A 57,671-nucleotide genomic window follows, 5' to 3' on the forward strand; every position below is an offset into this window, starting at 1 on the left:
GATAAATCACCACTATATACACAGGAAAATTAAAGTAATTCCTATGGAATAGTCAGTCGCATTCGGCAGACACGTGTGAGAAGGGACACAATCGCTTGTTAATGTACAAACCTCTAACTAGATTTTGCAAGCTCGCTGTGGATACTGAATGATTTCACTTGGCAACTAAAAGTAAATATAAAGAAAGATAGCAGTTTTATTAAACCCCTAAGTACCTTTGCTGCAATGAACTTGAGGGGTTTTTTAGTTATTTTTAAGAATAATTACGCTGTTCCCAGATCCCTTACCTCTACCCGTAACTCTAATTTTGCCTAACCACTTACAACGTTTGACTCAATACTATGACTTACGCAAAATTCCTCTAAAGCCCTCTTTTCTCCGTGTTTTCTGTGTTCTCTGCGGTTGATTCTTCCGTAACTCATGCGTAAGTCCTGAATACGAAAAATCTGTTTGTTATTCAGCTCACATATTTGGGATTAATAAAGTAAGAAATATTACTTTTTTTATACGTATGCATTATCCTTTTGAACTTACATTTAAGTTATGGGCATTTGCACCACAAATCTCAGTGATTGATAATCAAGGAAATTTCGTATTTTACGTCAAACAGAAACTTTTTAAGCTCAAGGAAGCAATTACCGTCTTTGCTGATGCAGAGCGAAACAATTCACTCTACTACATTAAAGCCGATCGCATAATTGACTTTTCAGCTCGCTACGATTTTACCGACAGCAACGGAACTTATATCGGTGCGGTGAAAAGAAGAGGACTAAAATCTCTGTGGCGAGCACGTTATGACATCTTTGATGGCGAGACATCCACTTTATACATCCAAGAAAAAAACCCTTGGGTTAAAGTTATGGATGCTTTGTTTGCGGAAATTCCCATTGTGGGGATATTCAGTGGTTATGTGTTCAACCCTGTCTACTTAGTCAGCCGTACAGATGGTACTGTGGTGATGCGTCTAGAAAAAATTCCCTCATTTGTTTCTAGAAAATTTACCATCAAAGCCGTCGATCAATTCAGCGATCGCGAAGAAAAACAAGTGTTGTTAAGTTTGATCATGATGCTTCTGCTTGAGAAGACTCGCGGCTAGGAATAGTTAATGAAACACATCCTGTATCCTGCATCTATTTTTACAGCAGTGCCAATATGACTCACTTAGCATACAGCATGATGGCTGTGATAATATGAGAGACTGCTGCATAAATTTTAGATAATTCATTGAATCATGGCTCTAACGCAACAGCGCAAACAGGAGATAATTTCTCAATACCAAGTCCACGAAACCGATACTGGCTCTGCTGATGTCCAAATAGCTATGTTGACAGAGCGGATTAACCGCCTCAGCGAACATCTCCAAGCCAACAAAAAAGATTTTTCTTCTCGTCGGGGATTGTTGAAGCTGATCGGTCAGCGCAAACGTCTTCTATCCTATATTCAGAAGGAAAACCGGGAACACTATCAAGCTTTGATTGCTCGTCTCGGTATACGTGGTTAAAACTACCGCCTATGTCTGCTGAAACTGAAGGTAATCGCTTGCCCTTTGAACCGAAGAAAAAGCGCCAAAAACCGGCCAAAGCTCCAAGTAACTCGACTGCTGTTAAACAAGAATCTGGAAATAAAGAAAAGAAGAAACCAAAGTATACCAAAGAAGAAACTGCAATTCCTCAGGTAGTTAGTCAACGAATGATACGTCGCGTTGCTAGCTTCTGTGGAGTACCAACAGCTTTGGGTATTGCCTCTCTAGTATGCAGTTATCTGCTACTAATCTACGCCGGAATTAAACTACCTCCTGTTGCCGTATTGCTCGTAAATATGGGCTTTTTTGGTTTGGGGGTACTAGGAATCACTTACGGTGTCCTCTCTGCTTCTTGGGATGAAGACAGAGTGGGTACTCTGTTGGGATGGAGTGAGTTTACCACCAATTGGGGGCGGATGCTCGCAGCTTGGCGTGAAACTCGGCAAAAGAACATATGATTTTTGGCGCTCAGGTGTTCAAACAATTGCTACCTGGAAATTTTAATTTCTAGGGAATTGGGTCGATTAAAAAATGTTGAAGTGATTAAATTTAATATTTAAACTTCAACATTATTAACTAATTTATCTTGCTTTTTTGTACCCGATTTTTAGTAGCATAAAAACTGAGCGCTATATTTATTTAATTTTTAGCTATTACCTATTAAGTAGGTGGACATAATTAAATATAAAATGGCAACTTCTAGAAACAGATGGAAAAGCCTTTTTTCTAAGTGGGGAAGTTGTTAGCTAATTCAAAGCCTTATGGCAAAAGCGTCTAATGCTCTCTGTCTTCTACTTATTTAGTAGCTAATAATTAGCAAACAATTTTAAAAATCAAAACAACTTATTAGGGAACATAACATGATTGTAGTTATGAAGGTTGGTTCTCCTGAAGCGGAAATCAACCGCGTCAGCGAGGAACTTAACACCTGGGGGCTAACACCAGAAAAAATTGTTGGTAAGCACAAAGTCGTAATTGGTTTGGTGGGCGAAACTGCCGACTTAGATCCGCTACAAATTCAGGAAGTTAGCCCCTGGATTGAGCAAGTACTACGGGTAGAACAGCCTTACAAACGAGCTAGCCGTCAATACCGTCATGGAGAAGCTTCTGAGGTAGTAGTTAATACTCCCGACGGGCCTGTAGTTATTGGCGAATACCATCCGTTGGTAGTAGTTGCCGGGCCTTGTTCCGTCGAAAATGAGGAAATGATTGTTGAGACAGCGCAGCGCGTTAAGGCAGCCGGAGCCAAGTTTTTAAGGGGCGGTGCGTACAAACCTCGGACTTCGCCTTATGCATTCCAAGGGCATGGCGAGAGTGCTTTAGGATTGCTGGCAGCAGCGCGAGAAGCTAGTGGACTGGGCATCATTACAGAAGTAATGGACACCGCCGACTTAGACAAAATCGTGGAAGTTGCCGATGTCATTCAGGTAGGCGCAAGAAATATGCAAAATTTCTCCCTACTAAAGAAAGTGGGAGCGCAACCAAAACCAGTTCTTCTCAAGCGGGGAATGTCAGCAACAATTGAAGAATGGTTAATGGCTGCCGAATATATCCTAGCAGCAGGAAATCCAAACGTGATTTTGTGCGAACGGGGAATTCGCAATTTTGATCGCCAGTACACCCGCAATACCCTGGATATATCTGTAGTACCAGTACTGCGAAACTTAACTCACCTGCCGATTATGATCGATCCAAGCCACGGTACTGGTTGGGCTGCTTATGTACCTTCTATGTCTATGGCATCAATCGCTGCCGGATGTGATTCTCTAATGATTGAGGTTCACCCTAATCCCAAGAAAGCTTTATCAGACGGCCCTCAATCTCTGACACCAGAAGCATTCGATCAGTTGATGCAAGAACTAGCAGTGATTGGTAAAGCTGTTGGACGCTGGCCACAACCTGCTGTGGCATTAGCATAGAAATTATTTCTTTCCAATAACTAAAGACGTGGAGAAATTAGGGATTTCTCCGCGTCTCGTATTCTCCGCGTCCCCGCGTCAATTACCTACCGCCTTCTGCTTCTGCTACCAAAACCTGTTGTTCGGCGGCTGGAGCTACCTCCACTACCAAAACTAGGACTGCGTCTAGTGGTGTTAGTTCTACCAGAAGGTCTGAGTGTGCTACCGCCGTAGCCCGAACCAGTAGCGCGGCTATTTGTACCAGTACGTGGTGTGGTACGTACTGTTGAACCGTTAGGATATGTTCTTCTGATGTTACCTGTAGTACGGAAAGCTGTGCGATTTCTCACTGCTGCTGGCGGCTGATTGTAACGACGCTGATAACTTGTAATTGCATCGTTATAGCTTCTGCCATAGCCACCGTAACCAGTTATTACTCCCGGCTGATACACAGGCGGTACATAGTAATGAGGTCTAAACAAGGCATTACCAATAGCCTGCCCTGCCACTGCCCCAGCTAAAGAGCCAGCAAAAGGTGTCCAAAAACCATTTTCTCGACGGACTACGACAGTTTCCTGCTGTCCGGTTTGAGGATCGGTGCGAGTCTCAGTGACGTTGTGGATGTACTCAATTTTAAAATCTTCCGTTAGGTAGAGGACGGGTTGTCCATTTTCTACCTTTAAGTAAGATTTCTTACCTTCCTTAATCTCCTCATCAGTCAACCGCGCCATTTGTAAATTTTGGGTTCTAACGGTTGGAGGTGTGGCACCCAGTAAAAACAGGGTGTATTCCCCATCAGCATCGTTGTAGCTAGCTTGCTGCACTGGGTACTGTCCATCACTCAACTTAGTAACCTCAGATGTTTGACTAGCGTCTCTAGCTTGCGGCGGCGTAGTTTGGTTTGCTCCACCACCACAAGCAACCGTAGTCAAACACAAACTTAATGTTAAAAAAACTGCTGTAAATTTACGCAAAATGTTCATCAGCATTTTATTATTGTCCCATCTCCGAGCTTAACAATTTCTCCTTGCCTGTGCTAAGTACAGACGACCGTACAAATTAGAGGGGAATCAACTCTGGATAGTGTTGCAAAAGTTGATCGTTGGTGAGTTCATCACCCAACTGCGCTGGTGAGAAATGCACCTGAATAGCCCGCAGTTTATGTTTATAATGTAACCCTATTAGTGCTTTCAAGCCTTCCTTAAGCGCGGTGATATTGGCTAAGTCAGTTTCTAATTCTGGTACTTCTCCCTCAAAAGCCACCGTAATCATAACAATGACATTGCGCGTTACAGGCACCGAAAAAGACTCATCGTAATCAGAAGTAGAATGAAAATCGAGTTCGGTGCCATATCGTTGAGCAGAATCGGTAAATAATTCATTTACATAGTCTCCGGCTTCGCCTTCACTCCAAAATACATCTCCTTCATTGGCAGCAGAAAGCCAGTCTTCTTCGTACCGCATTAAAGTTTCGCATAGTTCTACTAATCCTTCTCCTAAAACTTCCATGTCACCTTCGGCATCGATCGCTTCCCGTGCAGCACGATTTAATACTCCCAAAATTGGTGCTACCTCAGTTCCACTTAAATGCAGCATGATCCGGCAAACCACATAGCGAGTCTTACCTATCATTCGATTAAAGGAATCACGCATTTTTCATCTCCTAAAATTTGTTAGTAGTTCATAGATAGTAGACAGTTGTTGGTTGTTGGTAGTGTACTACTAACCACTAACACCGTACGGGCGGTTTTTACCAGCAATCTCTCTAAATAGATGAAATATCTTCTATATAAACCTGTACGCCAAGTGCTACAGTGCGCTTAACCCACCCCTACTAACTACTGTAAGGGCAGGTTTTAACTGCAATCTCTGTAAAATAACGAAATATTTAAATAAACCCACCTCTACAAAACACTAAGCACTATCCACAAACTACTAACCACTAACTTATATAGTGGAATCCCTTAATAAAATCAATAACTAGACTTGTAGAAGGTAGGCTTTGATTAGCTATTTCTTGAGCATTTTCGTCATAAATAGAAGTATTGATATCAGAACTTTCAATAAATTTTTTACCAAAATTATGGTGGTAATGTATAATCAGGCTTTGAGCACTAGAATTAGTTAAAATTATCTGAGTTGGTGCTTGGAAAAAGTTCAGTTTAGCTGTAATTTGCCAGATATTTTTTACTTGTTTAATAGTATTAGCATTTTCCCTTGCTGTTTCAATTAATGCTATCAATTGCTGCAATTTTTGGTGATTTGCCGCAGTTGTGACAGGCATATCTTCACCAGGTATTATTGCTAAGATTTGATGAATATTGTCTTGAGTAATTTCAGCGTCTTGAAAGGGAAGAATAGCTAGATAAGCAGTGGAAAATAAATTGACATCGCTATCTACGCGGAAAGTAAAAACTGTACGGCGACGTCCAATTTCCATACTAGGGGGTTGCTGCCATTGCTGATATTGTTGAGCAATTTGGTAATAAGCACCAGCGATCGCAAAATTGGCTTCTGGATCTAAAGGTTTATCGACAATAATCCGAATGGTGGGTAAAGTTTCGTTAAAAAAGTCACGTGTTTCTTCGGCGTTGAAATTTTGGATGATAGAGCGATCGCCTCCGGGGCTAAGATCTACCCATTCACAAATCACACCTTCGGTTTTTAAACCAAACCTGGAGGTAGCATAAAGTTTGGAGCCTGTCAAAGTTGCTCCTGATAAGTCTGCACCTATCCACTCTACCTTCATTAATTTAGCCTGAGTTAAATCGGCATGAACCAAACTCGTATTTGTTAAATTGGCATTACTTAAATCTGCCCCAATTAAATTAGCACCACTTAATTTGGCTCCACTTAAATCTGCCCAGCGCAGATTGGCTCCACTTAAATCTGCCCAACGAAGATTTGTACCGCTCAAATTTGCACCAGTCAAGTCGGCATGGCTGAGATTTGCTTGTCTCATTTCAGCATCTCGGAAATTGGCACCGCTCAGTTCGGCTTTACTCAAGTCGGTGTTGCTTAAGTTGGCTCCTTCTAAATTGGCTCCTGTCAGGAAAGCATCCTTTAAATTAGCTTCGTTTAAATTAGCCTGTTTCAATACAGCGTGTCGAAGTGCAGCACCTCTGAGATCGGCTTTACTGAGGTTTGCTTGCATGAGATCGGCACGACTGAGATCAGCACGTATTAACTCAGCACGAATTAACAAGGCTGATTGGAGTTGGGCGCGACTTAGATCTGCCCGAATTAAATTGGCTACATTGAGACTGGCATGATTGAGGTTAGCTTGGGCAAGATGAGCACCACGCAGTCTTGCCACATTTAGCTGGGCATGGCTTAAATTGCAGCCACTGAGATTTGCACCACTCATATTTACGATACTAAAATTAGCATGACTAAAATTAGCCTCGCTAAGTTTTACACCTCTGAGGTTAGCTTCTGAGAGGTTGATACCACTAAAATCTCTCATTCCCGCTTCATATTTGGCCAGTAATTCCTCTACAGTCATTAGGCTACCTCACCGGATGCCGACTTGAATAATCGGTCAATAACGTCGAAATTATCTGAAAGATGCAACTTCAAAATCACAATGAAAATTGGTATTTTAGGACTCGGACTAATTGGCGGCTCTTTAGGTTTAGATTTGCGATCGCAGGGACATTATGTCTTGGGAGTCAGTCGCCGGGAATCAACCTGTACTAAAGCGATCGCTCTAGGCAGCGTAGATGAGGCATCAGTAGACACGAACCTACTAGTTACCGCAGAAGTAGTATTCATTTGTACACCCATTAGACTTATTATTCCCACAGTTGAACAGCTAATTGCTTATCTACCTTCTAATGTAATCATCACTGATGTTGGCTCAGTGAAAACACCAATAGTGCAAGCAATTTCTTCATTATGGGAAAATTTCGTCGGCGGGCATCCTATGGCAGGTACAGCCGAAAGTGGGATTGAAGCGGCACAGCGGCATTTATTTGTAGATAGACCTTATGTATTAACGCCAACAACAACAACTCCAAAAGCAGCAGTAACTGTTATAGAAGAAATTGTTCGGCAGCTGCGGGCGAGTATTTACCATTGTGCTTCAGAAGACCATGATCAAGCAGTGAGTTGGATTTCTCATTTACCTGTGATGGTGAGTGCCTCTTTAATTGCTGCTTGTATAAGTGAAACTGACTCGAAAGTTTTGCAATTAGCTCAGAAATTAGCAAGTTCCGGGTTTAGAGATACCAGTCGTGTTGGGGGTGGAAATCCGGAGTTAGGAGTGATGATGGCGCAGTATAATCGGCAGAAATTGCTGAAGTCTTTACGAGAATATCGTCACAATCTTGATGAATTAATTAGCCTGATTGAACAGGAAAATTGGAAAGTTTTGGAGGAAAAATTGCAATCAACTCAACAGGCAAGAACTGCATTTGTTGATGATTAAATTCAAGTAATGCTCTCATTATTCAGCATCTGCTGGGTTGAGAAAATGTTCAGAATGTCATCTGGTAAAGGTGCATCAAAATCAGGAGAAATTACAACCGGTAAAAAGTTAAGAGTTGGCGATCGCTTTTATTTTTCTCTGTAGCCGTGCGATCGCTTATATTTTTCTAAAGTAAAAATCGCGATCGCATTCAATCACTTTGATTTTGCCATTGTTGTGGATCGCGTTTAACGTGGAAGCACCCAATGACAGTAATGATATCTTCTTGCAAAAAGTAAAAAACTCCGTAAGGAAATCGACGAATCAAAGCTCGTCGCACCTCCTGATTTACCACAGGATACGGCAAAGGATTACGTCCCACTGAGGCTAGACAGGCATCAACAGCACGTATAAATTCATAACCTAAGCCGGGATTGCCTTCTTCGTACCACTCATAAGCTTCTTCGATATCTAACTCCGCTTCTGGGCGAATCAGTAACTTATAATTCATTTAAAAAAGCCCAGTTTTTGCTTCATTTCTTGCCAGCTTGAACCTTGATTTGGGTTTTGACGGAAGAGTTCCAAACGCCTATCTAATTCTCGTTTTTGCGTTTGACTCACTGGAATCACCTCTGGTATTGCGAGGATGCTATCCCACAAATCTTCTGCCAGTTGTATTCGCTCGGCTACAGTTAATTGAGAAATTTCAACCTTTAATAAGGGATGCATACTCATCATACTAAGGTTTCACTTGCAAATATTTTAACCCAAATAGGCTACAAGCCTAAACAAAGCTTTTACTTAGTTCCAAATAATCTATCTCCAGCATCTCCCATTCCGGGAAGAATATAGCCGTGTTCATCTAATTTTTCATCGATAGCTGCTGTGTAAATAGGCACATCTGGGTGAACCTCAGTGAAATGCTCAATGCCCTCTGGTGCAGCAAGCAAACAAACAAACTTAATGGACAAAGGATTTGTAGATTTGACCCTTTCCACCGCTGCAACAGCCGAGTTGCCGGTTGCTAACATCGGATCGACTACCAGCACATCTCGCTTTTCTATATCATGGGGAACTTTGAAATAATACTCTACAGGAATCAAAGTTTTGGGATCGCGATATAAGCCAATATGTCCTACCCGTGCTGATGGCATCAACTCCAGCATTCCATCCAAAATTCCCTGCCCTGCTCTTTGAATGGAAACTATGACTAATTTTTTTTCTGGGGCAAGGATAGGAGCATTCATCGAGGCTAGTGGTGTTTGAATTTTTTCATGTTTTAGCGATAAATCTCGCGTTACCTCATACCCTAGCAACATACCAATTTCTTTCAAGAGAACACGAAATTTCACCGTGCTAGTTTCGGCTTTACGCATCAGCGTCAGTTTGTGCTGAATTAATGGATGCTCAATGAGTATTACTTGATTTCCCATGTTTTGTTATTAGTCATTAGTCATTGATTATTAGTCAACAAGTAACAAAGGATAAAGAACAAATGACTAACCTAGAATACTGTGCCATCACTTTCTATTTGTATGGGGGGAATACCACTTGTTCGGAGTTGAGCAGCTATTTTTCGCCCTGCCGTCCAAGTTCCGCCTTGTAGAATTTTCACGAGCGGTAATTCTTCGGCACTCATGCCCAATTTTTCTCGCACTGTGGTAGCGATGTAATCTAAGAGAATCACAGTCAAGGCACGCCACTCAACGATTATTTCCGATGTCACTGAATGAGACTGGGAAAAAATATTGGGATTTTTGACGTTGATTAGTCCCAAGTCAAGGCATAATCCGCCGTTACGGTATTCTGGTAATCCTGTTAAGGCATCTAAGCCTGTAATTTCTACACCTAGTTCCTGTAGTGGTTCTAACAGAGAGTAGGTCAGCCACTGAGATAACTTGTGAAATGGCACCAAGCTATCATTGCTAACTGCTGGATGATACCAGACATCTCCCAAGTTTACTCCAGCAACTTCTATCCGTCCTGGCCAAATATCACTGAGTCCCTCCAAAACGACATTTAACACAGTTTGGGCTGCTAGTTGGTTGTTTTTCACTTGTGCTAAAAGGAAATTTACCAAATTCCCCAAACGGGGGTTTTGTTCCCCAAACATTTGAGGTGAAGCAAGTATAACTTGACCTAATTTTTGTAACAAGTTTAACCGCCCAGCCATTCCCACCAAGGGATTTTCTAAATTTGCCTGAAAACCATCTGCCAATTCTTGTTCAGTTAATGCTTCCAATCGTTGGGCATCTACTTGCAGGGGCTGATGCCGATCGCTCGAAAAAGTGCCTTGACAAAACATCTGGAAACTAGCTACTGCCAAGCCTTCGGAACGTTTAAAAACGAGTTTCGTATCCTGTTCGTAATATTGCCAGTGCTCGCCAGCCCCGGCATCTAATAAAACACTAATTATTGCCAAATCAAACTTGGCAGTAGCTTTTTGGGTTGGTGTTAGTTCCGCTAACTTCTCATCCAACTGAGCTAAACGCGGTATACCCCCAGCCTCAAAATGTCGCCAACGACTGTGAAACGGGATGTGTAGATCTGGGTATTGTTCGTGCATTACCTCAATTACATAGTCTGCTACCCGTTCCAACTGTGACAGATTGCAATTAAAATGAGGCGATCGCCTAGCCTCTGCCATCTCAAACAATTCTTGGCAACGTTCCCGAATTGCAGAAGGCGATCGCAAATAAGCTATAACCTCCCCTTCTTCCCTTAGTGCTTGTGGGGCGGGCATCTTGCCCGACATCTCCTTTGCGGTTCCCATTTCCATTCTTATTTATCCTTAGAGAAGAACTAACTACCGTACGGGCGGGTTCTAACAACAATCTCTCTAGGATGACGAAATATCTAAAATAAACCCGCCCCTACTAAATGACAAATGACAATTGACTAATCTGTTAAACCCCGCCCTTTCACACTTCCTAAACCATCAGAATCTAACACCTCTCCTGTAGTGTAATAACCAGCTGCCTTTTTGGCTTCAATTTCTACTCGTGCATCTTGGGGTATTAAATCCTCTGGAATTGGTATGCGCTCGACAATCTTAATTCCCGCTTCCGTAATTGCGTTGTACTTCATGTTACTCATTGATACCATCCGATCAATGCGAGTAATACCTAACCAATGCAAGACATCCGGCATCAGTTCTTGGAAGCGCATATCTTGTATGCCCGCTACACATTCTGTACGTTCAAAGTAGGCATCAGCGCGATCGCCTCCTTCTTGCCGCTTGCGAGCATTGTAAACTAAGAATTTTGTCACTTCTCCGAGAGCGCGCCCTTCCTTGCGGCAGTAAATAATTACACCAGCACCGCCTTCCTGGGCTGTTTGCACGCAAACTTCGATACCATGCACCAGATAGGGACGACAGGTACAAATATCCGAGCCAAACACATCCGAACCGTTACACTCATCGTGTACCCGTACAGCTAGGGGTTTATTGGGGTCATTAATTGCGGCGATATCACCCAACATATACACTGTCACGCCTCCAATTGGTGGTAAAAACACCTCTAAATCAGAGCGCGTTACAAGCTCTGGGAACATTCCTCCAGTTTGTTCAAATAGAGCGCGGCGTAAGTCCCCTTCTGTAATTTGGAAGCGTTTGGCAATTCCCGGTAAATACCAAACTGGTTCAATAGCGGCTTTGGTAACTACCAAATCGCCACCAGATTTCATAATTTTGCCATCTATTGTTAAACGTCCCTTTGCCACCGCTTCTTGCAGTTCGGGCATATTAATGTGAGCTTTAGTAATGGCAATGGTGGGGCGAATATCATATTCCTGTTCATAATAGGATGTAAACACCTCGCCGACAATCGCTCCAAAGGGATCGAGGGAGACAATCTTGTCAGGATCAAACCAACTTGAATGCGGGCCAATATGCTCCACTGGTGAGGTATTGGTGAGATCCGCCCTGTGATCAGACTGTAGTACACCCCTGGCTACAGCTAAGGCACGGTAAACTGCATAACTACCAGAATGGGTGCCAATCACATTACGATGTGCTTGCTTTGTCAACGTGGCGATGACGGGGCCTCTTTCCATTGGATCCCTTGCCCCCCATTTGATAGGTATTGGTTTGGGGCCAACTCGGCTGGGATGGGAAGTGAGAACAATATGCCTGGAAACGCTGTTTTGCTTTGGCATAGTCACCTGTTTGTTTCGGGATATTCTTATTAGTCAACAGTTAACACTGAATCGTCAATAGTCAACGCAACACAGAGTAGTCAATGGTCAAGAGTCAAAAAACTTTAAACTATGGACTATAGGCTTGTGACTTTAAAGATTGAGTCACCCATAAATCGTATTCCAGGCTACAACAATTAACATATTTTTTGCTTACCTTGCAATTTAAACCGAATTTTAAAAGCTCAGTTAAGAAGTAAATTTTGAGAACATTTTGTGAGAATCTAAAGATACTATCACTAACCTCAAATTCATGGATTCTTTATTTGTCAGTTCTTTACTTGAAGCATTGAAAAATCCCGACGAAACAGTACGCGATCAAGCAACAAAAAAACTTTGGCGTCTGTGGTACCAACAAAAGGGAATATATGGCTTGGAGATGATTGAACGTAGCCAAAAGTTAATGGATTCAGGGCATACAGACGAAGCAGAAGCGTTGCTAACCCAACTAACCCACGAGCAACGAGACTTTGCTGAAGCCTGGAATCGACGTGCTTACCTTTACTATAGCATCGGTAAATATGAAAAATCTTTAGCAGATTGTCTGGTAACAATTCAGATCAATCCATTCCATTTTGGCGCACTTCATGGCTTAGGCTTGTGTTATGCTGCACTCGGAGAATATTCTAAAGCGGTTGGAGCTTTTCGTCGTGCCTTGGCAATTCAACCATACTCCTTGGTCAACCAAAAACTAATTCTCGAATGTCTGCTCCGATTGAGTTAAAATACAAAATAATTTCAAGACAATGTTTTGTATGAATTGTAAGTGAAGACTGTGAAATATTCATAGTCTCAATCGAAGCAAATTTATTCAGCATAATTTTACTTGTTATTGGCACTAGTTATGATTACCGCTTGTGTTAATAACAAGCAAACTTATTTTGGGCAAAACCAAGATGATAAACTAGACAAAATTACCTTTAGTACAAACTGAGTAGCACAAGCAGAACACGGGAACAGACAAAGTTTGCTAATCAATCTTTTCTGACGAAATGTTCTTTGAATATTTCATTGTTTCAACATACTTAATTCCCCAACTTTCAAGAGACAGTAAAGTTGGCTCTAGCTGTTTACCTAAGTCTGTCAGTGAATATTCAACTTTTGGTGGTATTTCTGGATAAATTTTTCGACTAATCACTCCATCATCTTCTAATTCTCTCAACTGCCTCGTCAAAATCCGCTGCGACAATTCAGGAAACGTGCGTTTAAGTTCATTAAATCGCTTCGGTTCATTAAGCAAATGATAAAGAATCACACCTTTCCATTTATCTGCAATTACATCTAAAGCAGCTTCTATGTAACAACCTTGTGCTCCATCATAAGATGCGTGTCTCATTACAGGCTCCTCCCTAGATTGGTGGCTGGTAACACACCTGTTACTGACGCACAGAAAAATCCGTTCTTACGTAATCTTAAGCAATTTTGCATAATCAAGTTGCACCTTACATAATGGACGAACAGATGAAGATTTTTCTAACAGGAGCATCCGGTTATATTGGTGGATCAATTGCTACAGCATTAGTGGCTACCGGACATACAGTATTGGGTTTGTGTAGATCGACAGAAAAGGCTGAGTTACTCAAACTAAAGGGAATTGAGCCTGTGATTGGGACTTTGAGCGATGAACAGGTACTCTTTCAAACAGCTCAATCGGCAGATGCTATTATTAATGCCGCAGATGCAGACGATCCCTTTGCTGTGGAGGTGCTACTCCGAGCGCTTGAAGGTTCAGATAAAAAACTGATTCACACAAGTGGATCGAGTGTTGTTGGAGATCGCGCTGCAGGTGAATATAGTTCCCTTATTTTTCATGAAGATATTCCACGTCCGATTCGCTTTGAAAAAATTGGGCGAGTGGCGATCGATACTCATGTGATTGAGGGAGTTATCCAAGGAGTACATTCTGTGGTTATGTGTCCCTGCTTAATTTATGGTAAGGGAAGGGGGTTGCATACCGAAAGCATTCAAATTCCTTGGATGATCGAAGTTGCCAAGAAATATCAGGCAGCTAGATATATTGGTAAAGGAGAAAATATTTGGTCAACTGTCCATATTGACGATCTTGTCAGCGCCTACTTGCTTGCACTTGAGAAAGCGCCAGCCGGATCGTTTTTTTTCTTGGAAAACGGCGAAGCTAGCTTCAAAGACATTGCTGAAGCAATCCATCGTAAACTTGGCTTTGAGGGTACTGCACAAACCTGGACAATTGAACAAGCGCTTCAAGAATGGGGGCAAGAGGCGGCTCACTTTGCTTTTGGTTCCAATAGCCGTATCCGTTCAGAAAAAGCCAGAAAACTTCTGGGATGGGCACCTAAACATTCATCAGTGCTTGATTGGTTAGAAAAGATATCAAATTCATAGATATGGAAGGAGTTACCAAATCCGCATTTATACCCCCTCTTACCCCACAGGCTAGAAGCCTGGGGCTATACAAACTAAGCCCGTCTGCACGGGCTACACAAAAAGGGGATTTATACACCGGATTTTGTATCACACAATGTTTTGCCTATAGGGCAATTAAATAAAAATAATCTTGCCCATAAGGCAATAAATCGATATATACTGATTGCATGGTTAACAATAATAAAACTCTCCTGCAATCTGACTTGGTTAGGCTAGGAAGCCGATTGCGTTTCCTGAGAACTCAAAGAGGATGGACTCTTGGAGAACTAGCTAGACGGACAAATTTGTCAGAAGCCTATCTATCACGGATCGAAAGTGGCGATCGCCAACCCTCCCTTGCTGTGTTGTTTGAGCTTGCCCGCACGTATCACACTTCAATGGCTGCTTTGTTTGAAGTTGAACCTCCAAGCAGTGCGGTTGTAGTGCGTTCAGTTGATGCGAATGTCTATGAGGGAAATGGGTTGCTGTACCGTTTGCTTTCAAATAAGGGGAGTTTGGCTAATCTGCATCCAATTCATGTTACGATTCCCGCTCAAAGGCAGAACGAATGCCTCTACCAGCATGGAGGTGAAGAGTGGCTCTACGTTCTCTCTGGTGAGTTGCGCCTAACTCTGGGAGAGGAAGAACATATTCTTCAACCTTTTGATGCCGCGCATTTCGATGCTGGAATTTCTCATCGTTTGGATGCTTTGGGCGATCGGGATACAGAAATTCTATTGGTTTCTTGTGAAGCCTCTCACGCTTTACTTAGGAGCTATCTATGACAGACGTAATTCCTTATGTTTCCAGATTGTTCATCTATCCCATCAAATCTCTGGATAGAGTTAGCGTTGAGCGTGTGACTGTTCTCAAAACTGGTGCGCTCAAGGGCGATCGCGAGTTCGCTATCTTCGATGAATCAGGGCATTTCGTCAATGGCAAACGCAATCAGCGCGTTCATGCTTTGCGCTCTCAGTTCAATCTCGAAACCAACATCATCTCTTTGTTTGTGCAAAGAACAAAGGATATAGCCACATTTCACATCGAAAAAGAACGCAAAGCACTGGAAAATTGGTTAGGTGAGTATTTTGGTTTTCCGGTGCAGATTAGGCAAAATCTCGACATGGGATTTCCAGATGATACTGTTGCATCAGGCCCCACCATAATTAGTACAGCGACACTAGAAACCATCGCTTCATGGTATCCCGGCATTGATGTGGAAGAGGTGCGTTTACGTTTCCGCGCTAATATTGAAATTTCTGGTGTGCCTGCTTTTTGGGAAGATCATCTGTTTGCAAAAGCAGAGCAGACTGTTGACTTCCAAATCGGAAACGTAAAATTCATGGGTGTAAATCCCTGTCAACGCTGCGTTGTCGTCACCCGCGACTCCCAAACAGGAGAAGCTTACCCAAATTTTCAAAAAACCTTTGTCGTGAAACGGCAACAGACTTTACCTGAATGGGCAGAGCGATCGCGCTTCAATCACTTTTATCGCCTCGCAATCAACACACGCGTACCTGCTTCAGAGGAGGGGAAAGCGATCGCTATTGGTGATCAAGTCAAAATCCTGTAGCTACCATTGACATCTCCTCCTGTTGGAAACAAGGTAGGGGTTCTCACCCTCCTATACTATTTTTGACTTAACTAAGTACAGCTTTGCATTAATTCGTAGCTTTTTTAAACGCAGAGGTACGCAGAGTTAGCGCGGAGGGGCGCAGAGCCTTTATGAATTTAAATAGACTTGAGTTTGGTTGTGCAAGAGTCGGAATTTGTCAGTATAGTTAGTGCTTCTGGGTGCGGCAGAAGTACGGTGCTGCGTATCATTCTGGGCTTGGGAGTATGAGTTCTGGTAGGATTGACTGGAGTTTAGCTCCGCAAGATCGAAAACTGGCTTTTGTCTTTCAAGATGCTACACTTATGCCTTGGGCAAATGTTAGGGAAAATGTCCGCTTACCCTTGAGTGAGTGGGAATGCCCAAGAAAGATTCTCTGATGTTGGTGAAGCAGGCGATCGCACAAGTAGGATTGCAGGATTTTGAGCAAAGCTATTCCCGCGAGTTATCAGGCGGGATGAAAATGCGAGTATCAATCTGATTTAGGAATTGGAAAAATGACAATCACCGATCCACAAGTAGAAATTGCCAAACCAAATGTTGCTATTATTCTCTTAGCAGCAGGGGCGTCAACTCGGATGGGTGTACCTAAACAACTCCTAACTTACCAAGGACGTAGCTTACTTAACCGCGCTACTGAGAGTGCGATCGCCTCAGTTTGCAAGCCTGTAATAGTAGTTTTGGGAGCAAATTTCCAACAGATACGCGCTCAAGTCAACCAAACTAGTATTGAGGTGATTGAAAACGCGGAATGGGAATTGGGAATGAGTAGTTCCATCAAGAGCGGAATTGTATCGCTTTCCAAGTATTCTAACAGTATAGATGCAGCAATTATTGCTGTTTGCGATCAACCATTTCTTTCTCCTGAAATTATTAATAACTTAGTTACAACATATTCTTCCACAGGAAAATCCATCATCGCTTCTCATTATGCTGAGACATTCGGTGTACCTGCTTTATTTAGCCACAAATTTTTTTCAGAACTAGCAGCCTTGAGAGAAACAGTTGGTGCCAAATATTTGATTGAGAAACACTTGAGCGAAGTGTTCTGTATTCCCTTTCCTTTAGGCGCAATTGATATTGATACACCACAAGACTACGAGCAATTGCAGGAGCAGCATTGTACGGATCTGTTAGAAAAGTAAATAATATTTTTGGCCATAAGAATCTACTATAAGGTTACTATAAGGTTTTATGATTAAGGAATTGTTTCTCAATTAACGTCTACTATATAAAAGCATAGAAGATAAATCCTCTGTACTGCTTAAATCTGCTTGCTCAGATTATACAAATTAAACCCACGACTATTTGTGGAAGTTGGTGATGAAGAAATTAATTAAAGGTCTGCGTGAATTCAAAGCTAGCTACTTTTCAACGCATCAAGAACTGTTTGAGCAACTTTCTCACGGTCAAAAACCAAGGGTATTGTTTATTACCTGTTCTGATTCGCGTGTCGATCCAAATCTGATTACACAAGCCCAGATAGGTGAATTATTTGTCATCCGCAATGCTGGTAACATTATTCCGCCATTTGGAGCAACTAATGGTGGTGAGGGTGCCACAATTGAATATGCTGTTCAAGCTTTAGATATTCAGCAAATTATTATCTGCGGACACTCTCATTGTGGTGCAATGAAAGGGCTAATGAAGTTAAACCGTTTGCGAGAGGAAATGCCGCTCGTGCATGATTGGCTCAAATATGCAGAAGCAACCCGAAGACTGGTTCTAGATCACTACGGCCATTATCAAGGAGAAGAACTGCTAGAAATTATGATCGCCGAAAATGTACTGACGCAAATTGAAAATTTACGAACCTATCCAGTCATTCATTCTAAGCTGTATCAGGGACAACTTAGCATTTATGCTTGGATTTATCACATTGAGACAGGAGAAGTTTTAGCATACGATCCGCATCGGCACGCCTACGTCTTACCCCAAAGCCAGCTTTCAGAATTAGAAACAGATGAGAAACTGCTCAACCAGTTTCCAACTTGTGATGTAGCGATTCGTTCTGAGCAAACTCAGCAAAGCGAAATTGAACCTCCTCAGGAACTAACCATTTCTGCACATGAGCGATTTCCAATGACACGGCTTTCTCCAGAGCAGATAGAGCGAATTTATCGAGGATCTAATCAGGCAAATTGAGAGCTTAAATAGGGGATGTAAGTAAGACGTTTGAATCGCCTCTACTAAATTGGCGATCGCATCATTTGCCAATGTGTTACGCGTTGATTTCTCGTTCCATATTTTTCCTTTAGGAACGAGGAGAAATGCAATTTCCTGTAATATCAGCTTAAGATACCAAAGCAACTCCTCCATCAAATTCAAGCGGCGATACAAAATGCACTTTATCTAGTTAATTCATCTAACTAGATGACTTTTAGACAACTTGTGGACAAACTTGATTATGAGGCGTCTTGTACTCGCTCCCAGGTGGTTGCAGATTTTAGTGATTGTGGTGTTGGTGGTTGGTATATTTTTTCGCTTTGTAAATTTGAATGGCAAAGTTTACTCCCATAACGAAATTTATACTTCATTACGAATTGCTGGTTACACAGATGCACAAGTAAAACAGCAACTTTTTAATGGGCGGGTAATTTCTAAAGAAACTTTTGCTAAATTCCTGTATCTTAATCCTCAAAAAGGCTTCAACGACACGATTAAGACATTGGTTGAAGATGCTCCTCAGTATCCGCCAATGTATTACTTAATCGCTCGTTTTTGGGTGCAAATTTTTGGTAATTCAGTAACGGCAGTCAGAAGTTTATCTGCCATTATTAGCTTATTCGTCTTCCCTGGCATTTATTGGCTATGCCGAGAATTATTTAAAGTACCTTTGTCGCTACCTGGTATAGCGATCGCACTCATCGCTATCTCTCCTATTCACCTCATCTATGCCCAGGAAGGACAAGCATACATTCTTTGGATTGTCAGTATTTTATTGTCCAGTGCTGCCCTACTGCGAGCTTTACGATTAGAATCACCACGACAAATAGAAGAATCTCGCGTCTATAATTGGGGAATTTATACAGTTACTTTGGCTTTCAGTCTTTATACTTTTTTATTAAGTGGATTTGTAGCAGTCGCTCATGGTACTTATGTGATTGCAACTACAAAATTTTTTCGGAATCAGACAGCCAGAGCCTATCTACTATCTTCGGGTATCGCATTTTTACTATTTACGCCTTGGTTTATAGTTGTCCTTGCTAATTTATTCCGATTCCAATCTTCCTCACAGCTAAGTAATTCTCTATCACCTATAACTTTAATTTTATCTTGGCTCATTCAAGTAAATCGTATTTTCTTTGATTTAAATTTTAATTTGAATAATCCATTTACCTATTTATTTACATTAATATTTTTAGCTATAACTGGATATGCCATTTATTTTATTTGGCGTACAACGCACGAGAAAACATCATTATTTATTATTAGCTTAATAGCTGTCCCAGTATTGCCTTTACTACTTCCAGCTTTCATCTTTGGAGGAATAAGTTCAATAGAACAAGCGTATTTAATACCTTCTTGTTTAGGAATTCAAATCAGCACTGCTTACCTGTTTTCTGTACAACTATATAATGGTCATTTATTACGAAGACAAATCTGGCAAATTATTTTGGTACTATTGATTAGTATGGGAGTAATATCTTTTACTGTTAGTTCTCAAACAGAGACTTGGTGGAGTAAATTTGTGAGCTATGGCAATCCACAAGTTGCCAAAATTATCAATCAATCTTCTCGCTCACTTTTGATTAGTGATGATTTTGAAAATAATTATGGAAATTTATTTTCTCTTAGCTATCTTGTTGAACCACAAGTTCGCTTTCAGTTAGTGAAAGATAAAAATATCCCCAAAATTCCTCAAAGTGTCAGCAATGTATTTTTATTTAACCCTTCACCAAGTTTAAGAAAGAGAATAGAAAATAAATATAAGTTAAAGACTCAAATTGTTTACAAAGACAAGTATTCTTCACTTTGGAAATTAATAAGAGTGAGAAGATAAAAAATACAAAGCAATTCCTTCACAAATACGTTAAGAGACATAATTAAAACAATTTAGAAAAAATTGCAGAAACTTTCATCTAATTCTCAGCTTAAATTAATTTTGAGAATACCTGCAAGATTTAAATTGGAATTATAGTTTAATACTGTTCAGTTAACGGTAGCTTTTATCCTAAAGAATGCTACTATACATAAACCCCCTGTAGGCGGCTATTTGCAGTGTACTAAGCCTACTTTTGATAGGTTTTAACCTGTGGACTTATCACCAAGCGTATTAAATAGCTTTCTTTTATTACTTAAAAATTATGCAACTCAAACATTTTATAATTCTTGGCATCGCTACTCTTTTAGTAGTAGGCTGTACAAAACAGGTAAGCTCTAATCAGACAAATCCTGAAACTACACCAGCAGTTGATGTAACTGCACAAAACACAACATCTGCTGCCAAATCTGGTGTGTTTAAATCCGCGGAAACACTAACTCAGGGGATGATTAAATTTGTAACAGAAAAAGGACAGCGTTATCTAGAATTTGATCAGAATTTTAATACTAACCGAGGCCCTGACTTATTTGTTATTCTTTATCGAAATAGTACAGTGCCAGTATCTGGTATCAAAGAAAAAGATTACCTCAGAATTGCTCGTTTGCAAAAAACGAGTGCTACTCAGCGCTATGCTATTCCTAGTAATGTGAAACTGGAGGACTTTAAATCGGTGGCAGTTTGGTGTCGTGCATTCAATGCTACTTTTGGATATGCACCTTATACCTTATAATTAGCTGGAATTTTTTCCTGTGCATCGGCATTGAGACAATTTACTTGTGCCGATCACATTACTCACTCTACCAAAGCTCATAGTGAATGAGATTACCAAAATTTGGAGGAAAATTGATGCCTGTTCGTTAAGATTACGCTTAACAGTTGGGATTGCTGTAGTTTCAGCTTTAGGTATTGGTAGCATTGCTATCTGGGCTAGCTGGGAAATGCAGAAAATCTTAATTAACAGTCACAAGCAAAATATAGAACATCTTGCCACAAGATTTCCGCGTGATGTGGAACTATATAGTGAAATGATGCCGCCAGAAACTGGTGTGCAAAAAGCAATTAATAATTTAACTTCTACAAATATTTTTTTGTGGGTAAAAAGTCCTGATCGCACAATTTTGGCGACATCAACAACTGCCGATAATTTATCTGACGCTAGACTAACTCAGTTAATGTCTTTAGCCGAGATGCCGCTTAATCCACAAATTCATCAAATTAACCAGCGCTACTTTATTTTGTGTGGCAACTCTTTACAAGTGCAAGGTAAGGATCTGGGGAATTTGTTTGTAGTTCAAGATATTACCCGCGAACAGGTAATGTTTTTGGCGATCACACGGAGTATGGGGATTGCCAGTTTGTTGATCATTGTAGTGATTTCGGGAGTGATCGCATTTTATGTTCAGCGTTCTTTACAGCCTCTACGCCAACTTAATCAGATGACAGCTGTGATTTCTGCCCAAGATTTACCACAAACACAACTGCATCTAGATAATGCGCCTAAGGAGGTTAAAGAATTAGCTCAAACTTTCAACATGATGCTATCTCGTCTTTCCCAATCTTGGGAGCAAGAGCGACAATTTGTGAGTAATGTTTCCCATGAGTTACGCACGCCGTTGACGATAGTACATGGCTACTTGCAAAGTGTTTTACGACGGCAGCATAACTTAACAGAAATGCAAAAAGAAGCCTTGGCAACTGCGGCATCGGAAACAGAACATACTATTCGCCTGCTACAAGATTTGCTGGATTTGGCACGAGCAGATAGCGGTTATTTACATTTTCACATTCAGCCGTGTATGCTGAATGACTTGGTAACCGAATTAGTGGGGATGGCAGAACAGTATAGTGAAAGAGTTATCAATATCGAAGCAAGCAATCTCATTCAAGTGAAAGCAGATCGCAACCGTCTCAAACAAGTACTATTAAATTTAATTGATAACGCTGTTAAATATTCTGCACCTGATACACCAATTCTCATCAAGTTAAGCCAGCAGGGGCAAGAAGCAATAATTCAAGTCTGCGATCAAGGTGACGGCATTCCTTTACAATACCAATCAAGGATTTTTGAGAGATTCTATCGCGTAGATGAATCTCGCAATCATGCTACTGGTGGCACTGGTTTGGGCTTGTCAATTGTCAAAACATTGGTAGAAGGAATGGGTGGGAGTGTATTAGTGCGATCGCGCTTGGGTGAAGGCAGCGTGTTTACAGTGACTTTACAGCTTCACTACTGAGAATAGGCCACATTCATACAGGTAATTTTCTCTTTTTTTTACCTCTGTTTTCCCTGTGCCTCTGTGGTTAATTATTTTATCTTTGAGATTTTAAAGATAAAATGCTAATTCCTGGATGGCTGGCAAAAAGAAACAGTCTTTTACCTTCTGCCATCTGTCCTCTGACTTCTACTCTTGCCTTATACTAAATCTTATGACTCTAATTCTCACTAATGATGATGGTATCGACGCCCCAGGTATCAGGGCGCTAATGAAAGCTATTAATAATCTCAGCACTAGCAACCAGGAATTGGTACATGAGGGCTACCCAGTAATTATTGCTGCTCCCAAAGATCATTTATCAGGCTGTGCTCATCAAGTCACCACAACTAGCCCTATTTACGTTCACCGTCGCTCAGATTCGGAATATGCAATTGCAGGCACTCCCGCCGATTGTGTCAGAATCGCACTCACACATATTTGCGAGAATATTCAATTTGTAGTTTCAGGTATCAATGCGGGTGGCAACTTGGGAGTAGATGCTTACATCTCAGGTACTGTCGCTGCCGTGCGAGAAGCAGCCATGCATGGTATTCCAGGAATTGCAGTTTCTCACTATCGTAAAGGTAAGCTGAATGTTGATTGGGATGTGGCTGCACGCTGGACTAAAAATATTTTAGCTGACTTACTTAACCGTCCTTTAGAACCAGGAACTTTCTGGAATGTGAATTTACCCCATCTACTACCAGGAGAACCCGATCCAGAAGTTGTGTTTTGCCAGCCTTGTACCAAACCATTACCCGTTAACTATCGGATTGAGGGTGATGAATTTTATTACGTTGGCGTTTATCAAGAGCGCGATCGCACTCCTGGCAGCGATGTTGATGTCTGTTTTGCAGGTAAAATTGCAGTCACTCAGTTAAGGGTTTAAATTAAGTAGCCTAGTTAGGCAATAGACTTCACGTGATCGCAAATGTGGACTGGGTTTAACCATACCAATATAAAATAGTCTTTGCCTTTTCATAAAAAACTGCTGTAGTCAAATAATATGGAGTTAATAGAAACATTTACTACTCCTCGGCTGACGGCTGAACGTCTGCAATTGCAACATTTAAATGAACTTCATCGTATGCACCGGGATAAACAAGTTATGGCAACTTTAGGTGGTGTTCGCTCTGATGAAGAAACACGACTTTTTATTTTAAATAACTTGTATCATTGGCAGCTTTATGGATTCGGATTATGGGTGTTTCGGAATAAAGTTAATAATCAGTTTGTTGGCCGTGCCGGACTTCGTAATATCGACATAGAAGGTAAGAAAGAAGTAGAATTGGCTTATGCTTTAATGACTAAATTTTGGGGAAAAGGATTAGCTACCGAAATGGGCGAAAAAATCTTAAAAATTTGTTTTGAAGTGCTAAATTTACAGGAAGTTATTTGCTTTACTCTCACAACTAATCTAGCCTCCCAAAGAGTTATGGAAAAGTTAGGATTTCAATATAATTCTGAGATTATCCGCGCAGATTTACCGCATTTATTGTATCGTTTAACAGTTTAATTTATTTCCTCTTATACTTCTAACTAAAATTTCTGCGGAAACTCAGCTGCTTTAAATTTGATGTTTAATGAGCAGTTGCTTTCAATATTAATAATTGCATACCTTTGTTTGGCGAAAAATCTGATATTAATTGCTAGATTTGAAACTGATAGACATCTAGTTTTTATTCTAAAAAAGTATATTCTTATGACTGAATCAGTGTTTTGACATTGCAATTCAGAATTTTCTCAACTCCGTACTGTGCCTTCACAAGTTTCTCAAATTGTTTTCTTATAAATATAAGTGAAAGCTATTAGCATTCGGTAAAATAGCTTGGAGGCAAACTAATATGTTTCACAAAATACTAGTTGCATTAGATACATCTATTATCGGTAGGAGTGTTTTTGAGGAAGCATTAGCCTTAGCGAAGGCTGTACAAGCTAACCTAACATTATTACACGTACTATCGTCAGAAGAAGAGGGAAGCCCAGATATTTCTTTACTATCTAGCCCTGAATACTACTTGGGGTTAGGAATGAGTATCAAAATTTTAGAAATGCAGCAAAAGCAGTGGGAAAAGTTCGCTAATCAAGGACTAGAGATGTTGCGATCGCTTGCAGAAGAAGCAACGAATAGTGATGTCAGTACTGAATTTACTCAACAACTAGGTAACCCTGGGCGCACCATCTGTGAATTTGCCCGTAATGGCAAATATGACTTAATTGTAATAGGGCATAGAGGTCGCTCTGGTCTTTTCGAGTTATTTTTAGGTAGTGTCAGTAATTACGTTCTGCACCATGCCTCTTGTTCAGTCTTGACTGTACAGCGTCCTGTTAATGCAAGTAAAACCGAAGCTGCACAGTTAGGCGAAGTAGCTCCATCCATCTAATATTACTAATTGTCTAGATTATTACAGACATGGTAATGGCTAATTAATCAAAAATTAAGTTGGTTTTTATTGAACAACATAAACACCTTATCATCAAGAATTATACCACTCAATTCTTGTTAAAATAGAATTAAGGGTAAGCTTGTTCATAACTATTATAAACAAGCTTAGGTGGACGCTACAAACATAGTTTTAGAGGCAAAAGTTATGTTAAAGAATATATCTAGAAATCCACCTCAAAAATCTAGCTTACCTGTAGAACAAGTCATTCCCGATCCCTGGGAAACTCCTAGTCTGAGAGTTGAGACTAAACTTATTCCTGATTCTTGGCAAATACCAACACAAACCCATCCCTTGATTCCTCCTTTAGGAATTCCAGAAGCCAGAAGATTACCTCCAGCATTCAACACTATCAAAGTTTTGTTACAAGATGAACTAAAACTAAAAGTTACTAGCAGCAAACTTAAAACCCAAATCGAGCAAGCTCTAGGATTGTTGTGCTGGATAGAACATTAAGAAAAACAAGTATCTAACTTAAACAAATGGTGTCAAATGCAAGTGTAAGATGCAGGTGAAAACCGAACTTTGATTGGGCAACCTAACTAAATCAAAGATGTTGTCTTGGATATTCAATGGGTTTGCCCAAATATGTTCCTAGCTTGTAAATTTGGGTTAAAACACTTGTCAGATTACTTGTGATCCGAAGTTTGAAATAGTTGAACAAGCATTTACCATTCGCTTTACAAACAGACGAAATTTCTTCCTTGCGCCCTCTAACTTAAAATTCACCTCACCTCGTCCTATCGGATATCTCTGTTTGCGGATTCAAAGAAGGGTAAGGGGGTGAGGTTTTCATATCTGGCAAAACTTGGTTCATGGAGACTGCCTTCTGCTACAGCGGTTGCTACAACGCGGGCAACCCGTGCAAAGCAATGCCTGCTGCTTTCTTTCCAAATGAGATTTATCAAAGCTGAACCAGTTTTTGTAACACCACCCTTAATATTTTAAGAAATATAACAAAAAATCTAACTTTGAAGAAAATAGGCAAGTTGCGAGTGATTAATCAATTAGCCAAATAACATCAGACTCCAATGTCGGAATTTCCATGAGCAAGGCTTTTTCCCGCCAGCCCAGCAAAAAATATGTATTGAAATATTTACTTGGAAAAACCAACAAAGTAATCAAATGGGAGCCATTGGAATTTGTCCTCCCCACCTGTATCTGAAAAGCGCATAAATTGAATTGAACTATCGTTAATTTAAATGTATCGGCAAAGTTAATAAATAATGTGCAAACGCTCACCAGCTTTTGGACAGGCTTGGTTTTTAGAATTTGGGCAAATAATTTGGTTAAAAGCAAGCATTTATCAACTTTGAATGTCTCAGAGTGACTGTTTCACTAGACACAAGTAAGATGACTAACTCCTTACATAATCTGAAAGTTTCTACTTTTGTAGACCTGCTACGCTACAGAACATTACACCAGCCAGATCAACTGGCTTTTACCTTTCTAGTGAATGGAGAAACAGAAGTAAGTAGCTTTACTTATCAAGAATTGGATCGAAAGGCAAGGCTAATCGCTGCTTACCTACAATCAATAGATGCCACTGGTGGCAGAGCGTTGTTACTGTACTCTCCTGGTTTGGAGTTTGTCACAGCGTTTTTCGGTTGTTTGTATGCGGGAGTTGTTGCTGTTCCAGCTTATCCACCCCGCGCTAACCAATCTCTGTCACGACTGCAAGCAATAGTGACAGACGCCCAAGCAGCGATCGCACTCACTAATACCGACGTTTTATCAAATATCGAACGTAAAAGTATTGATTTTCCGGCTCTTAAGACTCTGTGCTGGATAGCAACTAACAACCTCGAAATTAGCTGGGAACAAGAATGGCAACAACCAGTAATTACTAGTGACACACTGGCATTTCTTCAGTACACCTCTGGTTCTACAGGAATTCCCAAAGGGGTGATGCTTAGTCACACTCACTTGCTACATAACTCGGCTCAAATTCAGCAGTGTTTCGAGCATACACCCAACAGTCACGGTGTAATCTGGTTGCCACCCTACCACGACATGGGTTTGATTGGTGGAATTCTTCAGCCAGTTTACAGCGGTTTTCCAACCACACTAATGTCGCCAGTAGACTTTTTACAACGACCTGTACGTTGGTTGCAAGCAATCACTCGCTACAAAGCCACGACTAGTGGCGGCCCCAATTTTGCTTATGACCTCTGTGTTCGTAAAATTACTCCCGAAGAACGGCAGACTCTTGATCTCAGTAGCTGGAACGTAGCCTTTAATGGCGCTGAACCGATTCGTCGCCAAACCTTGGAACAGTTTGCTACCACTTTTGCTGAATGTGGCTTTCGGTATGAAGCATTTTACCCCTGCTATGGACTCGCTGAGGCAACTTTACTAGTTGCTGGTGGTAAAAAGCCAGCACCGCCAACAGTGAAAACATTTCAGGCTTCCAGTTTGGAACAAAACCAAGTAGTCGCAACCAGAGAAGATAATGGCAATACCCGTACCTTGATTGGATGCGGGCAAAGCCAGTTGCAACAAAAAATTATTGTCGTAGATCCTAAAACTTTAACTCCCTGTTTACCTGATCAAGTCGGAGAAATTTGGGTATCAGGTGCAAGTATTGCTGGTGGTTACTGGAACCGAACTGAAGAAACAAAGCGTACTTTTGCAGCGCAAATCAAAGATATAGGTGGAGATGCATTTCTGCGTACGGGAGACTTAGGATTTTTCCACGCTGGGGAACTGTTTATTACTGGTCGTCTCAAAGACTTAATTATTATTCGTGGTCGCAATCATTACCCCCAAGACATCGAACTTACAGTCGAAAACAGCCATCCGGCACTGCAATCTGCGGCGGGTGCGGCGTGTGCAATTGATGTTGCAGGCGAAGAACGGCTAGTGATTGTGCAAGAAGTCAAGCGGAGTTACCTGCGGCATTTGGATGTCAACGAAGTTGTGGCAGCTATTCGGCAAGCGATCGCAGAAAATCATGAATTGCAAGTATATGCTGTACTGCTACTTAAACCGGGAGGGATTCCCAAAACTTCCAGTGGCAAGATTCAGCGTCATGCCTGCCAGGCTGGTTTTCTGAATCAAAGCCTGGATGTGGTAGGTAGCAGCATTTTGGCAGATACCTATGAGATTAAGAGTAAAGATAATCTGACTCAGGAAACTCTTTTGGCATTAGCAGCCAAAGACCGCCAGCCTCGCTTAGAGTCTTATCTTCAAGAATGCGTAGCTCAAGTGCTGAAGATACCTCCTTCCCAGTTGAACTTACAGCAGCCGTTGACTAGTTTAGGTCTAGACTCGTTGATGGCTGTCGAACTGCAACACAGTATTGAAAATGATTTGGGCATAGTCTTGCCCATGACCAGATTTCTGCAAGGTGATGGTATCGCTCAACTAGCGATCGCTATCCTGACTGAATTAACAGCACCTAGCTTTACCCAAGCAACTCCTCTCATCTCCACCAAGAAAGTTAATATTCAACATCCTCTCTCCTATGGTCAACGGGCAATGTGGCTCCTGCACCAACTGGCACCCAAAAGTGCAGCTTACAATATTGTCAGTGCTGTACGCTTGCGGGGAGAACTGGACATTGGCGCGTTGCAACATGCATTTGCACAATTAGTAGAGCGTCATCCAGCTTTAAGGACTACCTTCACTATTGTTGATAGGGAACCTGTGCAGCTGGTTCATGAACAGATGCAGATTGACTTCCAACTCCAAGACGTTTCTACCTGGAGCGAAGAATTTCTCAATCAACATCTACAGCAAACAGCTCGCCTTCCTTTTAACTTAGAGCAAGGGCCGCTCATACGGGTGCATCTGTTCGCACAATCGGAGGTGGAACACATTCTCTTGTTGGCTGTACATCACGTAGTTGCAGATTTCTGGTCTTTAGCAATCCTCGCCCAGGAGCTAGGAATATTCTACCAAGCACAAACAAATAATATCTCTGTCTCTCTAGCTAGACTGCCACTAGATTACACAGACTATACTCGTGCTACAGCAGAAATGCTAGCTAGTCCAAAAGGAGAGAAATTGTGGGCTTATTGGCAAAAGCAACTGGCTGGTGAGTTACCGATATTAAATTTATCCACAGACAAACCGCGACCAGCAATTCAAACCGATCGAGGTGCAACAGTACCTTGGAAGTTGAGTGCGGATCTAACTCAGAAACTTAAAACATTGAGCCGCAGCCAAGGAGCGACTCTCTACATGACCTTGCTGGCTGCTTTTCAGGCACTTCTGTACCGCTATACAGGTCAAGAAGATATTCTGGTAGGCTCCCCCACAGCAGGTCGAGGTCGCTCAGAGTTGTCTGGATTGGTAGGTTACTTTGTTAATCCCGTGGTGCTGCGAGGGAATCTCTCTGGAAATCCCAACTTCAAGGCATTTTTGGGTCAAATGCGGCAAACTGTCCTCGATGCCTTTGAACACCAAGACTATCCCTTTGCCCTGTTGGTAGAACGACTACAAGCAGTTAGAGACTCAAGGCGATCGCCTATATTCCAAACTATGTTCGTTTTGGAAAAAGCCCATCTGCAAAATCAAGAAAGCTTGGCAGCCTTTACTTTAGGCGAGACAGGAGCAAGAATGCATCTGGGTGAACTGGAAATGGAGTCTTGGGGATTGGAACAACGGGTAGCTCTGTTCGATTTGACACTGACAATGGCAGAAGTGAACGGAGAACTAGCAGTATCCTGGGAATACAATACAGACTTGTTTGCACCTGAAACTATCTCCCGCATAGCAGCTCATTACCAAACTTTACTAGAAAGTATCGTTGCCAATCCAGCCCAGTCTATTTCAACTTTGCCGTTATTGACGCCAACCGAAAGCCATCAGTTGTTAGTAGAGTGGAACCGCACTCAAACAGACTATCCCCAAAAATGTCTCCATGAGTTGTTTGCAGCCCAGGTAGAGCGTAACCCTCAGGCGATCGCGGTGATGTTTGAGAAGCAACAATTAACGTACCGCGAACTGGACAGTCGCGCGAATCAACTAGCCCATTACTTACAGTCGCTAGGTGTGAGAGCTGACACGTTGGTAGGAATATGCATGGAGCGCTCTTTGGAGATGATAGTCGGGGTGCTGGGTATTCTCAAAGCTGGCGGTGCCTACGTCCCTCTCGACCCAACTTATCCCCAAGCACGGCTAGCTTTTATGCTGGAGGACAGCCAGACGACAACTCTGTTGACTCAACAAAAGCTTGTTACCAATCTGCCAGAATATACAGACAAGATGATTTGTCTGGATGCAGACTGGGAAATCATTGCCCAAGAAAGTGCAGACTACCCAACTACAAATATCACCCCCGCTAACCTGGCATATGTGATCTACACTTCTGGTTCGACAGGGCAACCAAAAGGGGTAATGATTCCTCACCAAGGAATTGTGAATCGCCTACATTGGGGTATAGAGCATTACCAACTCACCCGATCTGACCGGATTTTACAAAAAACCTCTTTTAGTTTTGATGTTGCAGTTTGGGAAATTTTCGGAGCATTGCTGTCTGGAGCGCGTCTGGTAATCGCACGACCGGGAGGTCATCGGGAACCCAATTATCTGGTTCAAGTGATGGCACAAGAGCAAATTACGCTTGTGGACTTTGTTCCTGCCATGCTGCAACTGATTCTAGAAGAACCTGGATTAGAAACTTGTACCACACTGCGCTACGTTACCTGTGGCGGCGAAGCTTTACCCATGCAAGTGCGCGATCGCTTTTTTGCCCGTCTCAATGGTGTAGAACTCCACAACTGCTACGGCCCCACAGAAGTATCTATTGATGCTACAACCTGGAAAGTAGAACCGTACTCATCAGTAATTGCCATCGGTAAGGCGATCGCTAACCAACAAGTGTATATCCTAGACAAGCATTTGCAACCAGTTCCAATTGGTGTACCCGGTGAACTGTATGTTGGTGGTGCTGGCTTGGCACGTGGTTATTGGAACAACCCAGATCTAACTGCTCAGAGATTCATACCTAATCCTTTTATATCTTGTAAAGATGCGAGATCTTGCGTCTCGACAATTTACAAAACTGGTGACTTAGCTCGTTATTTAGCCGACGGCAACATCGAATTTCTCGGTCGCCTGGACGAGCAAGTCAAAATTCGTGGCTTCCGTCTGGAACTTGGAGAAATTGAAACTCTGTTGCGTCATCATCCAAGTATTGTGGAAGCTGCTGTGTGTGTACGCAATCACTTAAGTGAGAGTGTATCCGCCCAGCATTTAGTCGTCTATGTAGTACCTAAACAAGACGCAATCAATCTGCACCAAGGTGAAAACTTGCGCATATATTTGTCTCGTTATTTGCCAGACTATATGCTTCCCAGTGCTTTCGTCACCATGTCGCAACTACCACGGACACCAAATGGTAAATTAGACTACAGCGCACTGCCGATACCGGACGCTATCAGCTTTGAGCACAATGAAAGTTTTGTTCCCCCCCGTACTGCACTTGAAGAAATTTTAGCTGCGATTTGGTGCGGAATTCTTCCAGTTAAACGTGTAGGTATTTACAATAATTTCTTTGAGTTGGGAGGACATTCCTTATTAGCTATTCAAATTATCTCCCGACTGAGAGACGTTTTCCGGGTAGAATTGCCCCTGCAAAGCCTTTTTGAAGCAAATACCGTAGCGAAGCTGGCACAACTTTTGATTACTCAGGAAACAAAGCCAGGACAGATGGAAAAAATTGCTCAGGTTTTCCAGAAAATCAATGCTATGTCAGCCAATGATATCAGAGCAACGCTTCAGCACAAGAAACAGGAAAGAGGCAACACATGAAAGACTTTCAACACTTCTCACAGCAGCCAAATCCCTTATTAAAAGACAAACTAGAACTTCTCGCCTACTTTTTAGAAGAGGAGGGAGTTGAACTAGACAAAACACAAACAATTTCTCCACGAGAAAATTTAGATGCAGCGCCTCTTTCGTTTGCTCAACAAAGACTGTGGTTTCTCCACCAATTACAGCCCCAAAGTTCGGCATACAACATTCCAGCTGCCATCCGTCTCAAAGGTAAGTTGAATGTGGCGGCACTAGAGCAAAGCATCCACGAAATTGTGCAGCGTCACGAAGTCTTGCGAACTACATTTATGATCGTAGACCAGCAACCAGTGCAAGTGGTTCACTCAGCTCGTACTTTGATGTTGCCGACGATAGATCTCCAGGATTTACTTGAAAGCGAGCGAGAAACACAAACTTTGCAATTGGCGACTGAAGAAGCCCAAAAACCTTTTGATTTGACACAAGGGCCGCTGTTGTGTGCTAAACTTCTGCGCGTATCGCCACAGGAACATATACTTCTGTTGACAATGCATCATATTGTCTCCGATGGCTGGTCTCTAGGAGTGTTGCTGCGGGAGTTAGCAGTGCTTTACGATGCTTTTTCTCACCATAAGTCTGTACCACTTCCTCCACTCTCCATTCAATACGCAGACTTTGCTGTTTGGCAACGAGATTGGTTGCAAGGCGAGGTATTATCAGAGCTACTTACTTACTGGAAGCAGCAGCTGAGTGGAAATCTCCCCGTACTCCAGTTGCCCACTGACCGCTCGCGCCCTGCGATTCAGACTTTTCACGGAGCCAAGCAAGGGTTTGTGCTGTCCAAGCCTCTATCTGAGCAAATCAACAATTTCTGCCAGCAAGAAGGGGTTACCTTATTTATGACTCTACTGGCAGCTTTCAAAATCTTGCTTTACCGTTATACAGGGCAGGAAGATATTCTTGTCGGTTCTCCGGTTGCCAACCGTAACCATGCGGAAATTGAAAATTTAATTGGCTTCTTTATCAATACATTAGTATTGCGTACAGATTTGGCAGGGAACCCAACCTTTAGAGAACTGCTTAGTCGGGTGCGCCAAATGGTTTTAGAAGCCCAAAATCACCAGGATCTACCCTTTGAAAAACTGGTGGAAACTTTACAACCAGAGCGGGATACTAGCTATACACCTCTATTTCAGGTGATGTTCGCCCTTCAGAATACTCCCATGCCTGCTCTGGATTTTTCTGGTTTGGAATTGAGTCCATTAGAAATTGACAGTGGAACGGCGAAGTTTGACTTAACACTCGATATCTCACAGACAGCCAGCGGAATAGAAGGTTGCTGGGAATATAATACAGATTTATTTGATGCCAGCACCATTGGGCGAATGACAGGGCATTTTCAAACTTTGCTGGAAGGAATTGTTGCTTGTCCAAACCAGCGTTTATCAGATTTACCTTTGCTGACATCACCTGAACAGCAGCAAATTTTGGTGGAATGGAATCATACCCACAAAGAATATCCTCGACAAAAATGTATCCATCAATTGTTTGAAGAACAAGTAGAGCGAACTCCTGATGCCATTGCCGCGGTTTGCGAAGACGAGCAAATTACCTACCAACAGTTGAATAGACGTGCCAATCAACTAGCCCATTACCTGAAGAAATTAGGTGTTCAACCAGAGGTACGGGTAGGTATCTGCGTTGAGCGATCGCTTCACATGATTATAGGTTTATTAGGTATTCTCAAAGCTGGCGGTGCTTATATTCCCCTTGATCCAAGTTATCCCCAAGAACGCTTGGCATTTATGTTGCAAGATGCCCAAGCACCAATACTGCTTACCCAAACACAAATACTTGCCAAATTTCCTCAGCATTCGGCACAATTTGTCTACCTAGATAATGACTGGAAAACCATCCATCAAGAAAGTGAGGATAACCCCAATACTCAGGTGCTACCCTCACACAATGCCTACGTACTTTACACTTCCGGCTCTACAGGTCAACCTAAAGCTGTTATGATTGAACATCACAGCACGGTAGCCTTTCTAGATTGGGCAAGACAGGTGTTTACTGACAAGGATCTAGCTGGAGTTCTGGCATCAACTTCCATCTGCTTTGATTTGTCTGTCTTCGAGTTATTTGCACCTCTGTGTTGGGGAGGTAAAGTAATTCTCGCCAACAACGCTTTACATCTTCCAGATTTACCTGCCAGGGAAGAAGTCACTCTAATTAACACAGTTCCTTCTGCAATAGCTGAATTACTAAGATTAAATGCCATACCCACTTCTGTGCGCACCATAAATTTAGCAGGTGAACCTCTTACGAAAAAGCTTGTACAGCAGCTGTATAAACATAGTAGTGTACAACAAGTCTTCAACCTTTATGGGCCTTCGGAAGACACGACCTATTCTACATTTACTTTGGTAAAACCAGAGGACAGTGTTGTATCCATCGGTCGTCCCATTGCCAATACCCAAGTTTATGTTTTAGACCCTGATCTCAAACCCGTACCCATTGGAATCCCAGGTGAATTATATATAAGTGGTGAGGGGTTAGCCCGCGGCTACCTTAACCGATCAGAGTTAACTGCTGAAAAGTTCATTCGTAACCCGTTTAGTAACGAACTAGAGTCACGTCTCTATAAAACTGGCGATCTAGTACGCTATTTACCTGATGGAAATCTTGAATATATTGGGCGACTAGACCATCAAGTGAAAATTCGTGGCTTCCGCATCGAGTTGGGTGAAATTGAGACTGTGCTGAGTCAACATCCAGCTGTGCAAGAAACTGTAGTTGTTGCCAGAGAAGATGTTCCAGGAAATAAGCAGCTAGTAGCTTATTTTGTCCCCCATCAGCAGCCAATACCAACAACTAGTGAGTTGCGCCGCTTCCTGAAAGAGAAGCTACCAGAGTACATGGTACCTTCTGTTTTCATGATCCTAGACACCCTTCCGCTGACACCGAATGGCAAGGTAGATCGTCGCGCCCTGCCAGCACCTGAGATGGCTGTTCCTGAACGAGAACTCACTTTTGTCACCCCTCGAAATCCGATTGAGGAGATGTTAGCAGGCATCTGGGCCGATGTTTTGGGTGTTGAGAAAGTAGGCATTCACAACAACTTCTTTGAACTAGGCGGACATTCCTTACTAGCAACGCAACTCATCTCACAAGTCCAGACAAACTTAAGAGTGGAATTGGCATTGCGTAGCTTGTTTGAAGCTCCCACAGTTGCCGGACTGGCTGAATACATCCAGACAGTGCGAAGAAGCAGGCAATCTACAGCAGATCTCCCATTGTTACCCATTGCACCAGATAAAGATATCCCTATGTCCTTTGCTCAAGCTAGACTTTGGTTTCTTGACCAGTTGCAACCTGGTAACTCTCTTTATAACATCGCCGCTGCCATTCACATCAGGGGAAGTCTAAATGTAGTAGTCCTCAAGCAGAGCTTCGATGAAGTTCTTAGGCGTCACGAAGCTCTAAGAACTACCTTTACAGTTGTAGATGGGCAACTTGTTCAGGTGATCACCCAGAGCTTAAGTCAGGCACTGCCGGTAGTAGATCTCCAGACATTACCTGAGCCTGAGCGGGAGATCCAAGTTCAGCAACTTGCCATTAAGGAAGCACAGCAACCTTTTGCTCTAGAGCGAGGCCCATTATTGCGAACCACCTTACTGTGGTTAGACGATGAGGAGTATGTGTTACTCTTGACAATGCACCATATCGTCAGTGATGGTTGGTCTATAGGGGTTTTGTTTAGAGAAATAGCAGTACTCTACGAAGCCTTTTCCACTGGCAAGCCTTCGCCCCTTCCTGAACCCTCAATCCAGTACGCAGACTTTGCTGTTTGGCAGCGGCAGTGGCTACAAGGTGAAGTTCTAGAAACTCTACTTTTCTATTGGAAACAGCAGCTTAGTGGTAGTCTTCCTGTATTGGAATTGCCTACCGACCGACCTCGACCAGCAGTTGCAACCTTTCAAGGCTCAATACAATCGCTGGTTTTACCTAAGGTTTTAACGGAAAAACTCAAGCTTCTCAGCCACAAAGAAGGGGTGACTTTGTTCATGACACTGTTGACAGTGTTTAAGATATTGCTCTACCACTACACTGGGCTGGATGACATCCTGGTAGGGTCGCCAATTGCTAACCGAAACCGAACCGAGATCGAAGGGCTGATTGGCTTCTTTACCAACACACTGGTGCTTCGCACCGACCTATCAGGCAATCCTAGTTTTCGGGAGCTACTGAATCGGGTGCGTGAGGTAACCCTGGGAGCCTACGATCACCAAGATTTGCCTTTGGAGAAGCTGGAACAGGAATTACAACCAGAGCGGTATATAAAGCGTGTACCACTATTTCAGGTGATGTTCGTTTTTCAGAATACTCCCAAACCTGCTTTAGAGTTTTCAGGTTTGACCCTGAAGCAAATCGAAGTCGATAGCGGGATAGTTAAGCGTGATTTAACGCTCGATCTATCAGAAGAACCAGAGGGGCTGAATGGCTGTTTTGAATACAATTCTGACCTCTTCAATGCCGCTACCATCGCCCAGATGGCTGGTTATTTTCAGACATTGCTGAACAATGTTGTCACTAATCCAGATCTGCGCCTGTCGGAATTGTCAATGGCGTTCGCTTCCCATTGTAATTAACTAACTTCCAAAATAAGTTTTGAAACTTTTGACAATATTGGTGTGAATTTTTGTAATTGTTTCAGTTATGTTTTCTGTAATTTCAAAACATTAGGATGTCTCAATTATGTAAAGCAAAAAATAGATTTTTCCTAAATACGAAAAATTTAATCCTCACTTAAAGTTCATAAGAATGAAATTTAAAATGTGAGGTTGACCGATGATTTTCTAAGAAATATCAAAATTTATTCAGGACACAAATTGAGAAAAGGAAGGCTGTAAATATGCTTCTTGAACAGGTTTATGAAAACGCACCAACCGTAAAAAGTGGTACTCATTACACAACTATTAATGAGTTCACCGACCAACAGCCTGCGTTGCGACCCGATGTACTGATTGAAGCACGAAACAGGTTATGTAAAATTGGCGAATTTGCTGCCAACAAAATACTAGTAGAAGAAGATAAAGGGGCTATTCTCGGTGCTGCTATCTGCTTAGAAAAAAAACTGCCGCTTGCTGTAGCTAGATGGTACAACTATGATTTAATCAATTCTTTGGTAGTGCCAATTAAATCCGAGTATTTCACCGGAAATCTATACATGAACGGTATTTCTCCCGGTGATCGAGTAGTGATCGTAGACGATACCATCAGCACTGGAGGTACACTTGCTGCACTCATAGAAGCAGTTAACAAAGCTGGTGCAAAAGTAGTTGAAATACTCGTTGCAGTGGAAAAGGTCGATTCTGGCGGAGTTAAGAAAATACAAGCAAAGTATAACCTGCCAGTAAAATCACTAATTCAAATTTCCATAGATCCACTCACCCATCGCACGAAAGTTCTTACAAACAAGATTACCCATCTACAAACCACAAAATGAACTCGAAAGTATCACATTCAATTTTAGATGCCATCGGCAATACCAATCTCTATCAAATCAAACATATTGCCGAACCTGGTTCAGCTAATATCTTCGCCAAATGCGAATTTAAAAATCCCACAGGTAGTCATAAAGACCGAGTTTTCAACTATATCATCAATGAGTTAGAGGCTTCTGGTGCAATCAAGCCAGGAATGACACTTGTTGACTGTTCGACCGGAAATGGTGGAGCCGCGCTTGCTCAAATTGGCAGTCTCAAGGGCTATAAAGTGGTTATCTTTATGCCAGCAGGCATGACGATAGAGCGGAAAACTCAAATTCAATCCTTTGGGGCTGAAATTATTGAAACGCCCAGTGGTGCTTTCTTAGAGTATGCCGAAGAAAGAGCACATGAGTATGTCCGCGAAAATTCAAACAGTTACTTTCTAGATCAATCAAGCAACCAATTGAATAGGCAGGCGTGGTGTCAATGTGGTGTTGAGATAGTAGAGTATTTTCGCGCCTTAGATCAGACAATCGATTTGTTTGTGTGTAGCATTGGGACGGGTGGTACCTTTTCTGGAATTGCCGAGCAGCTAAAAGCCGCATTTCCAAACATGAAAACTGTTGCTGTCGAGGTTGATCAATCAGCACCACTCTACGCAAAGCTTCACCGTCGAGAATTCGTACATTCTCCACACAATCTAATGGGTCTTGGCCCAGGGAAAATAGCTAAAAATCTTCGAGAGGATCTTGTTGATGATGTTGAAATGGTTTCGGGGGATGACAGCTGGAACATGATGAAAAAGCTAATCCGGGAAGAGAAACTTTTTGTTGGGCCGACAGCTGGAAGTAATATGTTCGTCACGCAAAAGTATGCCCGAACTATTGGATTAGATAAGAATATTGTCACCGTCTTATTCGACTCAGCATGGAAGTACTTCAGCATTTGGGACGGCAAGTATAGCGAATATGAGTCCTATAAGACAATAGTTTAGTTATAGCCTGAGCGGATTGAACTTTGCAGATGCAACGCCTGTCTACATCGATATTACGATATTACATTGTGCGATCGCTTGCGTCAGCTATGCCTAGTTGCTCGTTGATTGACGTTAGGTGTTACTGAAAACTTAATCCTGCACCAAAGGCAACTTCAAAGGCGCATTCAGCCTCTTCCATCAGGCAATGCGTTGGGTTCCAAGTGATTATTTTCAATTTCAAAAGGCTCCATGAAAGATAATTGCGGAATATTTGCTGCTTACGATCTTACTGGCTTGCACAATGTGATACCGAACGTGATCGACGGGCTTTCCGCCCTCCAACACCGCGGGCAACTGAGCGCTGGGATCACATACCACAATCCATATCAAGGGCGAGCTTTACAGACATTCAAAGCCAATGGCTTAGTCAGAGATGTGTTTAAGGGGGTTGCCAGGGAACAGTTTACTCTCTCGGATGTTTTTTCTGGAACGGCGGTTATTGGTCATGTGCGCTATGCAACCTGTGGGACGGATGAGCCTGAATTAGCTCAACCCTTTGAGTGGCAGGCTCAAAATCCTTCTCACTGCTTTGCCTTTTGTTTTGCTGGCAATCTTACTAATTATGCGGAGCTTGGGGAACTGATTGAGCGGGCTGGCTTCCACTTGCAATATGGGAGTGATGCTGAGGCGCTCACTTTCTATCTCGGCATATTACGGGAAAATCAGGCAATACCAGACATATGCGATCTATTCCGGCAAATGCAAAAGACTGTTGATGGGGCATTCAATTGTGCTTATCTAGATGCTGAAGGCAATCTCTCAGTCTATCGCGATCGGTATGGCTTCCGTCCCCTCCATTACACAATCACTGACGATGGTTTTGTATTCTTCGCCAGTGAAACCAATGCATTATTGCGGTATGGGAAAAACATCAAAGCGGTTAAACCAGGAGAACTAATTTGCGTTCATAAGAATCTGAAACAGGTCAAGTCTACACAACTTTTTACTCCTCAACGAAGTCATTGCTTCTTTGAATTTGTATACTTTTCGCATCTTGCTTCAACTTTCGAGGATATACCGATTTATCAGGCACGGGAGAAACTTGGAGAAAACCTTGCTGTAGAAGAAAGCGAAGAAATTGACGGCGATTGTGTTGTGATTTCTGTTCCAGAGTCGGCATCAATTATAGGTAGATCCTATGCCAATGTCCTTGGACTTCCTCACAAGGATGGAATTATTAGCAGTCGATATAGTGGACGAACATTTATTGAACGGGAGCGTTCAAAAAAAGCTTACGAAAAATATTCATTCGTCTCTCACGTCATCGACAACAAGCGCGTATTCATCGTAGATGATAGTCTGGTTCGTGCAACTACGCTCCGAGCGATTCTCGAACTCATACAAAAGCAGTGTACTCCGAAAGAAATTCATCTGAGGATAGCATGTCCGCCCATCCTGTCCCCTTGTTTTTACGGTATTGATATTCCAAACCAAAAAGAACTTTTTGCATCTGCATTTGCCGTGCAATTAAACGCAGGTATGCTGCCGACATCAACCTTGAATCAAATGGCTGAAATATTGAATGTTAAGTCCCTGCGTTTTCTTTCTCTTGAAGGGCTGCTTGATGCGATCGACATTAAAATTGAGGATACCTGTCTAGCGTGTATTAACTCTCAATATCCAACGCCAGGTGGTGTCAGGTTATTCAACAAGATGCAACGAGTGCAAAAACATATGTTTGAAGTTTCTACTATTCCTATTTAAGGTTGAAATAATAACATGAAAACCAGCTATCATATATCAACATCTAAACAAGTTGCAACCAATCTTCAATCTGTCAGGGTCAAAGTTTCCCAAGCAGCGCAGGCTGTAAATCGAGCGTCAGGGTCAGTATCTTTAATTGCGGTCAGTAAAACCCACGGCTGCGATACGGTACGAGCAGTACTTGACGAGGGGCAAAGAATCTTTGGCGAGAGCAGGGTACAAGAGGCTACCAGTAAATGGTCAGAATTGAAGGGTGAGTATCCCGACATCGAACTACATCTAATCGGCCCGTTGCAGACTAACAAAGTACGAAAAGCTGTAGCTCTTTTCAATGTGATTCAAACCCTGGATAGCCTAAAACTCGCTGAATCTCTAAGCAAAGAAATGAAACAGCAAGGGCGCTTCCCAAAATGCTTTGTTCAAGTTAATACTGGCGAAGAAGCCCAAAAAGCCGGAGTAACGCCTTGGGAAGCAAATCGGTTCATTGATACTTGCATCGAAGATTTCCAGCTTCCTGTTTTTGGTGTGATGTGTATTCCACCAGCCGATCTCGATCCAGCGCCGCATTTTAACTTGCTCAGAGAAATTGCCGAACGACACCAATTACCTGCAATTAGTATGGGAATGAGCAGAGACTACGAGTTGGCGATCAGTTGTGGTGCTACTCATGTCCGCGTTGGAACCGCAATCTTCGGTCATCGAGTTGTGTGACAGTACTGTTATAACAGGGGACAGGGATATAAGACTTTTGGTGTCTAAGTTTTATCATCTGTTGATGTTCTAACCACTTTGGCTGTTGTAATCAAACTATCGACTCATCTTGTAAAAAGTTTGGAATTGTAATTACCTTGCCATAGGAGTGTCAAATGAAGTCGGAACCAAGATTGTGTTTGATTGTCGATGCCTACTCAACTGGTCGATTCCTGCCATCGGAACTGAGAAAACATGGGTTTGATTGCGTTCATGTGCAGAGTACACCAGTAATTCCGGAGATTTATAGAGCATCTTTCAATCGAGCAGACTTCATTGAAAATATTATTTATGAAGGCAATCTGGATGAAACGCTGGAACGAACCTCACAGTATGATATCGCTTTCCTAATTGTGGGAACCGAATCCGGAGTTGAACTGGGTGACATCCTCAGCGAAAAAATGGGATTGCCTTCAAACAAATCTGCATTCAGCAAAGCCAGACGTAATAAGTTTGAGATGGTCGAGGCACTTCGCAATGCTGGTCTTGGATGTGTAAATCATATCAAGTCTGCGACAGTTGATGAAATCCTATCATGGGCGAACAACAGAGGAAAATGGCCAGTTGTGCTGAAGCCGATCAATAGTGCGGGTACCGACAATGTTATTTTTTGCGAAAGCGAGAGCGAGATTGTTTCGGCTTTCCAGCGGATCATCCAAAGCCGAAATTTGATGGGTCAGCAGAACAGTGAGGTTCTTGCCCAAGAATTTCTTGATGGAACTGAGTATTTTGTCAATACCGTAAGCGTGCAAGGTAAGCATCATATTGCCGAAATTTGGCAGTATCATAAACGGAAAGTACCTAACGGTGGCTACATTTATGATATTGAGGAACCCTTACCATTTGAGGGGGCAGTGCAAGCGAAACTTCGCGACTATATCAAAGATGTGCTGGACGCCCTAAAAATTCAGTTTGGGCCTGCCCATAGTGAAGTCATGATGATAGAACAGAGACCAGTTTTGATCGAAACTGGTGCAAGATTGGCTGGCTCTATCCTTCCCGCAGCCGTTTCAAAATCTATGGGGCGTAATCAGGTTGAACTTACTGTAGAATCTTATGTTCACCCTGAAAAATTTTTGGAAAAGGTCGCAAGCCCCTATTCGCTTCATCAAAATCTGCTTTACGTTTCCTTGATTTCAGAACGCGAGGGTATCCTAAAATCGATGTCTCAGATAGACGAAATTAGAAAGCTGCCGTCTTTTTTCGATATGTATTTGTCAATTTCTGTTGGCAATCGGTTGAGAAAGACTATCGATTCACTCACATCTCCTGGTTATGTTTATCTGATCCACGAAGATTCGGAGGTTCTTCGCAAAGACTATCACACCATTCGCGAGCTTGAGCGAAATGGTTTGTATGAAGTGGTCAAAGCATAAAGTTACTAGGGACGGTCGATTTGAGCAAGCGAATGCCTGTTTGAATTCTTTACTGGGCAAAGCACTCAGCAATTTTAGAGAAATTTTAGATTTCAACTGGAAGTTTTAATTCAATCCACTTATACCCAACAGAGTTAACTGTTGAGAAAAAAGAAGATGGCAAAATGCTTTGCAATTTCTCAAATGTGGGTCTTTACCCTCATCTGGTTTGGGCAACTTGTCTCGCTTATCGGCTCCGGTCTCACTGGCTTTGCTCTGGGTATCTGGGTGTATCAGCGCACTGGTTCGGTCACCCAATTTGCGCTCATTTCACTGTTCACTACGCTGCCGGGCATCCTGGTATCACCGCTAGCAGGCGTGCTGATTGATCGCTGGGATAGACGCTGGGCAATGATATTGAGTGACTCTGGGGCGGCGTTGAGTACTCTCGCGATCGCCCTACTCCTGTTGGCGGGTAGGCTAGAAGTCTGGCAGATTTATCTAGCGAGTGCTATCAGTTCTGCCTTTAGTGCCTTTCAATGGCCTGCTTACGTGGCTGCTACTACGTTGCTCGTTCCTAAACAACAGCTTGGTCGTGCCAGTGGCATGGTGCAGCTAGCAGAAGCAACAGCACAAATTCTCTCACCAGCGATCGCGGGGGTTTTGGTTAGTCAAATCCAGGTTAAAGGTGTCATTCTAATTGATTTTGCCACTTTTGTGTTTTCGCTGCTCACACTACTGAGTGTCCGATTTCCTAGCCCCAAAACTACCGCTGATAGTAAAGCCCAGAAAAGCTCGCTACTACACGAAGCAGTCTACGGTTGGAGTTACATAACCGCTCGACCTGGACTGTTCAGCCTGCTCATATTTATTGCTGCTCTTAATTTCCTCACCGGAATTGTCAGTGTGCTGGTTACTCCTCTGGCGTTAGCTTTTACATCTGTGGCGATGCTTGGTCAGGTACTAACCACTGGCGGCTGCGGTATGCTAGTTGGCAGTCTGGTGGTAAGCGTTTGGGGAAATTTCAAGCGACCTATTTATGCAGTTTTTAGCTTTACGCTGTTGGGTGGTTTAGCCATTTTCTTGGCGGGATTCAAACCTTTGCTCCCAGTTTTCTTTGTGACTGCCTTTGTTTACTTTTTCGGCTTGCCAATCATTAACAGCGCCAGTCAGGTGATTTGGCAGAAAAAAGTTGCACCTGAGGTGCAAGGACGGGTATTTGCTGTGCGCCGTGCGATCGCTTGGGCAGCTTTACCTCTTGCTTATCCAGTGGCCGGAGCGTTGGCTGACAAGGTATTTGAACCGCTACTAGCTGTGAATGGGCCTTTAGCTGGCAGTGTGGGACAAGTGATTGGTGTCGGCAAAGGATATGGCATTGCCCTATTGTTTGTGGTCATCGGAATGCTTACTGTGCTGCTAATGGTTGCAGGTTATTTGTATCCCCGTTTGCGATTGGTGGAAGAGGAATTACCAGATGCGATCGCCGAGCCATTTCCTGTCATAGTGAAAGACAAAGATACTGACGCACCAGTCCCGTAAGAATAAAACCACTCCAGGCACAGGGAGCGCAAAGGAATAAGAGTTAGGTTATATCTTGCACCTATTGTTCGACTGTCAAAAAATAAATTTCTTGGCTAAAAACGAAAGTCAGCTAAAGCTTACTAGACATATCTTTTAGCCCGTTGAAACGGACTTTAGCTATAAGACTTGTACTTTAGTACAAGGGTGTTCAAGGTGAGGTGCAATATATGTGTTAGAGAGGTATTTGAATATGAAAAAGCTGAGATTTTTGACATTTTTATTGCTCCTATTTTTTGCATTGCTCGGAATTTATCAGGTACAGCCGCCTGCCGCAGTACCCATAAATGCGCCTCTGGTTGAGTTTTCTTCTGGTCGAGCGATGAAACATCTGGAAGCGATCGCCCAAAAACCCCACCCTATAGGTTCACCGGAACAGGCAATAGTAGGGGATTATATTTTCAACCAACTGACTGCTATGGGACTTAGCCCAGAAGTTCAGCAAACAACTGTTGTTAACCCAAGATGGGGTACTCCATTTATCGCCGGAACTGTGCATAATATTATTGCTAAAATCCCAGGAACAGATAATACTAAGGCTATCTTGATTGCTGCTCACTATGACTCGGTTCCTAGTAGCCCTGGTGCTAGTGATGATGGTGCTGCGGTTGCGGCAATGCTGGAAACTATTAGGGCATTAAAAGTAAGTTTACCTCTAAGAAATGATGTTATTTTTCTTTTTACTGATGGTGAGGAACCAGGACTTTTAGGGGCAAAGGGTTTTGTAGATGAACACCGTTGGGCTAGGGATGTTGGTCTTGTGTTTAATTTTGAAGCACGGGGAAATAGTGGTGCGTCGATAATGTTTGAAACCAGCAGCGAGAATGGCTGGTTGATTAATGAGTTTGCTAAAGCTGTGAAGCATCCTGTGGCAAATTCACTCACACATAGCATTTACAAACTTTTGCCAAATGATACAGATTTAACGATGTTCAAAGCCGCAGGATTAGCCGGATTTAATTTTGCCTATTTAAATGGTGTTGTTTATTATCATTCTTTTGCTGACAATTTAAAAAATATTAATGAACGCAGTCTTCAACATCACGGTGACTATGCTTTGGCTTTAACACGTCATTTTGGCAACTTAGATTTACAAAAACCGAAAGCTAGTGATGCTGTTTACTTTGACATCTTGGGTTTAGCACTGATTCACTATCCCGAAGCGTGGGTTGCTCCGTTGACAGCTTTTGTCAGCCTATTATTTATTGGGGTGGTAGTGCTCGGTTTGAGAAGAAGACAGTTAACTTTTGCTGGGATGAGTTTAGGCTGCTTTGCTTTTCTTGGTAGTATGGTCATTACGGTAATAATTGTAACGCTATTTTGGTGGATAATAAGTAATATTTACAGCGAGTATAGAACTATTCCTCAAGGTGATACTTATAACAGTAATTTTTATGCGATCGCTTTTGTTGCCCTCTCCATTGCAGTAATTTCTAGTCTCTACGTTTATTTCCGTAAAAAAGTATGTGTACAAAATTTAACAGTTGGCGCGTTGCTGTGGTGGTTGATATTAATGGTGCTAACTAGCATATTTTTACCAGGTGCTAGTTATTTATTTACATTGCCACTACTATTTAGCCTGATCGGGTTGGGATTGATATTCGTCACTAAAGAACGGGACTATACTAAGGAAAAACGCTGGCTGGTTTTGTCTGTTTGTGCCATTCCAGGAATTATTTTACTTGTTCCCACAATCTACCTGGTATTTGTTGCACTTGCTCTGAGTATGTTTGGAGTAGTAACAGTTATGGTAGTACTACTTCTGGGACTGCTAATTCCCCACCTTTGCTTGATGTCAATGCCTAACAAATGGTTGTTGCCTCTGACTTCGATACTAATCAGTTTAAGTTTTATTCTCTTTGGAAGTTTCACAGCAGGTTTTAGCGCTCAACACCCCAAACCAAATAGTATCTTTTATGGTTTAAATGCAGATACAGGGCAAGCCATTTGGGCAAGTGCCGATGAAAAGCCAGATGAATGGACATCGCAATTTCTTTCTCAAGATATAAAACAAATTAAATTAGCTGAATATTTACCCACACTATCAAGAAAATTTCTTACAAGTCAGGCTCCTGTAGTACCACTAACCCCACCAAATCTAGAGTTAATTAGTGACAAAATTATCGGTGGAGTGCGAAACTTGCAGATTCATATTACTTCACCCAGGCAAGCACGTGTTCTACGAGTATTTGTAGACTCAAATACGAAGGTTTTAGCTGCTGCAATTGATGGCAAACCAATTGACAATAACTTTAAAGACACGCACACTGAACTTGAAAAAGTTTGGGGATTAAATTATTTTGCTCTACCTCAAGAGGGGATAAAGCTAACTTTAGAAGTCAAGACATCCCAACCAGTAAAAATTAGAGTTGTGGATCAATCAGATGATCTGCCTGAAATTCCAGGTAAATCTTTTCAGCAAAAACCCAACTATATGATGTCTACAGCTTTTAGATTGAGTGATGCAACTCTAGTAAGCAAATACTTTACTTTGTGATGCATAAGTGGCTAGGCAAAATTAAAGTTATGAGTGGAGGCAAGGGAACTTTTAACAGGGAATGGGAACAGTAAAAAAATGTGTAATTAATTTTGTTTAGGTATTTATTTAATCAGAAATTCTGCTAATACTAATTTTTGCGATGAAAGAGGCGATCGCGCAATGATGACAAGGGAGCAAATTTTTTGACGAAACTGAGCATTGTCGGGACTTACACACGAGTTATGGAATAATAAACTGCAAAAAACCGCAAAGAATGCCGAGGTTAGGAAGAAAAGAGGATTTTAGAGAGATTTGGCGTAAGCACTATTTGTGCTGAAATCTTACCCCTGGAGGAAGTTGGTATTGCATCGATTTTCTACTCTAAACGTGAGAGCAAATGACATATGAGCAGATGTGATGCGAATACTTCTGGTAAAAGACGAATTAATACAATTAGTAGCTCCTAACGCGATATTGTCGCAGACAGATCATATCGTGGATGGATTGGAAATGAAGATTGGGTTTTTCCTTTTGCCCTACTGTTTGGTAAGCTGCCACTTTCCCTTGAAGTTCCCCATAGGGTAAGTAGCTGCTATGTGCTATGTGTGTGGTGCTGAGTTAGAGACGCACGTCACAGCAGCTTCCTGTAGAGTAAGATGTGACTTTCATGACGGGGGCTGTCTCACTTACTGCCTTATTTTCAAGATAAGGAAGAAAATTTTTCATTTATTCACCGTTGTTGTCATTTTCCTGTCACATTTGCTCTTAAATATGAAATCAGGAACATAACTCAAGATTCCTCGGTTTTTTATAAATATGCACAAGGATTTTAGTTATGTATTTTCGTTTGATGAAGCAAATTGTGTCTATACTAAGTTTTGCGGTTGCGATCGCAGGATTTAGCGGACTCAACGCTAACGCCCATGCATCCCTTGTATCTACACCAGTTGCCGAACAAAAAGCAACTTCTTTGGCTACTAATCAAAAGATAGCGCAAGGATTTTCACCAGGTAGAGCTACCCGTGGAGGGCGCAGCTATATCGGAGTTGGCGGTAATATTGGCTTGGGCGGCGATACCACTTTAAGTGAAGGTGCCTTTTCTATCATTACCAAAATTGGTTTGGGCAGAAACTTTTCTGTTCGCCCCGCTGCCTTGATTAAAGACAATCCCGTTTTTCTCATTCCTGTGACAGTTGACTTTGTCACTCAATCGGTAACAGGTACGCCCCAACAACAACTGAATGTAGCTCCCTACTTAGGTGCAGGTGCACTGATTTCCACGGGTGACGATGACGATCTGGGCTTTTTGTTGAGCGGCGGTGTTGATGTCCCCTTATCTAATCAATTTACGGCAACGGCTGGAGTAAATGTTGGTTTTATTAATGATACTGAAGTTGGATTGCTACTGGGCGTGGGCTACAACTTTTAGAACTTTCACGCAAGGGTACTTTTAGTGAATAGACGTGAGGATTACGCTTTTGTTCAGCAAGGAGCTACAACCGAAGTAGCAAGCCCAAAGCCATCACTGACATTATTTGATGCGGTTGCTTTAATTGTCGGTATTGTCATAGGCGCAGGTATCTTTGAAACCCCTGCCGTGGTAGCTGCTAATACTGGTAATGGGTTAATAGCACTGTTGTTATGGTTAGTTGGGGGCTTAGTATCTCTAATTGGCGCTTTGTGCTATGCAGAGTTAGCAACTACTTATCCGGATGTGGGAGGTACTTATTATTACCTTAAGCGTGCTTTTGGATTAAATGTTGCCTTTTTGTTTGCCTGGGCGCGAATGACTGTGATTCAAACAGGTTCGATTACTCTGCTAGCATTTATTTTTGGGGATTATCTTTCTGAGGTGTTGCGTCTTGGCACTTTTTCCTCTTCTTTATATGCAGCAGTAGCGATCGCTTTACTTACTGGCTTAAACATTCTTGGTTTACAGCAGGGCAAGTGGATGCAAAACTGGCTAACTGCTGCGAAAGTCATCGGTTTGCTGTTAGTAATTGGCATTGGAATTGTCGCTGTTGGTACTCCTGCTGCTCCTAGTTCACCTCCTCCCCCTACAGAAGGATCTTGGGGACTGGCAATGCTATTTGTTTTATTGTCTTACGGTGGCTGGAATGAAGCAGCTTTTATCTCTGCGGAAATTCAGAATCGACGGCGCAATATTCTGCGATCGCTAATTTGGAGTATAGGCATTATTACCGCTATTTACTTGCTGATTAATGTCGCTTATTTACGGGGTTTGGGATTTGCCCAAATGGCACAGTCACAAGCAGTAGCAGCCGCTTTAATGCGAAACATACTTGGGCAACCAGGAGCGATATTTATCAGTCTTTTGATCGCTATTTCTGCTTTAGGTGCAATCAATGCCACTATTTTTACAGGCGCACGTACAAATTATGCACTAGGGCAAGACTTTTCTTTGTTCGGATTTATGGGACACTGGCAGCAACGTTCCAGCGCTCCTACATCTGCATACCTTTTGCAAGGAGCGATCGCTCTAGTTTTGGTGTTATTAGGTGCCTTCACCCGTAGAGGATTTGAAACGATGGTAGACTACACTGCACCAGTTTTTTGGTTTTTCTTTCTACTTTCAGGAATATCCTTGTTTGTGCTGCGCCGACAAGATCCGAATGTATTACGCCCATTTCGCGTACCTTTATATCCACTAACACCACTACTTTTTTGTTTAGTTTGTGGCTACCTACTTTATTCCAGCTTGGCTTACACCAATGTGGGAGCAATTGTGGGCGTTTTAGTAGTGGCTGCGGGTATACCGTTTTTGGTATGGAACCAGCATCGTTACCGCAGAAGTTAGTGATTAATTCACACAACTTTCCTATTTCTCAGTCTTTAGCACAAATAATTTGCAATTTGTAGTTCAATCTTGATTCAGGATATAAATTATGCAGACAAAAAAATTACTCCTTGGCGTGCTTACTGGAATTAGTGTTGCAAGCTTAAGTATTGCTGGCTGCACTACCCAACAGGATAATGTAGCAGTAGAGTCGCAACAAACACCTGCTTCCACTACCGCAGCACAACAAGAACCAGTTAACAACACTCAAGCCCAAGCACCTGCACCCACTACCACAACACAGCCTCAAGAACGCCCAGCCGATGTTCCCTATGTACCAACGCCCCAGCAAGTTGTAGACAGAATGCTAAAACTTGGGCAGGTGGATAAAAATGATGTTGTTTACGATCTTGGTAGTGGTGACGGGCGAATTCCAATTACTGCTGCTCAGAAATATGGAGCACGGGGAATTGGTATCGACATCGATCCAGAACGTATTCAAGAGGCTAACGAAAATGCTCGTAAGGCAGGAGTAACTGATCGCGTTGAGTTTCGTCAGCAAGACTTATTTCAAACTGACTTGAGTGAAGCAACAGTAGTAACACTCTACTTATTGCCTGATATTAACGTTAAACTCCGTCCCAAGCTGTTGAAGGAACTCAAACCAGGCACTCTTGTAGTTTCTCATGCTTTTGATATGGGTGAGTGGAAACCGGAAAGAGTAGAGCAAGTGGAAGGAAGAACAGTTTACGTTTGGAGAATTCCTAAAAACCCTCCGGCTAATTTACTGTAAATTTGATTACCATCTAGTTTCAAACCAACAAAAAGCCTGGTTACTGTCATGCAACCAGGCTTAAATTTATATTACACAATCACACTACTAAGCACACAATATGTGTCTGTTCACTGACAATAAAATCATTCATCAAAGCCAGATTTAGGCAGTTGTTTGTTCTAAATTGACTTTAACGACTTTATTTTTTTCTGCTTGAGCTTTTGGCAATGTCAGATTCAAAATTCCATCTTTGTATTCTGCTGTAACATTGGTATTTTCAATCCGGGCAGATAGAGGAATTAGACGTTGAAATTTACCATAATAAAATTCGCTCTTGGTAACACCCTTATCTTCAGTTTTAGTTTGTTGCTTGCGTTCACCACTAATGTAAACAGCATCTTCTGTCACTTGCACATCAAGCTCTTTAGCTTCCATTCCTGGAACTTCTAGCTTGAGATGAATAGCATCATCTGTTTCAGAAATTTCAGCAGCAGGAACTCTTGTCAAATCTTTTTCCCATGATGTGTATGGGGCTAAAGTTTCTTCAAATAAACGGTTAAATTGACGTTGTAGAGTGTCAACTTCTCTCCAAGGATTCCAACGAACTAGTGTCATATATCTCCCTCACTTCACTTAGATTTTGTTTAATTAGTTATTACTTAATTTATACTTACATTTTTATATTATGTAGATTTAAAAAAGAGTATATTCGGTTTTTTGTACTAATTTAATCATGATTCCCGTACATTTGTTTCTAATCAAATATTACGGTTTATTCTAGTATTTAAGTTCGGTAAACTCGACTAAAAAATATTGATTTTTTCTTCGTACTCATTCAGTAGCAAGTACGCTTGTTGAGAATGCGATCGCTCCGAAGCTTCTTACCAAAGAAAGTTGAATTCTTCCTTTGGAATGTAGTGCAAGCGATCGCATCAGTCTAAGATGAACCACTAAATCTAAAATCTTAATTACATAGCACAATCACGCACAGGTAAGAAAAAATGACTTATAACAGACAAATTACCTATCCCTTAGCTCAAAGAGAGTATTTAGAGCGTACAGACAAAGGTAAGTTGCTTGCCTATAACCGTCGTGTCAAGCGTTTTAGGGTACAGCAAGCCTTAGAGCGCCGTATTCTCAAAATCATCGCAATTTCCTCACTCCTGAGCACTGGCTTTTTCGCGATCGGTGCATTAGGGTGTTGGGAGCAAGAAATGATCGAAGCCAACACAAAATCGATCATAGCTAGTAAGCAGCACGATTGGCAGATGCGAAAGCATATCTGCTTGGGTTGGATGCTATTTGCCTTTTCTAGCTTTCTTGGCAGTACTTCATTAAGTAAAAAGTCTGCAACGACAGCTAGCAATAGTAGAGATTTTGGAGAGACACGACAATATAAGGCTGTTAATACACGCTAAAGTTTATACCTAAAAGTCAAAAACATGAATGAAGGATTGGCGAATAAAACTTTTCCCTAAGTTCTGATACCTTTTTGGCGAAAAACAGCCCATGCCCAAACCAAAGTCTTACGGATCGCAATTAGCGCACCATTTACAAACATAATTACGACTAGAAAATTCGACAAACTATTTGATGTTCAAAATCATTACTGGCTTTTTAGTAGCCCGCTTGCTTTAGTGCGCCGTTTTTGCCGGGCTGGGCTTTTTCATCATCTAAATCCACTGAAATTACAAACCTCCCTCGCGCTTTATTTGAACTTTTGAGAGATATGACTATTTACGCAGCTTAAATGGATAAAGTCGAATTCAGAGATTGTTTATCTAAGTAATTTATGTAACTTTTAGTATTATTTTTTATATGTACAACTAAGAGATGATAATAATAAATTGATATCAAGATGTAAAAAGTATCCTAATTACTGTTAGAAAAATTCTGATATTGGCACTGACAAATATTTATTTGAGAATTTAATAACATCTTAGTTAAACCACACACAGGAAGTTCTGATATTTATTATGATAGGATCACTTTCTGATAAGTTCGCATGAAATCAGTAAAGACATCCGAACCTGATAAACACGGTGCTTTTAGCATGAGCGCTCCAAAAATCCTAATTGTTGAAAATGAAAAAATTCTAGCTGTATATATTAGGAGAAGTTTACAGAAGTTAGGATACACCGTTTTCGATATTCTCGATTCCGCGGAAGAAGCAATCAACAGAGTAACAGAAATTAATCCAAGCTTAGTATTGCTTGATATTTGCTTGACAGATGTAGCGAATAGCTCCCAAGTGGTAGATATCATTCAAAATCAATTTCAAATACCAGTTTTATTTATAACAGATTATTCTGAATCTAAAATATTACATCAAAATAAATTAAAAGAGCATTTGAGCTACATTATTAAACCATTTACCGAAACAGACTTGCGCGTTGCCATCGAAATTGCTCTTTATAAACACAAAATTCACAAGAAATTACAGTCAGACAAGCAAAGGCTACTGTCAATTATTCATAGTATGAGTTGTGCAGTAGTTGTAACAGATATTAATGCTTGTATTCAAATTATGAATCCAGAAGCAGAAATACTTACTGGTTGCAATGAACATGAGGTACTAGGGAAAAATTTAGTAGAAGTCTTAAATTTAGTCAATCAAGATACAAGAGAAAATCTGAATAACTTAGTTACGCAAGCAATAGAAACAAATACGGTTTTGAGGCTACCAGATAATTGTGTATTAATTGCCAAGGATGGAAGAGAAATATCAATTGGAGATAGTATTGCACCTATTCGCGATAATTTTGGTCAAGTTACAGGCGCAGTTTTAGTTCTTCAAAACATCCAAGAGCGCAAACAGACAGAAGCACAGCTACTCCAAAATGCTTTTTACGACGGACTTACAGCGCTACCCAACCGTGTTTTATTTCTAGATCGTCTCAAACAAGCGCTGGAGCATTGTAAAAGAAGGCAAAACTATCACTTTGCTGTTCTGTTCTTAGATCTGGATGGCTTCAAGGGAATTAACGATCGCTTCGGACACAGCATGGGTGATGATTTTTTGGTTGCGATCGCTCGGCGCTTAGAATCGTGCTTACGCAGTGGCGATACAGTTGCCAGATTTGGTGGTGATGAATTTGCAGTGCTTTTAGAAGATATCAAAGATGTGAGCGATGCTATCAATGTTGCCAAACGGATTCAAGAAACTTTAAAGTTGCCTATTTACCTTAATGGGTATCAATTACTGACAACAGCGAGTATTGGTATTGCTTTGAGCGAAGATGGCTATGAAGAACCAAGAAATCTGTTGCGGGATGCAGATGCTGCTATGTACCGCGCTAAGGAACAAGGCAAAGCAAATTATATCATTTTTGATGAGCGGCTAATTAGTTAAAAATATAACACAAATAATAGTTCAGAGTAGAAGTAAAACGCCGTATGATTCAAGAACAATCTAAAAGCTACAACACCCTCATTTATATAGCTTTGGATTGAATTTATGAGACATAATCTATAAAATTTATGACTGCTTGTGTGTAGTGATATTAAGTGAATAAGAGGATTTTGTTAACAAAATAATAAATTAAATTACGTTTTTTTAGTGAATAAACACAATTAGTTAACACTAAACCAAATAACGTGATTTTTGAGAGTAAATTAGATTAATAGCAAAAATCAATTCCGATCAAGAAGTTATTTCACTTGATATAGCAATGCTTCATCGTCAAACGCCGAAGCTAATGCCAAAAATCTTAGCAAAGTTCAAATTGCCAATAGTAATATTTTTGGCTATTTTGTTGGGTTTTCTTTTCATATCAATTTCACCAGCACAAACCCAACAACCAGTTGTTTTGAATTTATTGATGACAGCCCCCGATGCCCAGCCTTGGAGAGAAGGTATAGTTCAAAGCTTTGAAGAAAAAAACCCTGGTATTCGCATCAATATTGTTGAGGGGCCAAATGCCACAAATTTACTTGAAGACCTTTATACATCAGCTTTTATTTTGGGTGATTCTCCCTACGATCTAGTTAATATGGATGTGATTTGGACACCCAAATTTGCTGCTGCCGGATGGCTACTAGATTTAACAGATCGTACTACAGAAAAAGAATTGGCAGCATTTTCTAAAAAAGATGTAGAGGGAGGGCGTTACGAAGGAAGGCTCTATCGAATTCCCATGCGAAGCGATGTGGGAATGCTCTATTACCGACAAGACTTGCTTCAACAAGCAGGATTTAATCCGCCAGAAACCTTTGCAGATTTGATCAAAATCTCTCAAGCTTTACAACAGAAAGACAAAATTAATTGGGGTTACCTGTGGCAGGGACGTCAATACGAAGGTGCTGCGGCAATGTTTGTAGAAGTTTTAGAAGGCTTCAATGGATATTGGGTAAATCCTGAGACATTAGAAGTAGGACTAGATAAACCAGAAACCCTAAAAGCGATCGCCTTTCTCAAAGACACAATCCAAAAAGGCATTTCTCCACCAGGAGTAACAACATATATAGAAGAAGATACAAGACGCATTTTTCAAAGTGGTCAAGTAGCATTTTTACGCAGCTGGCCGTATGTTTGGCCTCTAGCAAATGCTGAAGACTCTCCGATTAAAGGTAAAATAGCGATTAAGCCGATGGTTAGTGCTTCTGGTCAGAGTGGAGGAGCTTGTTTAGGTGGATGGGGCTTAGGAATATCCAAATCTACTAGACATCCTGAAGAAGCTTGGAAGGCAATTCAATACTTTACTAGTGAAGAAGCACAACGCCAATTCATTTTGCAAGCAGGTTTTGTACCTAGCAGACGTTCATTATTTACAGATCCACAAATTGTTAGTAAATATCCCCACTATCCCCAGTTATTGGAAGTTGTGGATCAGGCTGTTTTGCGTCCCCCTATCGCCCAATATGCCCAAGCATCAGATATTTTGCAACGTTATCTGAGCGCAGCATTAACAAATCGCATGACTCCAGAAACAGCAATGAAAGCTGCTGCTGAGGAAACACGGCGCTTGTTAGGAATTAGGGGCTAGGAAGAGGACAAGGAGACAACGGGACATGGGGACGCAAAGACACGGGGAGACACAAAGCAGAGGGGGAGAATAGCCACTATCCACTCTACGGGCGCGTTTAAAAGATAAATTGTCTGTTTCAACCCAAAGTTAATCAACAAAACCCGCACGCCAGTTGACGCCACTTGACGCCAGTCGCTTCAACGGGGGGAACCCCCAAGGGCGCGCTGGCTCCCTTACTAACAAATGACTAATGACTAATTTACATACAATCCGAAGTCGAGAACAAAGAACAGCATGGATTTTCTTGTTGCCTGCCATAATATTTTTGTTATTTGTATTTGGCTATCCTATTGTTCGTGCCTTTTGGTTAAGTTTATTTACTGAAAATTTGGGAACAAAGCTACAACCTGTATTTTCTGGCTTAGGTAATTATGTGCGCATGGCAGGAGATGGGCGTTTTTGGCAGAGTTTTTGGATCACAACAATATTTACAACTGCCTCAGTGATTGTGGAATTACTGCTAGGACTAGGTATTGCTTTAGTTCTCAATCAAAAGTTTTTTGGACGAGGTACGGTGCGTACCATCGCCATTTTACCTTGGGCATTGCCTACGGCTTTAATTGGTTTGGCATGGGCGTGGATTTTTAATGATCAATTTGGAGTTGTTAATGATATTCTGTTGCGGCTAGGTGTAATTAGAACAGGCATTAATTGGTTAGGAGAACCAACACTGGCATTGATAGCGACAATATTTGCAGACGTGTGGAAGACTACACCTTTTATCAGTATTTTGCTGTTAGCTGGCTTGCAATCAATCTCATCTGATTTATATGAAGCACACACAATTGACGGGGCGACTCCTTGGCAAAGCTTCTACCAAATTACTCTGCCGCTGTTGATGCCACAAATTCTGATCGCTATGCTATTTAGGTTTGCACAAGCTTTCGGGATTTTTGACTTAATTGCTGTAATGACTGGGGGCGGGCCTGGTGGTGCTACAGAAGTGGTATCTCTTTACATTTACTCTACCATCATGCGCTACCTAGATTTTGGCTATGGAGCGGCACTGGTAGTAGTGACATTTCTGTTGTTAGTTGCAGCAGTGGCGATCGCTAGTTTCTTGCTCAGAAAATCTCGCATAACTAGTTAGTAGTTAATTTTTCATTGCTATTAACCATCAATCAATAAAATTGCTATGACTGTAATCCGTGAAGAAATATCTACCAACCCCCAAAACACAACCAAGACCAAAAAGTCTGCCAAACAAATCTTACTTTGGATTGCGATCGCCTTTGTCGTAATTTTCTGCTTGGCACCAGTAATGTGGCAATTACTAACCTCATTTAAGGTGAATGAGGATATTTCTAGAGTACCTACAGTTTATTTTCCAACACGCTTTACTCTCAGTCATTACATTGAGCTATTTGTCCGCCGTCCGTTTTTGCGCTACATTTTAAATAGTGCTTTTGTATCAATTATTTCTACAGCTTTAGCTCTTGTAATTGGCGCACCTGCCGCTTATGCCCTAGCAAGATTGCGTCCTTGGGGTGGCAGAGTGATTTTAGCAAGTGTTTTAATTGTAACTTTATTTCCTGGAATCTTACTGTTTTTAGGACTATTAGAAATTATCCAAGCATTACGCCTGGGCAATAATTATTTAGCTTTGATTATTCCCTATACAGCAATTAATTTACCTTTAACAATCTTAGTTTTACGCAGTTTTTTTCAACAATTACCAAAAGATTTAGAAGATTCTGCCAGAGTTGATGGTTACAGTACTTGGCAAATGTTAGTACAAATCCTATTACCAATGACAGTACCAGCGTTGGTAACAACAGGAATTTTAACGTTTATTTTTGCTTGGAATGAGTTTATCTTTGCCCTCACATTTATCACTCGTGAAGAGATGAAAACTATTCCTGTAGCGGCTGCTCAACTCAGTGGTGCAACAACATTTGAAATTCCCTACGGCCCCATTGCCGCTGCTACTGTTGTAGGAACATTCCCATTAGTTTTACTAGTTTTGTTTTTCCAGCGCAAAATTGTTCAAGGACTAACTGCTGGTGCAGTCAAGGGATAGGAGTTAGTGGTTAGTAGTTAGTGGTTCTCCCGATCTCCTCTGCCTCTGTGCTTTGTGTCTCCCCTTGTCCCCATGTCTTTGTGTCCTCTATCTCCTAAACAATATGGCAAAACTGGAATTGAGAAATTTAAATAAAACTTATTCTCCCAAAGTTGTCCCGGTTAAAGATGTTAGTTTAACTGTAGATAACAATGAATTTCTGACTTTACTTGGGCCAAGTGGCTGTGGTAAGTCTACAACTTTGAGAATGATTGCCGGATTAGAAGAGGTGACTCGTGGTCATATTCTTCTTGGTAAAGAGGATATTACCTTTAAGCGACCAGGCGATCGCAATATGGCAATGGTATTTCAAAGCTATGCCCTTTATCCTCACATGACAGTATACGAAAACCTTGCCTCTGGACTGAAATTGAAAAAAGTTCCTCGTGCCGAAATTAAGCAAAGAGTGGCAGAAGTTGCAGAAATTTTAGGATTAGAAGAATTATTACAACGCAAACCCGGACAATTATCTGGGGGACAAAGGCAACGGGTGGCAGTCGGGCGGGCATTGGTACGTCAAGCCCAAGTGTATTTGTTGGATGAACCTCTAAGTAACTTAGATGCGCTACTTCGAGAAAGAGTTCGCGCTGATATCAAGCAAATATTTGCTGCCCAAAAAGTACCAGTAGTCTATGTCACCCACGATCAAACAGAAGCGATGACGCTTTCTACTAAAGTTGCAGTTTTAAATAATGGTTATGTGCAACAACTCGATCCACCCGCACGCATCTATAATTATCCAGCCAATTTGTTTGTCGCTGGTTTTGTAGGTAGCCCACAAATGAATTTACTCACCCTTCCCTGCCAAGAACGCTACGCTGTGTTGGGTGATTTTCACATTCCTCTACCAGATATCCCAACGGTTCCAGCCCAAATTGTCTTGGGAATTCGTCCAGAACACGTCCGCATAGCCCAAGCTGGGGATACACATACTATTAAAGGTAGAGTATATCTCGTAGAAAACTTGGGAATGCACAATTTGGTAAGTGTGAGTGTTGGCAGTTCGCAAACACAAGCTTTAATCTTGCGTGCTTTATTACCCACAGACCAAAATTGGAGTAATGAGGAAATTACCCTGGCTTTGCCACACCAAAATATTCACTGGTTTGATGTAGAGT

Annotated in this window: 48 protein-coding genes (1 of these 48 running past the window's edge); 37 read left to right on the plus strand and 11 right to left on the minus strand. The window is 41.7% G+C overall.

Annotation, left to right across the window (positions count from 1 at the left end; genetic code table 11):
• Positions 1 to 511 precede the first annotated feature (511 nt).
• The 4 genes from U2718_RS05645 (at position 512) to aroF (ending at position 3,441) form a co-directional block, all read left to right on the plus strand.
• Positions 512 to 1,096, plus strand: coding sequence for a hypothetical protein (locus U2718_RS05645; RefSeq protein WP_341995753.1), 585 nt, complete (start codon positions 512 to 514; stop codon positions 1,094 to 1,096).
• A 135-nt stretch (positions 1,097 to 1,231) separates the two neighbouring features.
• The gene (gene rpsO, locus U2718_RS05650; RefSeq protein WP_289790367.1) at positions 1,232 to 1,501 is read left to right on the plus strand and encodes a 30S ribosomal protein S15; all 270 of its coding nucleotides are present in this window, start codon (positions 1,232 to 1,234) and stop codon (positions 1,499 to 1,501) included.
• A gap of 11 nt (positions 1,502 to 1,512) precedes the next feature.
• Positions 1,513 to 1,980, plus strand: a complete 468-nt coding sequence (locus tag U2718_RS05655) for a PAM68 family protein (RefSeq protein WP_341995757.1) — start codon at positions 1,513 to 1,515, stop codon at positions 1,978 to 1,980.
• Positions 1,981 to 2,382: 402 nt separating this feature from the next.
• Complete coding sequence (aroF, locus tag U2718_RS05660) at positions 2,383 to 3,441, plus strand: 3-deoxy-7-phosphoheptulonate synthase (RefSeq protein ID WP_341995759.1); 1,059 nt, start codon at positions 2,383 to 2,385, stop codon at positions 3,439 to 3,441.
• Positions 3,442 to 3,527: 86 nt separating this feature from the next.
• On the opposite strand, the gene U2718_RS05665 is transcribed toward aroF, so the two are convergent.
• The 3 genes from U2718_RS05665 to U2718_RS05675 all read right to left on the minus strand — a co-directional run bounded on the left by U2718_RS05665 (position 3,528) and on the right by U2718_RS05675 (position 6,925).
• A complete protein-coding gene (locus U2718_RS05665) occupies positions 3,528 to 4,409 on the minus strand; it encodes a hypothetical protein (RefSeq protein WP_341995761.1) in 882 nt (293 codons plus the stop codon).
• A gap of 70 nt (positions 4,410 to 4,479) precedes the next feature.
• The gene (locus U2718_RS05670) at positions 4,480 to 5,073 is read right to left on the minus strand and encodes a DUF1517 domain-containing protein (protein WP_341995763.1); all 594 of its coding nucleotides are present in this window, start codon (positions 5,071 to 5,073) and stop codon (positions 4,480 to 4,482) included.
• Between the two features lie 289 nt (positions 5,074 to 5,362).
• Complete coding sequence (locus U2718_RS05675) at positions 5,363 to 6,925, minus strand: pentapeptide repeat-containing protein (RefSeq protein WP_341995765.1); 1,563 nt, start codon at positions 6,923 to 6,925, stop codon at positions 5,363 to 5,365.
• 81 nt (positions 6,926 to 7,006) lie between these two features.
• On the opposite strand from U2718_RS05675, the gene U2718_RS05680 reads away from it, so the two are divergent.
• Entirely contained in the window at positions 7,007 to 7,849 is an 843-nt protein-coding gene (locus U2718_RS05680) for a prephenate/arogenate dehydrogenase (protein WP_341995766.1), read from the plus strand.
• A gap of 190 nt (positions 7,850 to 8,039) precedes the next feature.
• Here the strand turns inward: U2718_RS05680 and U2718_RS05685 are convergent, their stop codons facing one another.
• From U2718_RS05685 to U2718_RS05705, 5 genes are all read right to left on the minus strand, one after another.
• Positions 8,040 to 8,339, minus strand: a complete 300-nt coding sequence (locus tag U2718_RS05685) for a type II toxin-antitoxin system RelE/ParE family toxin (RefSeq protein WP_341995767.1) — start codon at positions 8,337 to 8,339, stop codon at positions 8,040 to 8,042.
• Complete coding sequence (locus U2718_RS05690; protein WP_341995858.1) at positions 8,336 to 8,557, minus strand: addiction module protein; 222 nt, start codon at positions 8,555 to 8,557, stop codon at positions 8,336 to 8,338. Before U2718_RS05690 ends, U2718_RS05685 begins: the two co-directional genes overlap by 4 nt.
• 68 nt (positions 8,558 to 8,625) lie before the next feature.
• Entirely contained in the window at positions 8,626 to 9,261 is a 636-nt protein-coding gene (upp, locus tag U2718_RS05695; RefSeq protein ID WP_341995769.1) for a uracil phosphoribosyltransferase, read from the minus strand.
• Between the two features lie 71 nt (positions 9,262 to 9,332).
• On the minus strand, positions 9,333 to 10,607 hold the full coding sequence (locus tag U2718_RS05700; RefSeq protein ID WP_341995771.1) for a URC4/urg3 family protein: 1,275 nt from the start codon (positions 10,605 to 10,607) through the stop codon (positions 9,333 to 9,335).
• A gap of 119 nt (positions 10,608 to 10,726) precedes the next feature.
• Positions 10,727 to 11,986: a GTP cyclohydrolase II gene (locus U2718_RS05705; protein ID WP_341995773.1), complete on the minus strand. Its 1,260-nt coding sequence runs from the start codon at positions 11,984 to 11,986 to the stop codon at positions 10,727 to 10,729.
• Between the two features lie 292 nt (positions 11,987 to 12,278).
• Here U2718_RS05705 and U2718_RS05710 point away from each other — a divergent pair, with 292 nt between their 5' ends.
• Positions 12,279 to 12,749: a tetratricopeptide repeat protein gene (locus tag U2718_RS05710; protein WP_341995775.1), complete on the plus strand. Its 471-nt coding sequence runs from the start codon at positions 12,279 to 12,281 to the stop codon at positions 12,747 to 12,749.
• 246 nt (positions 12,750 to 12,995) lie between these two features.
• Here U2718_RS05710 and U2718_RS05715 read toward each other — a convergent pair whose 3' ends face one another.
• Positions 12,996 to 13,361 (minus strand): helix-turn-helix domain-containing protein, encoded by a 366-nt coding sequence (locus U2718_RS05715; protein WP_341995777.1) that lies wholly within the window; start codon positions 13,359 to 13,361, stop codon positions 12,996 to 12,998.
• A gap of 86 nt (positions 13,362 to 13,447) precedes the next feature.
• Between U2718_RS05715 and U2718_RS05720 the strand changes: the two genes are divergently transcribed.
• The 13 genes from U2718_RS05720 to U2718_RS05780 all read left to right on the plus strand — a co-directional run bounded on the left by U2718_RS05720 (position 13,448) and on the right by U2718_RS05780 (position 25,219).
• A complete protein-coding gene (locus U2718_RS05720) occupies positions 13,448 to 14,386 on the plus strand; it encodes an NAD-dependent epimerase/dehydratase family protein (RefSeq protein ID WP_341995779.1) in 939 nt (312 codons plus the stop codon).
• A gap of 209 nt (positions 14,387 to 14,595) precedes the next feature.
• Positions 14,596 to 15,192, plus strand: a complete 597-nt coding sequence (locus U2718_RS05725) for an XRE family transcriptional regulator (RefSeq protein ID WP_341995781.1) — start codon at positions 14,596 to 14,598, stop codon at positions 15,190 to 15,192.
• Positions 15,189 to 15,980, plus strand: a complete 792-nt coding sequence (locus tag U2718_RS05730) for an MOSC domain-containing protein (protein WP_341995783.1) — start codon at positions 15,189 to 15,191, stop codon at positions 15,978 to 15,980. Before U2718_RS05725 ends, U2718_RS05730 begins: the two co-directional genes overlap by 4 nt.
• A 397-nt stretch (positions 15,981 to 16,377) precedes the next feature.
• Positions 16,378 to 16,500 (plus strand): hypothetical protein, encoded by a 123-nt coding sequence (locus U2718_RS05735; protein ID WP_341995785.1) that lies wholly within the window; start codon positions 16,378 to 16,380, stop codon positions 16,498 to 16,500.
• 16 nt (positions 16,501 to 16,516) lie between these two features.
• Entirely contained in the window at positions 16,517 to 17,164 is a 648-nt protein-coding gene (locus U2718_RS05740; RefSeq protein WP_341995787.1) for a nucleotidyltransferase family protein, read from the plus strand.
• A gap of 178 nt (positions 17,165 to 17,342) precedes the next feature.
• Positions 17,343 to 18,164 (plus strand): carbonic anhydrase, encoded by an 822-nt coding sequence (locus U2718_RS05745; RefSeq protein ID WP_341995789.1) that lies wholly within the window; start codon positions 17,343 to 17,345, stop codon positions 18,162 to 18,164.
• Between the two features lie 262 nt (positions 18,165 to 18,426).
• A complete protein-coding gene (locus U2718_RS05750; RefSeq protein ID WP_341995791.1) occupies positions 18,427 to 20,022 on the plus strand; it encodes a glycosyltransferase family 39 protein in 1,596 nt (531 codons plus the stop codon).
• Between the two features lie 304 nt (positions 20,023 to 20,326).
• Positions 20,327 to 20,794, plus strand: a complete 468-nt coding sequence (locus tag U2718_RS05755) for a DM13 domain-containing protein (RefSeq protein ID WP_341995793.1) — start codon at positions 20,327 to 20,329, stop codon at positions 20,792 to 20,794.
• 82 nt (positions 20,795 to 20,876) lie between these two features.
• On the plus strand, positions 20,877 to 22,298 hold the full coding sequence (locus U2718_RS05760) for a sensor histidine kinase (RefSeq protein WP_341995860.1): 1,422 nt from the start codon (positions 20,877 to 20,879) through the stop codon (positions 22,296 to 22,298).
• Positions 22,299 to 22,491: 193 nt separating this feature from the next.
• Positions 22,492 to 23,208 carry a 5'/3'-nucleotidase SurE gene (gene surE, locus U2718_RS05765; protein ID WP_341995795.1) on the plus strand — a complete coding sequence of 239 codons (717 nt, stop codon included), beginning with the start codon at positions 22,492 to 22,494 and terminating at the stop codon, positions 23,206 to 23,208.
• A gap of 117 nt (positions 23,209 to 23,325) precedes the next feature.
• Positions 23,326 to 23,835: a GNAT family N-acetyltransferase gene (locus U2718_RS05770; RefSeq protein ID WP_341995797.1), complete on the plus strand. Its 510-nt coding sequence runs from the start codon at positions 23,326 to 23,328 to the stop codon at positions 23,833 to 23,835.
• A 328-nt stretch (positions 23,836 to 24,163) separates the two neighbouring features.
• Complete coding sequence (locus U2718_RS05775; RefSeq protein ID WP_341995799.1) at positions 24,164 to 24,703, plus strand: universal stress protein; 540 nt, start codon at positions 24,164 to 24,166, stop codon at positions 24,701 to 24,703.
• Between the two features lie 207 nt (positions 24,704 to 24,910).
• Positions 24,911 to 25,219: a hypothetical protein gene (locus U2718_RS05780; protein WP_341995801.1), complete on the plus strand. Its 309-nt coding sequence runs from the start codon at positions 24,911 to 24,913 to the stop codon at positions 25,217 to 25,219.
• 284 nt (positions 25,220 to 25,503) lie between these two features.
• Here U2718_RS05780 and U2718_RS05785 read toward each other — a convergent pair whose 3' ends face one another.
• Positions 25,504 to 25,671 carry a hypothetical protein gene (locus tag U2718_RS05785; RefSeq protein ID WP_341995803.1) on the minus strand — a complete coding sequence of 56 codons (168 nt, stop codon included), beginning with the start codon at positions 25,669 to 25,671 and terminating at the stop codon, positions 25,504 to 25,506.
• Positions 25,672 to 26,116: 445 nt separating this feature from the next.
• On the opposite strand from U2718_RS05785, the gene U2718_RS05790 reads away from it, so the two are divergent.
• From U2718_RS05790 to U2718_RS05845, 12 genes are all read left to right on the plus strand, one after another.
• Positions 26,117 to 31,522: an amino acid adenylation domain-containing protein gene (locus U2718_RS05790; RefSeq protein ID WP_341995805.1), complete on the plus strand. Its 5,406-nt coding sequence runs from the start codon at positions 26,117 to 26,119 to the stop codon at positions 31,520 to 31,522.
• Positions 31,519 to 36,153, plus strand: coding sequence for an amino acid adenylation domain-containing protein (locus tag U2718_RS05795; protein ID WP_341995807.1), 4,635 nt, complete (start codon positions 31,519 to 31,521; stop codon positions 36,151 to 36,153). Before U2718_RS05790 ends, U2718_RS05795 begins: the two co-directional genes overlap by 4 nt.
• Before the next feature lie 263 nt (positions 36,154 to 36,416).
• The gene (locus U2718_RS05800; RefSeq protein WP_341995809.1) at positions 36,417 to 37,010 is read left to right on the plus strand and encodes a phosphoribosyltransferase family protein; all 594 of its coding nucleotides are present in this window, start codon (positions 36,417 to 36,419) and stop codon (positions 37,008 to 37,010) included.
• Positions 37,007 to 37,987 (plus strand): cysteine synthase family protein, encoded by a 981-nt coding sequence (locus U2718_RS05805; RefSeq protein WP_341995811.1) that lies wholly within the window; start codon positions 37,007 to 37,009, stop codon positions 37,985 to 37,987. The genes U2718_RS05800 and U2718_RS05805 overlap by 4 nt, the downstream gene beginning before the upstream one ends.
• Before the next feature lie 231 nt (positions 37,988 to 38,218).
• The gene (locus U2718_RS05810; RefSeq protein ID WP_341995813.1) at positions 38,219 to 39,733 is read left to right on the plus strand and encodes an amidophosphoribosyltransferase; all 1,515 of its coding nucleotides are present in this window, start codon (positions 38,219 to 38,221) and stop codon (positions 39,731 to 39,733) included.
• A 15-nt stretch (positions 39,734 to 39,748) separates the two neighbouring features.
• Positions 39,749 to 40,444: a YggS family pyridoxal phosphate-dependent enzyme gene (locus U2718_RS05815; RefSeq protein ID WP_341995815.1), complete on the plus strand. Its 696-nt coding sequence runs from the start codon at positions 39,749 to 39,751 to the stop codon at positions 40,442 to 40,444.
• 155 nt (positions 40,445 to 40,599) lie between these two features.
• Positions 40,600 to 41,859 (plus strand): ATP-grasp domain-containing protein, encoded by a 1,260-nt coding sequence (locus tag U2718_RS05820; protein ID WP_341995817.1) that lies wholly within the window; start codon positions 40,600 to 40,602, stop codon positions 41,857 to 41,859.
• 156 nt (positions 41,860 to 42,015) lie between these two features.
• The gene (locus U2718_RS05825) at positions 42,016 to 43,377 is read left to right on the plus strand and encodes an MFS transporter (protein WP_341995819.1); all 1,362 of its coding nucleotides are present in this window, start codon (positions 42,016 to 42,018) and stop codon (positions 43,375 to 43,377) included.
• 232 nt (positions 43,378 to 43,609) lie between these two features.
• Entirely contained in the window at positions 43,610 to 45,913 is a 2,304-nt protein-coding gene (locus U2718_RS05830; RefSeq protein WP_341995821.1) for a M20/M25/M40 family metallo-hydrolase, read from the plus strand.
• An 817-nt stretch (positions 45,914 to 46,730) separates the two neighbouring features.
• Positions 46,731 to 47,324 carry a hypothetical protein gene (locus U2718_RS05835; protein ID WP_341995822.1) on the plus strand — a complete coding sequence of 198 codons (594 nt, stop codon included), beginning with the start codon at positions 46,731 to 46,733 and terminating at the stop codon, positions 47,322 to 47,324.
• A gap of 24 nt (positions 47,325 to 47,348) precedes the next feature.
• The gene (locus U2718_RS05840) at positions 47,349 to 48,713 is read left to right on the plus strand and encodes an APC family permease (RefSeq protein ID WP_341995824.1); all 1,365 of its coding nucleotides are present in this window, start codon (positions 47,349 to 47,351) and stop codon (positions 48,711 to 48,713) included.
• Positions 48,714 to 48,801: 88 nt separating this feature from the next.
• The gene (locus tag U2718_RS05845) at positions 48,802 to 49,485 is read left to right on the plus strand and encodes a methyltransferase domain-containing protein (RefSeq protein ID WP_341995826.1); all 684 of its coding nucleotides are present in this window, start codon (positions 48,802 to 48,804) and stop codon (positions 49,483 to 49,485) included.
• Positions 49,486 to 49,629: 144 nt separating this feature from the next.
• Here the strand turns inward: U2718_RS05845 and U2718_RS05850 are convergent, their stop codons facing one another.
• Positions 49,630 to 50,082 (minus strand): Hsp20/alpha crystallin family protein, encoded by a 453-nt coding sequence (locus U2718_RS05850; RefSeq protein WP_341995827.1) that lies wholly within the window; start codon positions 50,080 to 50,082, stop codon positions 49,630 to 49,632.
• A gap of 386 nt (positions 50,083 to 50,468) precedes the next feature.
• Here U2718_RS05850 and U2718_RS05855 point away from each other — a divergent pair, with 386 nt between their 5' ends.
• From U2718_RS05855 to U2718_RS05880, 6 genes are all read left to right on the plus strand, one after another.
• The gene (locus U2718_RS05855; protein WP_341995829.1) at positions 50,469 to 50,885 is read left to right on the plus strand and encodes a hypothetical protein; all 417 of its coding nucleotides are present in this window, start codon (positions 50,469 to 50,471) and stop codon (positions 50,883 to 50,885) included.
• A 635-nt stretch (positions 50,886 to 51,520) separates the two neighbouring features.
• Positions 51,521 to 52,819: a diguanylate cyclase domain-containing protein gene (locus U2718_RS05860; RefSeq protein ID WP_341995862.1), complete on the plus strand. Its 1,299-nt coding sequence runs from the start codon at positions 51,521 to 51,523 to the stop codon at positions 52,817 to 52,819.
• A gap of 346 nt (positions 52,820 to 53,165) precedes the next feature.
• On the plus strand, positions 53,166 to 54,452 hold the full coding sequence (locus tag U2718_RS05865; protein ID WP_341995864.1) for an ABC transporter substrate-binding protein: 1,287 nt from the start codon (positions 53,166 to 53,168) through the stop codon (positions 54,450 to 54,452).
• A 232-nt stretch (positions 54,453 to 54,684) separates the two neighbouring features.
• Positions 54,685 to 55,584 (plus strand): sugar ABC transporter permease, encoded by a 900-nt coding sequence (locus tag U2718_RS05870; protein ID WP_341995832.1) that lies wholly within the window; start codon positions 54,685 to 54,687, stop codon positions 55,582 to 55,584.
• 45 nt (positions 55,585 to 55,629) lie between these two features.
• Positions 55,630 to 56,514 carry a carbohydrate ABC transporter permease gene (locus U2718_RS05875; protein ID WP_341995834.1) on the plus strand — a complete coding sequence of 295 codons (885 nt, stop codon included), beginning with the start codon at positions 55,630 to 55,632 and terminating at the stop codon, positions 56,512 to 56,514.
• 103 nt (positions 56,515 to 56,617) lie between these two features.
• On the plus strand, positions 56,618 to 57,671 hold the 5' portion of the coding sequence (locus U2718_RS05880; RefSeq protein WP_341995836.1) for an ABC transporter ATP-binding protein. The gene runs 38 nt beyond the window's last position; 1,054 of the gene's 1,092 nt are visible here — the first part of the coding sequence; it begins with the start codon at positions 56,618 to 56,620; the stop codon falls past the right edge of the window.

The organism is Chlorogloeopsis sp. ULAP02 (assembly GCF_038404745.2).
GTDB lineage: Bacteria > Cyanobacteriota > Cyanobacteriia > Cyanobacteriales > Nostocaceae > Chlorogloeopsis.

Bases quoted from the DNA above. Each gene is read 5' to 3' on its own strand.
- U2718_RS05795 (WP_341995807.1), top strand. From the start codon at position 31,519: ATGAAAGACTTTCAACACTTCTCACAGCAGCCAAATCCCTTATTAAAA.
- U2718_RS05735 (WP_341995785.1), top strand. From the start codon at position 16,378: ATGCCCAAGAAAGATTCTCTGATGTTGGTGAAGCAGGCGATCGCACAA.
- U2718_RS05875 (WP_341995834.1), top strand. From the start codon at position 55,630: ATGACTGTAATCCGTGAAGAAATATCTACCAACCCCCAAAACACAACC.
- upp (WP_341995769.1), bottom strand. From the start codon at position 9,261: ATGGGAAATCAAGTAATACTCATTGAGCATCCATTAATTCAGCACAAA.
- U2718_RS05860 (WP_341995862.1), top strand. From the start codon at position 51,521: ATGAGCGCTCCAAAAATCCTAATTGTTGAAAATGAAAAAATTCTAGCT.
- U2718_RS05680 (WP_341995766.1), top strand. From the start codon at position 7,007: ATGAAAATTGGTATTTTAGGACTCGGACTAATTGGCGGCTCTTTAGGT.
- U2718_RS05825 (WP_341995819.1), top strand. From the start codon at position 42,016: ATGGCAAAATGCTTTGCAATTTCTCAAATGTGGGTCTTTACCCTCATC.
- U2718_RS05855 (WP_341995829.1), top strand. From the start codon at position 50,469: ATGACTTATAACAGACAAATTACCTATCCCTTAGCTCAAAGAGAGTAT.
- U2718_RS05645 (WP_341995753.1), top strand. From the start codon at position 512: ATGCATTATCCTTTTGAACTTACATTTAAGTTATGGGCATTTGCACCA.
- U2718_RS05655 (WP_341995757.1), top strand. From the start codon at position 1,513: ATGTCTGCTGAAACTGAAGGTAATCGCTTGCCCTTTGAACCGAAGAAA.
- U2718_RS05705 (WP_341995773.1), bottom strand. From the start codon at position 11,986: ATGCCAAAGCAAAACAGCGTTTCCAGGCATATTGTTCTCACTTCCCAT.
- U2718_RS05740 (WP_341995787.1), top strand. From the start codon at position 16,517: ATGACAATCACCGATCCACAAGTAGAAATTGCCAAACCAAATGTTGCT.
- U2718_RS05715 (WP_341995777.1), bottom strand. From the start codon at position 13,361: ATGAGACACGCATCTTATGATGGAGCACAAGGTTGTTACATAGAAGCT.
- surE (WP_341995795.1), top strand. From the start codon at position 22,492: ATGACTCTAATTCTCACTAATGATGATGGTATCGACGCCCCAGGTATC.
- U2718_RS05755 (WP_341995793.1), top strand. From the start codon at position 20,327: ATGCAACTCAAACATTTTATAATTCTTGGCATCGCTACTCTTTTAGTA.
- U2718_RS05845 (WP_341995826.1), top strand. From the start codon at position 48,802: ATGCAGACAAAAAAATTACTCCTTGGCGTGCTTACTGGAATTAGTGTT.
- U2718_RS05835 (WP_341995822.1), top strand. From the start codon at position 46,731: ATGTATTTTCGTTTGATGAAGCAAATTGTGTCTATACTAAGTTTTGCG.
- U2718_RS05850 (WP_341995827.1), bottom strand. From the start codon at position 50,082: ATGACACTAGTTCGTTGGAATCCTTGGAGAGAAGTTGACACTCTACAA.
- U2718_RS05830 (WP_341995821.1), top strand. From the start codon at position 43,610: ATGAAAAAGCTGAGATTTTTGACATTTTTATTGCTCCTATTTTTTGCA.
- U2718_RS05710 (WP_341995775.1), top strand. From the start codon at position 12,279: ATGGATTCTTTATTTGTCAGTTCTTTACTTGAAGCATTGAAAAATCCC.
- U2718_RS05665 (WP_341995761.1), bottom strand. From the start codon at position 4,409: ATGCTGATGAACATTTTGCGTAAATTTACAGCAGTTTTTTTAACATTA.
- U2718_RS05725 (WP_341995781.1), top strand. From the start codon at position 14,596: ATGGTTAACAATAATAAAACTCTCCTGCAATCTGACTTGGTTAGGCTA.
- U2718_RS05730 (WP_341995783.1), top strand. From the start codon at position 15,189: ATGACAGACGTAATTCCTTATGTTTCCAGATTGTTCATCTATCCCATC.
- U2718_RS05870 (WP_341995832.1), top strand. From the start codon at position 54,685: ATGACTAATTTACATACAATCCGAAGTCGAGAACAAAGAACAGCATGG.
- U2718_RS05865 (WP_341995864.1), top strand. From the start codon at position 53,166: ATGCCAAAAATCTTAGCAAAGTTCAAATTGCCAATAGTAATATTTTTG.
- U2718_RS05690 (WP_341995858.1), bottom strand. From the start codon at position 8,557: ATGCATCCCTTATTAAAGGTTGAAATTTCTCAATTAACTGTAGCCGAG.
- U2718_RS05670 (WP_341995763.1), bottom strand. From the start codon at position 5,073: ATGCGTGATTCCTTTAATCGAATGATAGGTAAGACTCGCTATGTGGTT.
- U2718_RS05750 (WP_341995791.1), top strand. From the start codon at position 18,427: ATGAGGCGTCTTGTACTCGCTCCCAGGTGGTTGCAGATTTTAGTGATT.
- U2718_RS05790 (WP_341995805.1), top strand. From the start codon at position 26,117: ATGACTAACTCCTTACATAATCTGAAAGTTTCTACTTTTGTAGACCTG.
- U2718_RS05815 (WP_341995815.1), top strand. From the start codon at position 39,749: ATGAAAACCAGCTATCATATATCAACATCTAAACAAGTTGCAACCAAT.
- U2718_RS05675 (WP_341995765.1), bottom strand. From the start codon at position 6,925: ATGACTGTAGAGGAATTACTGGCCAAATATGAAGCGGGAATGAGAGAT.
- U2718_RS05745 (WP_341995789.1), top strand. From the start codon at position 17,343: ATGAAGAAATTAATTAAAGGTCTGCGTGAATTCAAAGCTAGCTACTTT.
- aroF (WP_341995759.1), top strand. From the start codon at position 2,383: ATGATTGTAGTTATGAAGGTTGGTTCTCCTGAAGCGGAAATCAACCGC.
- U2718_RS05685 (WP_341995767.1), bottom strand. From the start codon at position 8,339: ATGAATTATAAGTTACTGATTCGCCCAGAAGCGGAGTTAGATATCGAA.
- rpsO (WP_289790367.1), top strand. From the start codon at position 1,232: ATGGCTCTAACGCAACAGCGCAAACAGGAGATAATTTCTCAATACCAA.
- U2718_RS05700 (WP_341995771.1), bottom strand. From the start codon at position 10,607: ATGGAAATGGGAACCGCAAAGGAGATGTCGGGCAAGATGCCCGCCCCA.
- U2718_RS05810 (WP_341995813.1), top strand. From the start codon at position 38,219: ATGAAAGATAATTGCGGAATATTTGCTGCTTACGATCTTACTGGCTTG.
- U2718_RS05770 (WP_341995797.1), top strand. From the start codon at position 23,326: ATGGAGTTAATAGAAACATTTACTACTCCTCGGCTGACGGCTGAACGT.
- U2718_RS05805 (WP_341995811.1), top strand. From the start codon at position 37,007: ATGAACTCGAAAGTATCACATTCAATTTTAGATGCCATCGGCAATACC.
- U2718_RS05820 (WP_341995817.1), top strand. From the start codon at position 40,600: ATGAAGTCGGAACCAAGATTGTGTTTGATTGTCGATGCCTACTCAACT.
- U2718_RS05780 (WP_341995801.1), top strand. From the start codon at position 24,911: ATGTTAAAGAATATATCTAGAAATCCACCTCAAAAATCTAGCTTACCT.
- U2718_RS05775 (WP_341995799.1), top strand. From the start codon at position 24,164: ATGTTTCACAAAATACTAGTTGCATTAGATACATCTATTATCGGTAGG.
- U2718_RS05800 (WP_341995809.1), top strand. From the start codon at position 36,417: ATGCTTCTTGAACAGGTTTATGAAAACGCACCAACCGTAAAAAGTGGT.